Consider the following 56,112-nt stretch of genomic DNA (forward strand, 5'->3'; position numbering starts at 1 on the left):
ATCATGCCCTCGGCCCTGCGTCGCTCGTTGCCCTACTACAGCAACGAAGTGATCCTGATGCTGCACTCGACCACCGTGGCCTTCACCGCCACCGTCCCGGACATCCTGAAAATCGCCCGGGACGCCAACGCGGCGACCTTTATGACCTTTCAGACGTTTGCCGTGACCGCGCTGATCTACCTGATGGTCACCTTTGCGTTGGTGGGGCTGTTCCGCGTTGCCGAACGTCGTTGGCTGGCTTTTCTGGGCCCGGCCCACTAGGACTTAGCGCCCCGCCGTGGGCTTTGTCGCCGCTTGTGACGTCTACGCAGCGGCGACCCATTTTCCCTTAGAGGATGCTTGCGCACATGTACAAATTGACTGTTGAAGAACTGCATAAGAGTTACGGTAGCCACGAAGTGCTCAAGGGCGTTTCACTGAAAGCCAAGACCGGTGACGTGATCAGCCTGATCGGCGCCAGCGGCTCGGGCAAAAGCACCTTTTTGCGTTGCATCAACTTTCTCGAAACCCCGAATGACGGTGCCATGACCCTGGACGGCAAGTCGATTCGCATGGTCAAGGACCACCATGGCATGCACGTGGCCGACGATGCCGAGCTGCAGCGCCTGCGCACCCGCCTGGCGATGGTGTTCCAGCACTTCAACCTGTGGGGCCACATGACCGTGTTGGAAAACATCACCATGGCCCCGCGTCGGGTGCTGGGTGTCGCCAGGAAGGAGGCCGAGGACCGGGCTCGACGTTATCTGGACAAGGTTGGCCTGCCGGCCCGGGTGGCGGATCAGTACCCGGCGTTCCTGTCGGGCGGTCAGCAGCAGCGTGTCGCCATTGCCCGCGCCTTGGCGATGGAGCCGGAAGTCATGCTCTTCGACGAACCGACCTCGGCGCTCGACCCGGAGCTGGTGGGCGAAGTGCTCAAGGTGATCCAGGGCTTGGCCGAAGAAGGCCGGACCATGATCATGGTGACCCACGAAATGAGCTTCGCCCGCAAAGTCTCGAATCAGGTGCTGTTCCTGCATCAGGGGCGAGTGGAGGAGGAGGGCGCACCTGAAGCGGTGCTGGGCAATCCGAAGAGTGAGCGTTTGCAGCAGTTCCTCAGCGGCAACCTGAAGTAAGCACTGCCGCGGGACTATGGCTCAAATCAGCTCAGTTGTGAGCTGATTTGAGCTGATACGCAAATTAGCTCATTTCAGCTTGGCGGAACCGCCTCAATCAATCGGATGGTTGTCCGATGCGGGCGATAGCTGACGAGACGGGGACGTGCCCTCAAGCAGGGCATCTACCACCGCACGCGCTACCTCCACCGAATGCAGCATGCCCCAGAACAACGCCCGTTCCACCGGGTTGGTATGTAGGCTGATTTCGTCACCATTGAGTTCCGCCGTTTCGAGCAGATTCGAAACGTAGGTCAGTGCGTCCTGGGCATTGATGCCCGGTTGAATGGCAAACAGCGTGGGCTTGTATGGGGCTTCGGGGATGACGGGTTTGGAGCAAGTGAATGCGAGGGTGTCGAGCAAACGGGGGGTGTTTGCCGGGGCCGGCTCAGGTTCGTTAGAAGGGGTATCAGAGAGTTTACGCAGGTACAGGCCTTTGTCGGCAGTGCTGGGGGCTTTGCGAACGGTTGGCGGATCGGGAACGAGCTTCTTGTCCATGTTGAATCTCCTGTTTGTAAAAGGAGCTCACCACGTTCGTGTCCAAGCGAATGGGTGGCGAACTGTGCGCAGGTTGGACAACCGGGAAAACAGGTAACCCGGCACACTCGAAAGTGTCCCGCACACAGCCCGCCATAAAAAGCGAATACAAAAAAGCCGCTTTCGCGGCGCTGTGCGCCCTGTATTTCACCGGGTGTCCAAGCCCGTATCGCTGAATTTGCAGCGACACGTGAACAGTAGCCCTGGCGTTTAGCGCACGCAATATTCTCCCATGCTTGAAACGTGTGGGAAATATGAGTTTTTTCGGCGGGCTATTTCGCGTATTGACTGGGTTGCCGAGCAACACCCATTCAATGATGAGCTGATACCCGCTCAGACCGAGAAAAAAATAACGTCGTGTCCGGGGTTAGTTGACCACTACAGCTCGGTCCACATCCAGAAACGAAAACGGCGCGCTGTAGGGGCGTGGCGAGTGAAGTTGGCAGCCTTTATCCGATTGCCCTGTCCAGCCTACACTGACGCTCAATAGATCAGGGCAACCACAGGAAGCCGCATGTTTCTCTCTCTTTGCCCTAAACGCATCCGGCCTATGCGCCGGTGTGCCGCGTGGCTTTTGTGTCTTGCGGTGAGCCAGGTTTGGGCTGTGGAAGCCGAGCCCAAGAAGCTGATCAGTTCAACCGTCGGCGATACGAGCATCCAGGTGTCCGAACTGGAGCCGGAGTCCGAGTCGGATTACGCCGAAGAAATCGTGACCTTGACGCGAGAAGGTTCCCAGCCGATCACGCTCCGCGACGTCCACTTCTACGTGCTCTATACCGACCCGGATCCCACCCATGCACCGAATATGATCGTGCAAGGCTTCAGTGGTGGCGCTAATTGTTGCGATACGTTGCACATCATCAGTTTTTCGCCAACGCTGCATATGCAAGATATCCAGGCTCTCAATTCGGATCAGATCGATATGCAAGCGGTCGCTCATGGCGGGCCGACATTGGGCTTCTACGATTTCAGTTTCGCGTTTTGGCATCACTCATTCGCAGGTAGTCCTGCACCGCCGATCTCGCTCAGTTGGGATACCGCACAAGGACGCTATGTACTGGACGTCGATAGCATGCGCAAACCGGCGCCATCGAATGTCGAGTTGGAGGAAGATGCGCAGGAGCTCTTGACGGAGGAGGTCGATAGCAAACAACCGTGGCCGCCCACCCTGTTATGGCACGACATGTTGACGTACATCTATTCCGGCAACAGTGCGTCGGCCCGAACCTTGATGGATACGGCATGGCAGCCGACATGGGGTGACAAGGAGCGGTTTTTTACCTGCTTTAGCCGTGAACTTCATAAAGGCTGGCTCTGGGGTCACATGGACATCGGTCACTTGATGACGGCTGATGCTGACTTTCCCAAACCGATAAGCCTGCCGGAGCCTGTGCAGCGAGCTGAGTATCTGAACTGCCTCCGATGAGTCACCGATGGTGAGGGCCTCTCCGATTGTAAGTCGTATCGGAGCGCCCACAAAAAAGCCGCGTATCAACGCGGCTTCTTCGATTCCGACAACGCTTACACGTTAAACGAGAAATAGCCCCAATTTATCCAGCATTCATGCGGCAATTCCACTCGGTAAACCTAATGTTACCCGGTTCCATACCCGGTCGCCTATCCGATGCATTCGCGCAATATATCAGGTGCAACGCAATCGAGTTGGATGTCGGCAGCCGCCCCGTCGCAGACCTTTGCGTCACCTAGGGGTCACCAAATTACCTGGGAAGTTCACGGACTGATTGGTGGGGCGGGAGAATATATTCACGAGATTGCCATCTGGATCGCGTAACAGCAGCGAGCGGTTCCCCCATGGCATTGTCGTTGTCGGCATGACGACATTGACGCCGTTATCAGCTATCCGTTCGAGTACTGCATCCACGTCCGTTACTTCAAACTCCAGTATCGCTGATTGATTGGCTGCTGCTTTTGCGGCCCCTGCATTGAACAGGGTAATCAGGCGTTCAGAGGAAAGGGCTAGTACCGCCCCGTTGAAGTGGATTTCTGCAAAACCTTCTGCCGGACGGTTTGCCGTGATGCCGGAAAGGTGCTGGTAAAAGGTGATCATGTTTTCGAGACCCTGCGTGACCACACGTACCGATGCGAACTTCATCTTGAGCTCCTGATTTGAAAGAGGGCTCAGTTTAAGATCCAATCCTGTCAGATTCTGGCAGTATAGTTTTACTCGCTTCCTGGTGGGCTTTGCGCCACTCGCGTAGCAAAGCGGCTCTGCGCTTGGGGTAGCGCTCATTGGTCTCGTCCGTTACCAATATGCGGTCAGTACGAAAATTTCGGAAGCCGTTTCTCAGCTCGCACCAGCACATCAACACTCTGGACTGGTCAAAATAGACCAAGGCAAACGGCCATACCACGCGCTGCGTCTGAATGCCGTCACCATCCATGTAAGTGATCCGCAGCTTCAGTTCAGAACGTACAGCGCTGCGCAGGATGTCATGAGACGGAGGGTTATTTGGTCTCTGCAAGGGAGCGCCGACAAGCAGTGCCGACTCTTCCAGCTCCCGCCGCAATTCGGAAGGCAATACTGACGAAACCTTGGCCAATACATTCAGTGCGCCCTCGGCCAGGGTGCGATCACAACGGTCCGCCACCCAGCGCATGCCCAAGACCAAGGCTTCAAGCTCTTCTGAGCCAAACATCAAGGGTGGCAGCATGAAGCCCGGCTTCATGACGTACCCAATACGCGGCTCGCCTTCTATCATGGCCCCCTGGGCTTGCAGGCTAGCGATATCCCGATACAAGGTACGGATACTGATGCCAAGCTCGTTTGCCAATACCTGGCCGCTCACTGGGCGGCGATAGCGCCGCAAAACTTGCAAAAGATGGAGCAGGCGTTCTGAACGTGACATTAATAGCGACCACATCTGACACGCCCTGAAACAAAGAAGCCCTGTATCTACAGGGCTTCTTCAGAACTGGGCCAAATTGGACCGTCGTGAGTTAATACGGACCAGTTAGACGTTGAAGCGGAAGTGCATCACATCACCGTCCTTGACGATGTAATCCTTGCCTTCCAGGCGCCATTTGCCGGCTTCCTTGGTCCCGGCTTCGCCCTTGTACTGGATGAAGTCGTTGTAGGCGATCACTTCGGCGCGGATGAAGCCTTTTTCGAAGTCGGTGTGGATCACACCGGCGGCCTGTGGCGCGGTCGCACCGACACGCACGGTCCAGGCGCGGACTTCCTCGACACCGGCGGTGAAGTAGGTCTGCAGGTGGAGCATTTCGTAGCCGGCACGGATCACGCGGTTCAGGCCAGGTTCTTCAAGGCCCAGGGCTTCAAGGAACATGTCCTTCTCTTCACCGTCGTCCAGCTCGGCGATTTCCGCTTCGATCTTGTTGCACACCGGCACCACCACCGCGCCTTCTTCCTCGGCAATGGCCTTGACCGCGTCCAGCAGCGGGTTGTTCTCGAAGCCGTCTTCGGCGACGTTGGCGATGTACATCACAGGCTTAGTGGTCAGCAGGTGGAAGCCACGGATCACCGCCTTTTCGTCGGCACCCATGTTCTTCATCAGGCTGCGTGCCGGCTTGGCTTCGGTGAAGTGGGCGATCAGCTGCTCCAGCAGGCCCTTTTGCACCACGGCGTCCTTGTCGCCGCCCTTGGCGTTGCGCGCGACTTTCTGCAGTTGCTTCTCGCAGCTTTCGAGGTCGGCGAAGATCAGTTCCAGCTCGATGATCTCGATGTCGCGCTTGGGGTCGACGCTGTTGGCGACGTGAATCACGTTGTCGTCTTCGAAGCAGCGGACCACGTGGGCGATGGCATCGGTCTCGCGGATGTTGGCGAGGAATTTGTTGCCCAGGCCTTCACCTTTCGACGCACCGGCCACGAGGCCCGCGATGTCGACGAATTCCATGGTGGTCGGCAGGATGCGCTTGGGCTTGACGATCTCGGCCAGGGCCTGCAGGCGCGGGTCGGGCATCGCCACGATACCGCTGTTCGGTTCGATGGTGCAGAAGGGGAAGTTCTCCGCCGCGATACCGGATTTGGTCAGGGCGTTGAACAGGGTGGATTTGCCGACGTTGGGCAGGCCGACGATGCCGCAATTGAATCCCATGGTGTTTCCCCTCGGATAAGAGTCAGGCCTTCTGGCTGTGCAGGTTTTTCATCGCTCGGTTCCATTCCCCGGCGAGGATATCCGGCAGCACGCCGAGGGCAAAATCGATGCTGGCATCGAGCTTTTCCTGTTCGGCGCGTGGCGCACGACCCAGGACAAAATTTGAAACCATACTGGCAACGCCCGGGTGGCCAATGCCAAGCCGCAGGCGGTGAAAGGTATTCTGGTTGCCGAGCTGCGCGATGATGTCGCGCAGGCCGTTGTGCCCGCCGTGTCCGCCGCCCTGTTTGAGCTTGGCGACGCCGGGAGGCAAGTCCAGCTCGTCGTGGGCCACCAGGATTTCTTCGGGCGTGATGCGGAAGAATCCAGCCAATGCCGCCACGGCCTGGCCGCTGCGGTTCATGTAGGTGGTGGGGATCAACAGACGAACATCCTGACCCTGGTGACTGAAGCGCCCGGTCAGGCCGAAATATTTGCGATCGGCCACCAGGTTGACACCTTGGGCGTGGGCGATGCGCTCAACAAAAAGGGCCCCCGCGTTATGCCGGGTCTGTTCGTATTCGGTGCCTGGATTTCCCAGGCCAACGATCAGTTTGATGGCAGTCACGACAGGGGCCCTTCCTCGGAGTTGTGGATAACATCGCGGCTATTCGGCGTAGCGGCGAAGGTGGACGAAACGTGCTCATTTACATGATGCAAACTTCGCGATCCCGCCCGCTTTACTCGCTACTTGCCAGCTCGCGATGTTTCCATGACTCCGACGTTGCGGAGTAAACGATTACTCGGCAGCGGCTTCTGGTGCAACACGTGGCGCGTGAACGTTGGCAACAGCCAGGTCGTTACCGTGAGCCAGTGCGACGAACTCAACGCCTTTCGGAGCCTTGAGGTTCGACAGGTGGATGATCGAACCCACTTCGGCGTCAGCCAGGTCGACTTCGATGAACTCAGGCAGGTCCTTGGCTTCGCAAGACACTTCGATCTCGCCCACAACGTGGGAGATCTCGCCGCCTTTCTTCACTGGAGCTGCTTCGTTGATGAAGTGCACAGGAACGGTAGCAGTCAGTTTCTTGCCGGCAACAACGCGAACGAAGTCGGCGTGCATGATGAACTGCTTGGCTGGGTGACGCTGCAGGGCTTTAACGATCACGCTCTGCTTGGTGCCGCCGACGTTCAGTTCGATCACGTGGCTGAAAGCAGCCTCGTCTTCGAACAGCTTGGCCACTTCTTTGGCCAGCATGGTGATGGACTCAGGAGCCTTGTCGCCACCGTAGACAACGGCAGGAACCTGGTTGGCGAGACGACGCAGGCGGCGGCTCGCACCTTTCCCCAGGTCGTTACGCGCTTCGGCGTTCAGGATGAAATCAGTCATTTTGTATCTCCAAAATAGCCATGTCCCGTCACGTCTGCGACCGACGTGAGCGGTATGGGCAAAAAAGCCCCGCCCCAACATGGGTGTTGGGGCGGGGCGCTTTACGTCAACGAGGTGTCTGCCGGGCAGGGCCCTTAGCGGAACATCGCGCTGATCGATTCTTCGTTGCTGATGCGGCGAACCGCTTCGGCGACTACCGGTGCGATATCCAGTTGACGGATACGTGCACAGGCTTGTGCGGCAGCGGACAGCGGGATGGTGTTGGTCACCACCAGCTCGTCCAGCACGGAATTTTCAATGTTCTCGATCGCGCGACCCGACAGCACAGGGTGTGTGCAGTAGGCAAAGACCTTGGCAGCGCCATGTTCCTTGAGGGCTTTCGCCGCGTGGCACAGGGTGCCGGCGGTGTCGACCATGTCATCGACGAGAATGCAGGTGCGGCCTTCGACGTCACCGATGATGTGCATCACTTCGGAGTGGTTGGCCTTCTCACGACGTTTGTCGATGATGCCCAGATCCACGCCCAGCGACTTGGCAACAGCCCGTGCACGCACGACGCCGCCAATGTCCGGAGACACGATCATCAGGTTTTCGAAGCGTTGATCTTCGATGTCATCCACCAGAACGGGGGAGCCGTAGATGTTATCTACCGGAATATCGAAGAAACCCTGGATCTGGTCTGCGTGCAGGTCAACCGTGAGAACACGGTCGATGCCGACGACGGTGAGCATGTCAGCGACGACTTTCGCGCTGATTGCCACACGCGCGGAACGCGGACGGCGATCCTGACGGGCATAACCAAAGTAAGGGATCACCGCAGTGATTCGAGTGGCTGAGGAACGGCGGAAGGCATCAGCCATCACGACGAGTTCCATCAGGTTATCGTTGGTCGGAGCGCAAGTCGGCTGAATGATGAAGACGTCTTTACCGCGGACGTTTTCATTGATCTCAGCGGTGATTTCGCCGTCGGAGAACTTACCGACAGAAATGTCACCGAGTGGGATATGCAGCTGACGTACGACACGCCGAGCCAGATCGGGGTTGGCATTCCCCGTAAAGACCATCATCTTGGACACGCGCAGTACCTGAAGGCTGAGGGTAACCTGGATGAGTATAGGAAAATGGCAGGGGCGGCTGGATTCGAACCAACGCATGGCAGGATCAAAACCTGCTGCCTTACCGCTTGGCGACGCCCCTGTATCTGTTGCAACGAGTACCCTGTACTCGATTCCTAGAGCAGACTTTGCAGCTTGCGATGCAACATCGAAACGTTGCTTCCCTTTGCCACAAACCCTGTTTGGGTCTCTGTAAGAAGGGCCGAGACTTTATCAGCTTCAGCTTTGTTTGGGAAGGCCCCAAACACACAACTTCCAGTGCCGGTTAATTTTGCTTCGGTAAACTTACCTAACAAATTCAAAGCGTTACGTACCTCTGGATAACGCCTTGCAACAACCGGCAAGCAGTCATTTCGACTGTTTCCCTTGGGAACGGGGCGCACTTTAATGGGCGCGGAGTCACGTGTCAACAGCGGATCTGAAAAAATTTCTGCTGTACTTACAGAGACTTGCGGAACGAGCACGACATACCAGGGTTCGTCGGGGTCGACCGGGGTGAGTTTTTCCCCCACGCCCTCGGCGAAAGCCGCGTGCCCGCGGACGAAAACCGGGACATCGGCGCCCAGTGTCAGGCCCAGGCCGGCCAGGCGATCCTCGTCCCAGCCCAGTTGCCAGAGATGATTGAGGCCGAGCAGGGTGGTCGCGGCATTCGAGCTGCCGCCACCGATGCCGCCACCCATGGGCAGGATTTTCTCGATCCAGATATCCACGCCCAGGGCGCTGCCGGATTGTTCCTGGAGTTTTTTCGCGGCGCGCACGATCAGGTTGCTGTCGTGGGGCACGCCGTCGAACTCGGTGTGCAGCCGGATCACGCCGTCGTCACGGACCGCGAAGCTCAGTTCGTCGCCGTAGTCGAGAAACTGAAACAGGGTCTGCAATTCGTGATAGCCGTCCGCACGGCGACCGAGGATGTGCAGCATCAGGTTGAGCTTGGCCGGCGCGGGCAGGGTCAGGCGGGCAGCGCTCATGTCACTGTCCCAGCTGGCGCGGCTGCCAGTCCTTGATCACCAGGGTGACATCGAGGTCGCGACCGTGCAGCTTGACGCGCTCGGGCAACCAGTAGCCGTTCTGCTGGCTGTAGCTCAGGTACTCGACCTGCCAGCCATCCTGGTCCAGGGTGGCCAGGCGGCTGTCGCTGTCCAGGCTCAGGCGGCTTTTGCTGTCCGGCGCGGGGAGGCCGCGGACCCACCAGACCAGATGGGACACCGGCAACTCCCAGCCCAGTTGCTCCTGGAGCAGGGCTTCGGGGCTGTTCGCGGCGTAGCGACCCTGGTTGGCGACCTCCAGGCTCACCTGGCCGGGACGTCCGGTCAGGCGCGCGGCGCCACGCCCCAGTGGGCCGGACAGGCGGATATCGTAGTAATCCTGGCGTTGCAGCCAGAACAGGGTACCGCTGCCGGAATCCTTCGGTGCGCGGATTCCGACCTTGCCATTGATCTGCCAGCCGTCGAGGCTGCTCAATTGCTGCTTGTGTTTGGTCCACAGGGCAGGGTCGCCGTGGCCTTCGACGGACTCACGGGTACCGAAGCCCGCGCAACCGGCGAGCAGGGCGATCAGGCTGAAAACAATGAGGTGGCGCAGGAACATAGATTTACAGAGTCTCGGAACCGGTCAGGCGCTTGATGGTGCTGCGCAGGAGTGGGCTGTCGGGCTGGTCCTTGAGGAACTTGCCCCAGATTTGCCGGGCTTCGCGTTGCTTGCCGTTGCTCCACAGGACTTCGCCCAGGTGCGCGGCGACTTCCTGGTCGGGGAACCGCTCCAGGGCCTGGCGCAGCAGGCGTTCGGCTTCGTCGAGGTTGCCCAGGCGGAAATTCACCCAGCCGAGGCTGTCGAGTACCGCCGGATCTTCCGGATTCAACTGGTGAGCCTTCTCGATCAGCTCCTTGGCCTCAGCATAGCGGGTCGTACGGTCCGACAGGGTGTAGCCGAGGGCATTCAGCGCCATGGCATTGTCGGGTTCGCGCTTGAGGATGGCGCGCAGGTCTTTCTCCATCTGCGCCAGGTCGTTGCGCTTTTCCGCCTGCATGGCCCGGGTATAAAGCAGGTTCAGGTCATCCGGGTACTGCAGCAGGGCCTGTTGCAGGACGCTCCAGGCACGATCGCCCTGATGGTTGGCGGAGAGGATCTCGGCCTCGATCAGGTAGAGCTGGATCGCATAGTCCGGCTGCTCGTCGCGGGCGCTCTTGAGTTTGCTCGACGCCTCGGCGCCGCGCCCGGTGGTGACCAGGATATCGGTCTGGCGCAGTTGCGCCGGCAGGTAGTCGTTGCCCGGCCCGACCTGCCCGTATTCGTCCAGGGCGGTCTGCAGGTCGTTGTGTTCTTCGGCGATGCGGCCCAGGTTCAGGTGTGCCGAGTCGACATGGCTTTCGCGGACGATCAGTTGTTCGAGGTAGCCCTTGGCCTCGTCCCAGGCCTTGGCTTCGAGGCAGACCAGCGCCAGGGAGAAACGCAATTCGTCGTCTTCCGGATACTGCTGCACGAGGTTGGAGAACTGGGTCTTGGCATCGGCCATGCGGTCCTGTTCCACCAGCATGCGCGCATAGGTCAGGCGCAGACGCTTGTCATCCGGGTACTTCTTGATGTTTTTTTCCAGGATCGGCAAGGCTTCCTTGCCGCGGCTGAGCGCTTGCAGCAAGCGGGCGCGCAGCAGGATCGGGGCGATTTCGCCTTCTTCCGGCGGGTTTTTCTCCAGCAGCGTCAAGGCGCCCTGGGTGTCGCCATCCTGTTGCAGCAGCAGGGCCTTGCCGAAAATCAGCTGGCTGTTTTTCGGGTGCTTGACCAGCAGGCGGTCAAAGCTCTTCATCAGGCCGTTGCGGGTGTCCTGGTCGGTGTCGGCGGCCGACAGGGCGAGAAAGTCGAAATGGGTGTCGCCCTTGCCTTGCAGGACCTTCTCCATATAGACCATGGCGTCGTCGTAGCGCCCGCCGCGTGCCAGCTGGATGGCCGCCGCGCGTTGCGCCTCGAGGTCGTTCGGGGCGTTTTTTGCCCAGATCAGCGAGGTGTCGAGGGCGGCCTGGTCGGCGCCCAGGTATTCGGCGATACGGAAGGCTCGCTCGGAAACGCCCGGGTCCTGGGTATTGATCGCCTGGGTCACGTAGTTATCCAGGGCGATATCGAAACGATTTCGCTGCCCGGCCAGCTCCGCGCTCAACAGGCTGAACACCGTATCCTCGGTGAACGAGCTGTAGACCTTGGGCTTTTCCGGGGCCGGGGTGGTCTCCTCGGCCGCTGGCGTACGGCTCGACGACACGGGTGCCAAGGCCTGGCAGCCGCTGAGGAAGACAAAAGCGAGGAGCAACGCGGAGGATCTATTCATATTGGGAGAAGGACAACTTACCTGCGGGTCAGGTCATCATGACACAAGCAGCGGGCAGAACCATACCTGTGACGCTCAGCGGACATTTATAGCAAGGTTACATCAGGACAATAGTCGGCAATGGTTGTCCTGAATCAGTCGAAGGTGGACAATTGTCGGCTTATCGACATCATCAGCGACCCTGAATGGCCTTCCTCGCACTCGGCATCAACCACAAGACGGCGTCCGTAGACGTGCGCGAGCGCGTGGCTTTTACCCCCGAGCAGTTGGTGGAGGCCCTGCAGCAGCTGTGCCGCCTCACCGACAGCCGTGAAGCCGCGATCCTCTCCACCTGCAACCGCAGTGAACTGTATATCGAGCAGGACCACATCGCGGCGGACACGGTATTGCGCTGGCTGGCGGATTATCACCACCTGAGTCTCGACGAACTGCGCGCCAGTGCCTACGTGCACGAAGATGATGCCGCCGTTCGTCATATGATGCGCGTCGCCTCGGGGCTGGATTCGCTGGTGCTGGGCGAACCGCAGATTCTCGGCCAGATGAAGTCCGCCTATGCCGTGGCACGGGAGGCGGGGACCATCGGTCCGTTGCTGGGACGCCTGTTCCAGGCCACGTTCAGCGCTGCCAAGCAGGTGCGCACCGACACCGCCATCGGCGAGAACCCGGTGTCGGTGGCCTTTGCCGCCGTCAGCCTGGCCAAACAGATTTTCAGCGATCTGCAGCGCAGCAGCGCACTGCTGATCGGTGCCGGCGAAACCATCACCCTGGTCGCCCGCCATCTGCACGAGCAGGGCGTCAAGCGGATCGTGGTGGCCAACCGGACCCTGGAGCGCGCCAAGACCCTGGCCGAGGAGTTCGGTGCCCATGCGGTGCTGCTGGCCGACATCCCCCAGGAGCTGGTGCACAGCGACATCGTCATCAGTTCCACCGCCAGCCAGTTGCCGATCCTCGGCAAGGGCGCGGTGGAAAGTGCCTTGAAGCTGCGCAAGCACAAGCCGATCTTCATGGTGGACATCGCCGTACCCCGGGATATCGAGCCGGAAGTCGGCGAGTTGGACGACGTTTACCTCTATAGTGTCGACGATCTCCACGAAGTGGTCGCCGAGAACCTCAAGAGCCGCCAGGGCGCCGCGCAAGCCGCCGAAGCGCTGGTCAGCAATGGGGTCGACGACTTCATGGCGCGCCTGCGCGAGTTGGCCGCGGTAGATGTGTTGCGCGCCTACCGCCAGCAGAGCGAACGCCTGCGTGACGAAGAATTGCACAAGGCCCAGCGTCTGCTGGCCAACGGCAGCAGCGCCGAAGAGGTGCTGATGCAACTGGCCCGTGGCCTGACCAACAAGTTGATGCATGCGCCCAGCGTGCAACTGAAAAAGTTGTCCGCCGAAGGCCGCCTCGATGCGCTGGCCATGGCCCAGGAACTCTTTGCCCTCGGTGAGGGCTCATCGGATAGCTTTTCGGATAAGAAACCGCAATGAAAGCGTCACTGCTCAATAAGCTGGACATCCTCCAGGACCGTTTCGAGGAACTGACCGCCTTGCTCGGCGATGGCGAAGTCATTTCCGATCAGACCAAGTTCCGCGCCTATTCCAAGGAATACGCCGAAGTAGAACCGATTGTCGCGGCCTACCAGCAGGTGCTGAAGGTGCAGTCCGACCTCGAAGGCGCCCAGGCGCTGCTCAAGGACAGCGACCCGGACCTGCGCGAAATGGCCGTCGAGGAAGTCCGCGAAGCCAAGGAACAGTTGGTCGAACTGGAGGGCAACCTGCAGCGCATGCTGCTGCCCAAGGACCCCAACGACGGCCGCAACGTGTTTCTCGAAATCCGCGCCGGTACCGGCGGCGACGAGGCGGCGATCTTCTCCGGCGACCTGTTCCGCATGTACTCGCGGTATGCCGAGAAACGTGGCTGGCGGGTGGAAATCCTCTCGGAAAACGAGGGTGAGCACGGCGGCTACAAGGAAGTCATTGCCCGGGTCGAAGGCGACAACGTCTACGGCAAGCTGAAATTCGAATCAGGTGCCCACCGCGTCCAGCGCGTACCGGCCACCGAATCCCAGGGGCGCATCCACACCTCGGCGTGCACGGTCGCGGTGTTGCCCGAGCCGGACGAACAGGAAGCCATCGAGATCAACCCGGCGGACCTGCGCATCGACACCTACCGCTCCTCCGGCGCCGGTGGCCAGCACGTCAACAAGACCGACTCGGCGATCCGCATCACCCACTTGCCTTCGGGGATCGTGGTCGAATGCCAGGAAGAGCGTTCCCAGCACAAGAACCGGGCGCGCGCCATGTCCTGGCTGTCGGCCAAGCTCAACGACCAGCAGACCACGGCCGCGGCCAATGCCATCGCCAGCGAGCGCAAGCTGCTGGTGGGCTCGGGCGACCGCTCCGAGCGCATCCGGACCTACAACTTTCCCCAGGGCCGGGTGACCGACCATCGCGTCAACCTGACCCTGTACTCGCTGGATGAAGTGCTGGCCGGTGGCGTGGAAGCCGTCATCGAGCCGCTGTTGGCCGAATACCAGGCCGATCAACTGGCCGCCTTGGGTGATTGAATGACCATTATTGCCAGCCTGCTGCGCACCGCCGAGCTGCCTGATTCGCCGACCGCGCGCCTGGACGCCGAACTGCTGTTGGCGGCGGCCCTGGGCAAATCCCGCAGCTACCTGCACACCTGGCCGGAAAAGATCGTCAGCAGCGAAGCCGCGCAGGCCTTTGCCGAGTTCCTGCAACGTCGTCGTGGCGGCGAGCCGGTGGCCTATATCCTGGGCCAGCAGGGGTTCTGGAAGCTGGATCTGGAAGTCGCGCCGCATACCCTGATTCCCCGCCCGGACACCGAACTGCTGGTGGAAGCCGCCCTTGAGTTGCTGCCACAGGCGCCGGCGTCAGTGCTCGACCTGGGCACCGGCAGCGGCGCGATTGCCCTGGCCCTGGCCAGCGAGCGTCCGAGCTGGCGGGTGACGGCGGTGGACCGCGTGCCGGAAGCCGTGGCCCTGGCCGAACGCAATCGCCAGCGCCTGGGTCTGGACAACGCCGCGGTGTTGAGCAGTCATTGGTTCAGCGCCCTGGAGGGCCGGCGTTTTCAACTGATCATCAGTAACCCGCCGTACATTGCCTCGACCGACCCGCACCTGGCGCAGGGCGATGTGCGCTTCGAGCCCGCCAGCGCCCTGGTGGCCGGCACCGATGGCCTGGACGATCTGCGCCTGATCATCGCCCAGGCGCCCGCGCACCTGGAGGCCGATGGCTGGTTGATGCTCGAACACGGTTACGACCAGGCCGAAGCCGTGCGCGAATTGCTCTCGGCCCAAGGGTTCAGCGAGGTTCACAGCCGTACCGACCTGGGTGGCCATCAACGTATCAGTCTGGGGCGCCTATCGTGCTGAGTGATCAGGAGCTGTTGCGCTATAGCCGGCAGATCCTGTTGCAACAGGTCGATATCGACGGCCAGTTGCGTCTGAAAAACAGCCGGGTACTGATTGTCGGCCTTGGCGGCCTCGGCGCCCCGGTGGCGCTTTACCTGGCGGCGGCGGGGGTCGGCGAACTGCATCTGGCGGACTTCGACACGGTCGAGCTGACCAACCTGCAACGCCAGATCATCCACGACACCGACAGCGTCGGGTCGACCAAGGTCGATTCGGCGCTGCGCCGGCTCGCGGCCATCAATCCCGAGGTCAGCCTGGTCGCCCATCGCCAGGCCCTGGACGCCGATTCTCTCGGCGTCGCGGTGGCGGCGGTGGACCTGGTGCTCGATTGCTGCGACAACTTCGCCACCCGCGAGGCGGTGAACGCGGCCTGTGTGGCCGCCGGCAAGCCGCTGGTGAGCGGTGCGGCGATCCGCCTCGAAGGCCAACTCTCGGTGTTCGATCCGCGTCGCCCGGAAAGCCCCTGCTACCACTGCCTGTACGGGCACGGCAGCGAAGCCGAACTGACCTGCAGCGAAGCCGGCGTCATCGGCCCGCTGGTGGGGCTGGTCGGCAGCCTGCAAGCCCTGGAAGCCTTGAAGCTGCTGGCCGGTTTCGGCGAGCCGCTGGTGGGACGCCTGCTGCTGGTCGATGCCCTGGGCACGAAATTCCGCGAGCTGCGGGTCAAGCGCGATCCGCAATGCAGCGTGTGTGGTGGCGGCCATGCGTGACGCTCCGGTCGCTGTATTTGACTCGGGTGTCGGCGGCTTGTCGGTGCTCAAGGAAATTCAGGCCCTGTTGCCCAACGAGTCGATACTGTATTTCGCTGACTGTGGGCATATCCCCTATGGCGAGAAAAGCCCGGCGTACATTCGCCGGCGTTGTGAAGTGATCGCCGGTTTCTTGCGCGAGCAGGGTGCCAAGGCGCTGGTGATCGCCTGCAATACCGCCACGGTGGCCGGTGCCGCCGACTTGCGCCAGCTTTACCCGGACTGGCCGCTGGTGGCCATGGAACCGGCGGTCAAACCCGCCGCGGCGGCCACCCGCAGCGGTGTGGTCGGTGTGCTTGCCACCACCGGGACCTTGCAAAGCGCCAAGTTTGCCGCCTTGCTCGACCGCTTTGCCAACGATGTGCGAGTGATCACTCAACCCTGTCCTGGCCTGGTGGAGATGATCGAAGACGGCGACTTGCACAGCGATGCCTTGCGCCAGCTGCTGCGCAGCTATGTCGAGCCTTTGCTGGAGGCGGGCTGCGACACCCTGATCCTCGGCTGCACCCACTATCCCTTCCTCAAGCCGATGTTGCTGGAGATGATTCCTGCCTCCATCAGCCTGATCGACACCGGTGCCGCCGTGGCCCGGCAACTCCAGCGCCTGCTGGAGGCCCGCGACCTGCTGTCGCGTGGGCCGGCTCGCGAGGCGCAGTTCTGGACCACTGCGAATCCGTATCACCTTGGAAATATTCTCCCCATTCTCTGGAATAAGTCCGGCGTTGTGCAAAGCTTCACAGGGTAAAACGTCGACGTAGAGCGACGAATTCCCGTGACCTCATGTTTGATGCCGGGGCTCGGTTACGGGGTTGTTCCTCTGCACCTGAAATGCACTGGAAGTAGGATATTTCTCATGAAGCGACTGTTCTGCTTGGCTGCGTTTGCAGCCGTCACCTTGGGGTATGGCGTTACGGTACAAGCGGCCGGTGTCGAGTTCTCGGTGGGCCAGACCACCGATTCGACCCGCAGCTATCGCCTGGGCCTGCAATCGGACTGGGACAAAAGCTGGTGGCAAAGCGACGTGGGGCGTCTGACTGGCTACTGGAGTGGCGCCTACACCTACTGGGACGGCGACAAGAGTCCCGACAATCACAGCCTGTCGTTTTCCCCTGTGTTCGTTTACGAGTTTGCCGGGGCGTCGATCAAGCCATACATCGAGGTGGGGATCGGCGTTGCGCTGTTTGCCCACACCGAAGTGGAAGACAACAAGCTGGGCTCGGCCTTCCTGTTCGAAGACCGTATCGGTGCGGGACTGCGCTTCGCCGGCGGACATGAAGTGGGGATTCGCGCCACCCACTATTCCAATGCCGGTATTCGCAAGCCGAACGACGGCATCGAAAGCTACGCGCTGCACTACACGATGCCGTTGTAATCCTGCTCAGCGCCTTCTTTCGACTCACCGATACGCCGTGGCGATCCCACGGCGTTCTTCCAGGCAGTCCGCCGAGCCGGTTTCGAACTCCCGGCAGATCAGCGGACGTTTCTCGTAGATCGTGCAGCGCATGCTGTCGCGATCCAGCGCCGCGCACCAGCCATCGTCCAGACGCAACATCACCTCGCCGCCCCAATCGTCGATGTCGATGTAGCGCTCGGGAACACCGGTATCGGTGATCAACATAACCTCCAGTCGACAGCAGCAGGCCGCGCAGGAAGAGCAGGTGATCGCGGGTTCCGTGAGGTCGGTCAGGGGGATCTTGGTCATGGGCGCCAGTGTATGCCAGTGCCACGCTGCTGTATGCCCGAGGTTCAAGCGTCGAGCCGTTCGAGCCGGCTTGGCCGACGAAGGGGCTACGGAAGTTTCCACGATAAGCGAATACCGCATGGGTTTGGTGTGTCAGGCATCTACTTCTCCTGCACCTGTGTTGGGTGCCGGGCATGGCGCTTGAACCCAGCCTGTCGGATCTGTTTGAAGGGAATAGTCTGTATGAATGACGCAGTCACACTGCCGGGCCTGTCGCTTGAGCACGAGATCGAGGCGGCCAAGGCGCTTTTCGCCCACCCGCCGACTTTGCGGGAAGTGGCCTTGTCGGCCATCCAGGGGTATTTTTTTTCCAGCTGGAACCCACAGCGCAATGCCTCGCATCTGTATGTCGGCAAGCTCCAATGGCTGGAGCGCGATGGAAAAAGGTTCTCGGGCGGCTATCAATACCGTGCCGTGATCGACCTTGTGCTCGAGCATTTCACGACCGGGGTCGCGCCGATCTTCAGCGCCGAGCATGTGCTGGAGATCAAGCTCGACAGTTTGCCCGGCGACCGGCTTCTGGTGGATGCACCGGCCATCCAGGCCGTGCTCGGCTCGTGGGGCGATATCCTGCTGCAACTCTATCAACAGGCACTGGTCGACTACTGGAACGCGGAGGATGAGCAAGGCTACAGCCGCTTTGACCGTCTTGGCAGGATACTGGGGCGGATTTTGTCCGCCGGTCGTGAGCAGCATCGCGCCTTTCTGTCGGTCAACCTGGAAAGGCCCGAGGAGCAATTTGCCCTCTATGGCGTACAGGCGGTGAGCAAGGACACCTGGGGCGGCGCTTATCCTGAAGCCTTGCCCGTACTGGTGGCCCGCCGCAAGGAACGGGGAGTCGAGCAGAACCCGCTGGTGCTCAGTCTGGCCAAAGGTCTCTTCAGGGCCGGCACCACGGATCTCGGACAGCTTGTGCCCTTGTTCATGAGTGCCCGGGCCAATGGTCGGAATATCGAGTATCGCGAGCATCGGCTCTGGCGGCAGGGCGACCCGGATATGCAACTGGTGCAGGCCCTCGCCAGCCTTGCCGAAACCCTGCTGGAAAACCAGCTTCAGGCAATTTCGCTGATCGGGCTCGATACCGAGTGGACGCTCGAGGACTACCAGCGCCGGCTCGAGCTGATCACCCGTCCCGATGACTGGTTTTTCACGCCGGTGCAGGCGGAGCCCCATGCGCTGGTCGAGTTGCCCGACGAACTGGCGGCGCTCAGTGACGGCTTGCCGCATTGGTTGCTGGGGGCGTCGAGCGAGGACATCAGCACCTACCGCACCCTGCTGGAAAAACTGGCCGATGTGCAGCGCGCCTCGGGCGGCCAGGCCTTTCTGGATGACGTTGGCGATCTGCCGGGCTTCGCCGTCAAGGCGCTGCTCAAGAAGATGGGCGAGGACCATCCGCAAACTGCCGATATCGCCAACCCCGATGATATTCGTCTGGAACTCGACAAGGTCATCGCGGTGGCCGTTGCTGGGGGCGCGGGAGGGGCGCTGGGGGAGGTGGAAAAGGTGCGGATGAGCCTGACCGCGTTTGCCCTGGAGAATCTCGGGGGCTTTCGGCATGCGAAGATGAAGATCAGTATCCGCCAGTGTGGCGTGGAAAAGCCGCTGCCCGAATGGCTGACCCCGGACTACGTCAAGGGACTGGTCACTTTTGTCGATATCGGGCGAACCTACCTGGACGCGCTCAAGGCCCGGCTGATCGATGATGCCGATGAGGCGCGGCGTCGGGAGGGCCTGTTCAGTGAGCAACTGCGGGTGCAATTGCCCATGACGGCGCTGGAGCTGAAGATTCGCGGCGAAGCGGGCTTCGACGAAGCGGGATACCGCCATGTCGAAGCGGTATTGCAGCCCGAAGCGGCGCAGCGCCAGGTGGCGGGCCAGGAGATCGTCCTGCGCCCCCTGGCCTTCAAGGCCGAAACCGATGCGGCAGCGGATGTCGTGGCGTCCATGTTCATCATCGGCCCGCGGGACACTCGCCAGGGCCCGTTCATTCTCTATCGTCCCCTGCTCGCCAAGGCCGGCCCACAGGCGTCGGCCTTCCAGACGTTCCAGTCGGCACCGGGCAAGGCTTTTTGTCCTCACGACAATGACGCCCGCCCCACGCCTCCCGTCGAGCCGCTGCTGCAATACCCGACGTGGGCGGCCCTGTTCGAGGCGCTCAAACAACCCGGTGCGGTGCAGGACAGCATTCTGACCTGGTTGAGCGATCAGGCCCGGCGCACCTATGCCAATGGCGGCTTTGTCGAGCCCCATCTGCGGCGCTCGTTCGAGGACGATTTTGCCGCGCTGTTGCCGGTGGCGCCGGCCACCCTCGATGACGCGGTGGTCCAGGGCGACTACCTGCATCACCTGTTCGGCTCGATGGCCAGGACCCTGATCGCCCTGGCGGACCGGCAATCGGTGTCCAATGCCGAATTGCGCTGGAATACCTTGAAGGAGGGCGGCTGGCAACTGTTCAACGTGGCGCTGATGTTTATCCGCGGCCCGGCGGCGGTGGCCGGCTGGATTTTCGCCGTGGTCGCCAGTGTCGATGCCGACTTTCGACGACTGCAGGAAAAGGACCCCGGGGCCAAGGCCAGTGCCTGGGCCGATGTACTGGTGAATATTGCCTTTATTCTCGGGCATCGGCTGGCCCATCGGCAGGCGCACGCCAAGACACCGCAGCAGATCCCGATAGACGAGGGGCGTCGCCCGTCGCACCGGGCCACGATCAGCGAAGGGCCGGACAGGCCGCTGCCGATGAAACTGGACAACCCCGTGGCGCCCGGCACGCTGTCCGCGCGTCCGAGTGTCAGTTCGTTCACCTTGAAGATCTACCCGTATCCCTGGCCCGAGCCCAGGACCCTGGGGGAAGTCATTGTGTCCGGCGATCTGAAGGGGTTGATCCGATTGAAGGAATCAAACCGGCTGGCGGCCTACTTCGGTGGCTGGCTGTTTGCGGTGAAGACGGACAGCGAGGGCAATGTCCAGGTGGTCGCGCCGGACGGTCGTAGCGAAGGCTTCTATCTGAAAAACGATGGTGCGGGAACATGGACGCCGGACTTGAAGCTGCGTCTGCGCGGCGGATCGGGGCGCCCGGGAGCGAGTATCGGGAAAAGAAGAGCCGCCCTGATTGAGGAAAAACGCCGAGAGCAGGAACAGAGGGAACGGGTCGGTTCGCGCTTCATGGAGGAGTGGAATGAGGGCGTCGAGGAGCAGGCGACGCGGGCAGAAGCGCTGCTTCCCGAGTCGCAAGCCTTGAGGGCGATGGAACGCAATCCCGAGCGCTATACCGACCCGCAGTGGTTTGCCCGAATAGACCGGCTCGGCGACCGGGTAAAAGTCTTTGTCGACGGCTACGAGCAACAGATCAACAAGCTGCGGATGAACGAGACGGTATTCCTGCGGGGATACAAGGGGACACTCTTTGCTTGCCTGCATCGGTTCGTCGTGGGGATGCAGTTGGCCCTGGACTCGATCAAGATCGGCGAAACGCGTTGCCAGCGGATCATGGAGCGTTTGCCCTATCAGGACGCTTCGGGCCGGGTCTTGCCGGAACGGCAACAGGCAGAGCAACGGGAAAACCGCGCCGCGGACCTGTATATCGACTGGGCGGAGCGGGAGAAACAGGCGTTTACCGAGCTGAGCCGTCATCGCAACCGGGATTTGACAGAATACCAGGGCATCCGCGAGGTCAGGGGCGAGGGGAGCAATGTGGCTGGATTGAAAGCCATCAGGGCGTGCCGGCTCGGGCTGTATTGCTTCAGGGAACTGGATCCGCAGCAGCTCGAGGCCGATATCTGGACGAAGTTCGATGATCTGCGCAGTGCCTTGGCCTCCCAGTCCATTCTCGATGAGCGATCCGCTTCGCCCCTGTCCGCTGAGGCGGACATCGGGGTGCTCAACACCTGTGTGAGTCAATATAACGAAGTGCTGGCCATGCTCGAGTACAAGACCGGCTTGTTGCCGCAAGGTGCCAGGCTGGTGTGGGGCGATCTGTTTGTCCGGCGCCTGGTCGAGTTGCAACAGGAGGCCGAGCGCAGCCTGGTCGAGCGCATCGAGGCGCGGGCCCCAGAGCAAGACGAGCCTGACCTACCGTCGGGACAACCCGGCAAGACCCGGAAAGTCATCCGTACCCGCCGCAAGAAAAACTATCTCGGTTATGTCCGGGACACGCCCCAGGATGGCCATGAGGTCATCGAGTTGATGGATCCCCAGACCGGTCAACCGATCGATTCCTTTGTCGAGGAAGAGGACGGCTACTGGCAGCCGTTGCCCAAGCCGGCGGCCGCCCCCTTGCCCAAGCCGCTGCCGCAGCCGGGTCTCAAGCGCCTGGTGCAGATGGCCGAGAGCCAGATCCGTCAGGCCGCCCGGGAGGTCGAGATGGCCAAGCGGCAGATCCCTGTCGCCAAGGACCCGGTCTATCTGCAGGATGTGCTCGAAGTCCGGGCGCGGGCGCTGGAGGCGCTGGCCGGGCAAATCGACCGGGCGCTGGCCGAGTCGGACAGTTCCGTGGCGCAAAGCGAAGTCTCCGCCGGCAAGGTTCAGGCCTCTGAACTACGTCTCCAGGCCGGGACGGTCAGGCATGAGGGATTGCTGGCGCGCATCGCCGTGACCAAGTCGAGTGCGCCGGACACCGAACGGCTGCTGTTTCTCAAGGAGCACAACGAGGTCGAGATCTTTCGCAACGGGCCGCGCACAAGACTCGGGAAGGATGATTTCCTCCAGGAGTATGTGGTGCGTGACAAGGCGGCCGGCAAGAATATCTGGGTGGCACATTTCCATTATCCCGAGAAAATCACCCCGGAGGAGTTGTTCCTGATGCGCGGCACCTTGGGCAAGGACGGCAAGCCACAAGCCCATGGCGCCCATCTGAAGCGCTGGGACGAGCGTTTTCTCGGGGTCAAGGCGCAGGCCCGGGCCGAGCAGGAGCGCTTTGAACGCATCCGCCAAGGTCAGCCCGGGCGGGCCTTGGAAGTGTTCCGGATCTGGCGCAGCGAGATCAGCCTGAGCATGGCCCGCCAGCTGTTTTTCAATGCCCCGGAACGCGAAGGCGTGGTACGTGAGCAACTGCGCCGGCTTTAGGGGTTGCCCTTGCCGTGGCCGGAGGTGTGGGCCATGGATTTTCCGGTGGCCGGTTGCGGCCGTTTGGGCCGACGCGAGAGTGGCCAGAGCCCGGCCATGAACAGCGCCGGAAAGACAATTTCCAGGGGCCGCTGCCTGAGCTGTTCACAGATATGGTCGGCGGCTTTCTCGGCCGACCAGCGCAGCGGCATGGGGAAATCGTTTTGCCGGGCCTGCGGGGGGTCGACGAAACCGGGGCTGACCAGGGTGACGGCGATGCCTTCGTCGGCCAGGTCGATGCGCAGGGATTCGAACAGATCGCGCATCCCGGCCTTTGACGCGCCATGGGCTTCGGCCCGGGGCAACGGCAGGAAGGTGACCGAGCTGGCGATGCCCACCAGATGCGGCTGCAGGCCGGATCGAAGCAGCGGCAAGGCCACGTCGATGCAGTAGCTGCTGGCCAGCAGGTTGGTGCGCACCACCCGCTCGATGATCGAGGCATCGAACGCCTGGGCATCGACATATTCACAGGTGCCGGCGTTGAGAATCACGGTGTCCAGGGAGCCCCAGGTCTGGGTGATGCGCTCACCGATTTCCCGTACCTGCCGGCTGTCGGTCAGGTCGCCGGGTGCCAGCAGGAGCTGGTCGGGATAACGTTTTTCCAGGGTTTGCAGCGGTTCGACACTGCGGGCGCTGACGGCCAGTTGCACACCGCTCTTGAGCAGGACTTCGGCGAGGGCTGCACCGATGCCGCTGCTGGCGCCCGTGAGCCAGACACGTCGTGGAGGTGTAATGCTCATCCCATGCTCCTTTTCAACCCGGCCATCCCTTGGCCAGTGTCAGATGACGATAGCTCATGTATCAGCAGTGATACCAAGGTTCCTGAAGGCGGCGAGGGCGCGTTCGCGACTGCGGCCCAGATCGACCATGGGTTGTGGATAACTTTCGACACCGAACAGGTCGCCGAGTGCCGAGGGGTTATGCACGGCTTTTGGGGGCAGGCCGGCCAGTTCGGGTAGCCAGCGTTTGATGAACAGCCCTTCGCGGTCGAATTTTTCCGACTGGCTCAGCGGGTTGAAAATCCGGAAGTAGGGCGCCGCGTCGGTGCCGCTGGACGCGCTCCATTGCCAGCCGCCGTTGTTGGCCGCCAGGTCGCCATCGATCAGGTGTCGCATGAAGAAACGCTCGCCTTCACGCCAGTCGATCAGCAGGTTCTTGGTCAGGAACATCGCCACCACCATTCGCAGGCGGTTGTGCATCCAGCCGGTTTCCAGCAACTGGCGCATGGCGGCGTCGACGATCGGCAGGCCTGTGCGCGCTTCCTGCCAGGCCGCCAGTTCTTCCGGTGCCTGGCGCCAGGCCAGGGCTTCGGTTTCCGGGCGGAAGGCGCGCCGCTTCGAGACCCGTGGATAACCCACCAGGATGTGCTTGTAGAACTCACGCCAGAGCAGTTCGTTGATCCAGGTGACGGCGCCGGCATGGCCGCTTTCGAATTCGCCCCGGTTGCCTTGCAGGGCGGCATGCAGGCACTGGCGGGGCGAGATCACGCCGGCGGCGAGGTAGGCGGACAGCTGGCTGGTGGCGGATTTGGCCGGGAAGTCGCGTTCGCTTTGGTAGTTGTCGATCTGCTGCTCGGCGAAGCGCGTCAGGCGCCGCTGGGCCTCGTCCTCACCGGCGGGCCAGAGGTCGCGCAAAGCCTGGCTGGGGCGCGCGAAGCCTTCGACAGCTTCGGGTACCGGATCGGCTTCGACGGGCAGTGTCGACTGGGCCTTGGGGACGCTGACCTGGCGCGGCAAGGCGCTGCGCAGGCGGCTGTAGCAGACCTTGCGGAACTGGCTGAAGACCTGGAAGTAGGTGCCGGTGCGGGTCAGCACGCTGCCGGGCTTGAAGAACAGTTGATCCAGGTGGCAGTGAAAGCGGATACCGTCGGCTTCAAGCGTGTGCGCAACCGCCTGGTCACGGCGGCTTTCGTTGACGCCGTATTCTTCGTTGACGTGCACGGCATCGACCTTGAGCGACTGGCACAGCGTGCGCAGTACCTCGGGCACCTGGTCCCAGGTCTGCGCATGGCGAATCAGCAGCGGGATATTCAGCACCGCCAGCACCTTGCCCAGTTCCCGCAGGTTGCGCAGCCAGAAATCGACTTTGCACGGCGCATCATCGTGAAGCTGCCACTGCCCGGGTGTCACCAGGTAAACGGCGACCGTCGGCCCCTGCCCAGCGGCCGCGGCCAGGGCGGTGTTGTCATGCAGGCGCAAATCGGTGCGCAGCCAGAGCAGCTGCATGGCCATTCCTTGAGTCGAGAAATACCTGTACAAACAAGTATGTTTGTACAACTTAGGCTCATCATAGATTGCATTTTGTACAAGTAAAATCATTTGTACAGGTTTGGGTGGGCTGCAGTGATCACCGGCCCACGCGTCAGGTATCGCCGTCTTCCAGCTGGAGCCCGCTGACGCCGTGGTTCAGCCCAGGTGTTCCATCAGTCGCCGGGACGCTTCCTGGCCGCTGAGCCAGGCGCCTTCGACACGTCCGGACAGGCACCAGTCGCCACACACGTACAGGCCCAGGTCGGCATCGGCCAGCGCCCCCCATTCCCGTGAGCCGGCTGGGCGGGCGTAGAGCCAGCGGTGCGCAAGGGTGAAGACCGGTGCTGGCATGCTGTCGTGCAGCAACTCGGCGAAGGCGCCGTGCAACTGCTCGATCACGGCCTCCTTGGGCAGGTCCAGGTACTGCTTGCTCCAGGCGCTCGTGGCGTGCAGGACCCAGGTGTCGAGCTGGCTGTCGCGCGCCGGCTTGCTGCGGTTGCGGGCCAGCCAGTCGAGCGGGCTGTCCTGCACGAAGCAACCTTCCATCGGTGTTTCCAACGCGGTGTCGAAAGCCAGGGCGATGGCCCAGGTCGGCTCCATCTGCACGCCGGCGGCGGCACCGGCGAGTTTCGGCGCGGCGGCCAGCAGCGCGGTGGCCTGGGGCGCCGGCGTGGCGATGATCACCTGGCTGAACGGGCCATGGGTAAAGCCTTCGGCATCCTGCAGGTGCCAATGCTGTTCGCCGCGGAACACCTCGGTGATCCGGCAACTGAAATGCGCCTGGAGCCGGCCCAGCAGGCCACGGGTAATGGAGCTCATGCGCGGCGTGCCGACCCAGCGGGTCTGCTCGTCCGGCGACAGGCTCAATTGGCCGTTCTGGAAGTTGTAGAGCTGCGGGTTCCATTCGGCGACCCAACCCTCACCCTGCCAGCGCTGGACTTCCTTGACGAAGCGGCGGTCGCGGGCAGTGAAGTACTGTGCGCCCAGGTCCAGCGCACCGGCGTCGGTGCGCTTGCTGGACATGCGCCCGCCACTGCCGTGACTCTTGTCGAAGAGCTCGATGGGATATCCGGCATCGTACAATGTCCGGGCGGCCGAGAGTCCGGCGATGCCGGCACCGATTATTGCGATAGGTACAGTCATGGGTGGGCCTCGTTACCTGTCAGCACAGACTACGCCGTCAGCAAAACCTGTACAGTCTTGTTTTTTGGTATAGGTTGCGACCTGCTTGTCGATTCACACTGTCCTATTGTTAAAGCAAATATCTGTCGAGAGAAAAGAGCCCTGTTTATAAAAATAGACTAACGCTCTCGACAAAACGTTACGCGAGGACAAACTCATGCACATATTGCTGACCGGCGGTACTGGTTTGATCGGGCGCCAACTGTGCGAGTACTGGTTGGCGCAGGGGCATCGGCTGACGGTATGGAGCCGTCGCCCCCAGCAGGTGGCGCGTTTGTGCGGTGCGCAGGTGCGCGGTGTGCGTCATCTCGAGGACCTGGCCGGCGAGCACCTGGACGCGGTGATCAACCTGGCCGGCGCGCCGATTGCCGACCGGCTCTGGACCCACAGGCGCAAGGCCCTGCTCTGGAGCAGTCGGATCCAGCTGACCGAAACCCTGCTGGCCTGGCTGGAAGGGCGCGATCAGCGTCCTGCGGTGTTGATTTCCGGTTCGGCGATCGGCTGGTACGGCGATGGTGGCGAGCGTGAGCTGACAGAGAGTTCGCCGCCGGTGAGCGAGGATTTCGCCAGCCAGTTGTGTATTGCCTGGGAAGAAACCGCGCAGCGCGCCGAGGCCCTGGGTATTCGCGTGGTGCGGATCCGGACCGGCTTGGTGCTGGCGGCCGAGGGCGGCTTTTTGTCGCGCCTGTTGCTGCCGTTCAAACTGGCGCTGGGCGGCCCGATCGGCAACGGTCGGCAGTGGATGCCGTGGATTCATGTGCGCGATCAAATCGCCCTGATTGATTTTCTTCTGCATCGCAGTGACGCCAGCGGTCCTTATAATGCCTGCGCGCCCAAGCCGGTTCGCAACAAAGCCTTCGCCAGGGCGCTGGGCAAGGTCCTGCATCGCCCGGCGCTGATCCCGCTGCCGGCGTTTGTCCTGCGTCTGGGGCTGGGCGAACTGTCGCTGTTGCTGCTCGGCGGACAGCGGGCGACACCGGCCCGGCTGTTGGCGGCAGGATTTGTTTTTCAGTTTAACGATCTGCCCGCGGCCCTCGACGATCTGTCGGGTCGCCTCTGAAATAGGACGTTGCATGACCGATCACGCCTTGCTTCTGGTCAACCTGGGTTCTCCGGCCTCCACTTCGGTAGCGGATGTACGCAGCTACCTCGATCAATTCCTGATGGATCCCTATGTCATCGACCTGCCGTGGCCGGTCCGGCGCTTGCTGGTGTCGCTGATCCTGATCAAGCGCCCCGAGCAATCGGCGCATGCCTATGCTTCGATCTGGTGGGAGGAGGGCTCGCCGCTGGTGGTGCTCAGCCGGCGTTTGCAGCAGCAGATGACGGCGCAGTGGACCCAGGGCCCGGTGGAGTTGGCGATGCGCTATGGCGAGCCGTCGATCGAGATGGCGCTGAGCCGTCTGGCCGCACAAGGTATCCGCAAGGTGACCTTGGCGCCGTTGTATCCGCAGTTTGCCGACAGCACCGTGACCACCGTGATTGAAGAAGCCCGGCGGGTGGTGCGCGCGCGCAAGCTCGACGTGCAGTTTTCCATCCTGCAACCGTTCTACGATCAACCGGAATACCTCGACGCCCTGGTGGCCAGTGCCAGGCCGCACCTGACGCAGGGATTCGATCACTTGCTGCTGAGTTTCCATGGCTTGCCGGAGCGGCACCTGACCAAGCTCGATCCCACCGGCAGCCATTGCTTCAAGGATGCCGATTGCTGCAGGAACGCCTCGCCGGCGGTGCTCGCCACCTGTTACCGGGCTCAGTGCCTGCGCACGGCGGCGGCGTTTGCCGAGCGCATGGGCTTGGCGCAGGGGCAGTGGTCGGTGTCGTTCCAGTCGCGGCTGGGCCGGGCGAAGTGGATCGAGCCCTATACCGAGGCACGCCTGGATGAGCTGGCCAAGGCCGGAGTGAAGAGGGTCCTGGTGATGTGCCCGGCATTTGTGGCCGATTGCATCGAGACGCTGGAAGAGATCGGTGATCGCGGACGCGAGCAGTTTATCGCGGCGGGGGGCGAGGAGTTGGTGCTGGTGCCGTGCCTGAACGATGAACCGCAGTGGGCGGCGGCGTTGAATACCCTGTGCGAGCGGGCTCCGCTGGCCCTGTAAGCGGGAATCTCGAAAACGCTGCAAAACCTGTAGGAGCCGGCTTGCTGGCGATGGCGGCCGTATGGTCGATACAAGGCTCACTGGCCTCATCGCCAGCAAGCCGGCTCCCACAATGACCGTGTTGGTCGTAGTTGCATGTTCAGGGTCAAGGCCGCCTTACAACAACGGCTCGTCCGCCTTCTTGTTCTTCCAGCTGTCATTGCCCGGCAACAGCAGGTTCAACGCAATCGCCACAACAGCGCACAGTGCAATGCCCTTGAGGCCGAAGTCGTTCGACCCGGTGCCGGTTCCCACCAACATGCCGCCGATGCCGAACACCAGGGTCACCGACACGATCACCAGGTTGCGTGCTTCGCTCAGGTCGATCTTGTGGCGGATCAGGGTATTCATCCCCACCGCCGCGATCGAACCGAACAGCAGGCACAGGATCCCGCCCATCACCGGCACCGGAATGCTCTGCAGCAGCGCACCGAACTTGCCGATAAACGCCAGGCTGATGGCGAAGATCGCCGCCCAGGTCATGATCTTCGGGTTGTAGTTCTTGGTCAGCATCACCGCGCCGGTCACTTCGGCATAGGTGGTGTTGGGCGGGCCACCGAACAGGCCGGCCGCCGTGGTGGCGAGACCGTCACCCAGCAAGGTGCGATGCAGGCCGGGTTTCTTCAGGTAGTCGCGCCCGGTCACGCTGCCCACCGCGATTACCCCACCGATGTGCTCGATGGCCGGGGCCAGCGCCACCGGGACGATGAACAGGATCGCCTGCCAGTTGAACTCCGGTGCCGTGAAGTGTGGCAGGGCCAGCCATGGCGCCGCGGCGATCTTCGCGGTGTCGACCACGCCGAAATAGAACGACAGGGCAAAGCCCACCAGTACCCCGGAGATGATCGGCACCAGGCGGAAAATCCCCTTGCCGAACACCGCCACGATCAGGGTGGTCAGCAGCGCCGGCATGGAGATCAGCATGGCGGTCCGGTAATGAATCAGCTCGGTGCCGTCGCCGGCCTTGCCCATCGCCATGTTCGCGGCAATCGGCGCCATGGCCAGGCCGATGGAGATGATCACTGGCCCGATCACCACCGGCGGCAGCAGCCGATCGATGAAACCGGTGCCCTTGATCTTCACCGCCAGGCCCAGGAAGGTGTAGACGAAACCGGCCGCCATCACGCCGCCCATGGTCGCCGCCAGGCCGAACTGGCCCTTGGCGAGGATGATCGGGGTGATAAAGGCAAAGCTCGAGGCCAGGAACACCGGCACCTGGCGCCCGGTGACCAGTTGGAACAAGAGAGTCCCCAGGCCCGCGGTGAACAGCGCGACGTTCGGGTCGAGACCGGTAATCAGCGGCATCAACACCAGGGCGCCAAAGGCCACGAAAAGCATCTGCGCACCGGAGAGCACCGTGCGCCACAGCGGGTCGTTGAACTCATCCTGCATGTCAGGCGTCCTTCTGCTTGGTGCCGAAGATCTTGTCGCCGGCATCGCCCAGGCCCGGGATGATGTAGCCGTGTTCGTTGAGTTTCTCGTCGATGGACGCGGTGTAGATGGTCACGTCCGGGTGCGCCTGCTCGACCGCGGTAATCCCTTCGGGGGCCGCTACCAGGACCATGGCGCGAATGTCCTTGCAGCCGGCTTTCTTCAACAGGTCGATGGTGGCGACCATCGAGCCGCCGGTGGCGAGCATCGGGTCGATGATCATCGCCAGGCGTTCGTCGATTTCCGGTACCAGCTTTTCCAGGTAGGTGTGGGCTTCGAGGGTCTCCTCGTTGCGGGCCACGCCCACGGCGCTGACCTTGGCGCCCGGGATCAGGCTGAGCACGCCTTCGAGCATGCCGATACCGGCGCGCAGGATCGGCACCACGGTAATCTTCTTGCCGGCGATCTTCTCGACCTGGACGGTGCCGCACCAACCCTGGATATCGTAGGTTTCCAGGGGCAGGTCCTTGGTCGCCTCGTAGGTCAGCAACGCTCCGACTTCCTGAGCGAGCTCGCGGAAGTTCTTCGTGCTAATGTCAGCGCGGCGCATCAGGCCGAGCTTGTGGCGGATCAGCGGGTGGCGGATCTCACGGATGGGCATGGGAATAGGCTCCGGCGGCGGGCAAAAAACGGCTTAGATTAATCTATCCGCCGTTGTTGTCCTATAGATCAGCGGTACGTTAGTCCAGAAACCCTTGATCTGGTCGCGCGGGGTGCGTACCTTTGCCCGCTTTTCTTGCCCCCCTTACACCAGCAGCCCTATTTGGAGAGCGCCATGTCCGCTGATCTCGAGCATATCCGTCAAGTGATGCGCGAAGCCGACTGCCTGTACACCAACGACGAAGTCGAAGCGGCCATCGCCCGTGTCGGCGCGCAGATCAACGCCGAACTGGCCGGGAGCAATCCGGTGGTGTTCTGCGTGATGAACGGCGGCCTGATCTTCTCCGGCAAACTGCTGCCTCACCTGGACTTCCCGCTGGAAGCCTCGTACCTGCACGCCACCCGCTACCGCAACGAAACCAGCGGCGGCGAGCTGTTCTGGAAAGCCAAGCCGGAAGTCTCGTTCATCGACCGCGATGTGCTGATCATCGACGACATCCTCGACGAAGGGCACACCCTGGGGGCGATCATCGATTTCTGCAAACACGCCGGTGCGCGCCGCGTGCACACCGCCGTACTGATCGACAAGGACCACGACCGCAAGGCCCGCCCGGACCTGAAGGCGGATTACGTCGGCCTGCCGTGCATCGACCGCTACATCTTCGGCTACGGCATGGATTACAAGGGCTACTGGCGTAACGCCGCCGGTATCTACGCCGTCAAGGGGATGTAAGGGATGAGCACGCCTGGTTTTCTCGATTCAAGCTTGTTCGCCGAACTGGCCGCGAAGGCCGCGGCGAGTCCCCGTGGCCGGGTTCATCACAACTTTCACCAGATGGACGAGCCGTGCCATCGCATGGCCGTTGGACTGCAACCCGCCACCTATATCGCCCCGCACCGGCACCTGAGTGCCGACAAGGCGGAAACCTTGCTGGTGGTCAAGGGCCGCCTGGGCCTGCTGGTATTCGACGAGGCGGGTCAGGTCCTGGCCAAGCGCGTGTTGCAGGCGGGCGGCGACTGCCCGGGTGTCGACCTGCCGGCGGGGGTGTTCCATGGTCTGGTGGTCCTCGAGGCCGACAGCGTGATGTTCGAATGCAAGGCCGGCCCTTATCGTCCGGTGGGCGATGGCGAGTTGGCCGACTGGGCGCCACGCGAAGGCGAAGCCGGGGTCGCCGAGTACCAGGCCTGGATGCGCGCGCAGTTCGATTGAACCGGTGCCTGTCGACGGGCAGACGTGCGACTTTGCCGTATCATTAGCCGCCTGACGACAGGCAACGGGTTCCCAGGGCATGCTGGCCATCTTTCTCGGTATATTGACCATCACCGCGCCCGTCTTCGCCATGTTGTTCCTGGGCGTGGCGCTCAAGCGCGTGGGCTGGATCAACGACAACTTCATCCACACGGCTTCGGCACTGGTATTCAACGTCACCATGCCGGCGTTGCTGTTCCTCGGCATCCTCCATGCCGACCTGCATTCGGCGTTGCAGCCCAAGGTGCTGGGGTATTTTGCCGTTGCCACGCTGGTGGCGTTCGCCGGCGCCTGGGGCTGGGCGATCTGGCGTTGCCCCAGGGAAGACCGTGGGATCTACACCCAGGGCGCTTTTCGCGGCAATAACGGCGTCATCGGCCTGGCCCTGGCGGCCAGCATGTACGGCGCCTACGGGATTTCCCTCGGGGCGATTCTCGCGGCGCTGGTGATCCTGTTCTACAACACCCTGTCGACCATTGTCCTGGCGGTCTACAGTCCGGTGATCAAGTCCGATCCCTGGAGCATCTGCAAGAGTGTGCTGAGGAACCCGCTGATCATCAGTGTGATCGCGGCGGCGCCCTTCGCCTATTTCAAGATCGGCTTGCCCGGCTGGCTGGAGACGTCCGGCAACTATCTGGCGCAGATGACCCTGCCGCTGGCGCTGATCTGCATCGGCGGCACCCTGTCGCTGGCGGCCCTGCGCAAGAGCGGCGACCTGGCCTTGAGTGCGAGCCTGGTGAAAATGGTCGGCATGCCCGCGCTGTCGACGCTGGGGGCCTGGCTCTGTGGTTTCCGCGGGGCGGAGTTGGGGATTCTGTTTCTCTACTTCGGCAGCCCGACCGCCGCGGCCAGTTTCGTCATGGCCCGGACGGCCAATGGCAATCATGAACTGGCGGCGGCGATTATCGTGATCACCACCCTGATGGCAGCGATCACGACGAACATCGGCATCTTTGTGTTGCAGTGGGGCGGTTGGATCTGACGTTACCTTGTGGTGAGTCAGTCGGCCTTCTGGTAGGCGTCGATCACTTCCTGCGCCGCGCGGAAGGCGTCGATGGCCGCCGGCACCCCGGCATACACTGCGCAATGCAGCAGGGCCTCGCGAATCTCCTCCACTGTGCAGCCGTTGTTCAAGGCGCCGCGCACATGGCCCTTGAGCTCTTGCGGGCACTTGAGCGCGGTGAGCGCCGCCAGGGTAATCAGGCTGCGGGTCTTCAGCGGTAGCCCCTCACGGTTCCAGACACTGCCCCAGGCATGTTCGTTGACGAAGTCCTGCAACGGCTGGCTGAACTCGGTGGCATTGCCCAGGGCGCGGTCGACGAACGCATCGCCCATGACCTGACGACGCATCTCGACACCGGGTTTCTTCTGATCGGTCATTGCAGAGGCTCCTATGAATGTTGGCGACGCCAGGCCCTGAGCGTGCTGAGCAGCAGGAACGCACAGAGCGCCGGCAGGATGAAAAACAGCATCAGGCGTTCCAGTTTGTCCGCCATCGGCATGCCGGTGGTGAACCACACCACGTGCAGGCCGTAGGCCAGGTACAGGCCAAGGAACAACAGGCCTTCGGCACGGGTGATGCGGTAGCCGGAATAGAACACCGGCCAGCACAGCAGCGCAACGCCGAGCATCACCGGCAGGTCGAAGGTCAGGGCATTGGGTGACACGGACAGCGGCGCGGGGGCGATCAGCGCGGTCAGACCGAGCACGCCCAGCAGGTTGAACAGGTTGCCGCCGATCACATTGCCCACGGCAATGCCCCGTTGGCCGCGCACGGCGGCGATCAGCGAGGTGGCCAGTTGCGGCAACGAGGTGCCGACCGCCACCACGGTCAGGCCGATGATGCGTTCGGACAGGCCCAACTCGATGGCTACCGCCACGGCGGCGTCCAGCAGCAGGTGCCCGGCCACCACCAGCAGGGCCAGGCCCAGGCCCATCCAGGCCAGGCTGCTCAGCCAGGGCGTGGGTTTGTGCGTGGCGGCGGGTGGCGCCGCCGAGGCCTGGCCGGGATGTCGGGACTGGCGCAGCAGCAGGCCGAGATACAGCGCGAAGGTGATCAGCATGGCCAGGCCGTCGAGGCGCCCCAGCTCTTCATTGAACGCCAGGCCGAAGACCAGCAGGCTGGCGAAGATCATCAGGGGAATGTCCAGGCGGATCAGCTGGCGCGAGACCCGCAACGGGATGATCAGCGCCGAGAGGCCGAGGGTGACCAGGGTATTGAAGATATTGCCGCCGATCACGCTGCCCACCGCGATATCGGCATTCTCGGCCACGGCCGCCTGCACGCTGACCGCCAGTTGCGGTGCGCTGCTGCCGAAGGCGACGACGGTCAGGCCGACCAGCAGGGGCCTGACCCCCAGGCTCGCCGCCAGGCGCACGGCCGCGCGCACCAGCAGTTCGGCGCCGACGATCAGCAGCAACAGGCCGCCGCTCAGTTGAATCAGGCTCAGCCAGGGAAGGGTGGTCAATCCGAAAATGACGGGCTCCAGCGGTCAGTCGTCGAGGCTTTGGATGCGTACGCGGGCGGTACCGTGTTGCAGCATACCCAATTGGGCGGCCGCTTCGCGTGACAGATCGATCAGGCGCCCACGGATGTGCGGGCCGCGATCGTTGACGCGCACTATGACGGATTTGTCGTTGGCCAGGTTGGTGACTTTCACCCGTGTACCGAAGGGTAGTTGGCGGTGGGCAGCAGTCAGGCTGTGCGGGTTGAAGGGTTCGCCGCTGGCGGTGCGTTTGCCCCGATGCTTGGCGCCGTAATACGAGGCCAGGCCGGTTTCGTCGTAGCCGCGCGGGTTGATGTCGTGGCTGGCACAGCCGGCCAGCAGGCTGAAGAGGGCAAGGGCGGCGAGCAGGTGCTTCATCGGATGTCCTCGATAAGGTTGTGGAGAGAGCCACAAGGGTTGTGCCAACCTCGATGTTGGACAACCCTTTTGGTTCGCTATCAGCCTTCGAGTTTGCTTTTCAGCAATTGGTTCACTTGCTGCGGGTTGGCCTTGCCCTTGGAGGCTTTCATCGCCTGGCCGACAAAGAAGCCGAACATCTTGCCGCGCTTGGCTTCATCCGCTGCCCGGTACTGTTCGACCTGCTCGGCGTTGGCCGCGAGCATTTCGTCCAGGACCTTCTCGATGGCGCCGCTGTCGGTGACCTGCTTCAGCCCACGGGCCTCGATCACTTCGTCGGCGCTGCCTTCGCCATTGGCCATGGCTTCGAAGACCATCTTGGCAATCTTGCCGGAGATGGTGTTGTCCTTGATCCGCAGCAGCATGCCGCCCAGTTGCTCGGCACTGACCGGGGCCTGGTCGATGTCCACGCCCAGCTTGTTGAGCAGGCTGCCCAGCTCGACCATGACCCAGTTGGCCGCCAGCTTGGCGTCGCCGCCGATGCTCACGACTTTTTCGAAGTAGTCCGCCTGCTCGCGGCTGGAGGCCAGCACGCTGGCATCGTAGACCGACAGGCCGAACTGTTCCTGGAAGCGCTCGCGCTTCTGCGGCGGCAACTCCGGCAGTTGCGCGCGGACTTCATCGAGGAACGCATTCTCGATGACCACCGGCAACAGGTCCGGGTCGGGGAAGTAACGGTAGTCGTTGGCTTCCTCCTTGCTGCGCATGGCGCGGGTTTCGTCCTTGTTCGGGTCGTACAGGCGAGTCTGCTGGATCACCTTGCCGCCATCTTCGATCAGTTCGATCTGGCGCTGCACTTCGCTGTTGATCGCCTTCTCGATGAAGCGGAACGAGTTGACGTTCTTGATCTCGCAGCGGGTGCCGAACTCGACCTGGCCCTTGGGCCGTACCGAGACGTTGCAGTCGCAACGCAGCGAACCTTCGGCCATGTTGCCGTCGCAGATGCCCAGGTAGCGCACCAGCGCATGGATCGCCTTGACGTAGGCCACGGCTTCCTTGGCGCTGCGCATGTCCGGCTCGGAGACGATTTCCAGCAGCGGCGTGCCGGCACGGTTCAGGTCGATGCCGGTGGCGCCGCTGAAGTCCTCGTGCAGGCTCTTGCCGGCGTCTTCTTCCAGGTGCGCGCGGGTGACGCCGATGCGCTTGACCGTGCCGTCTTCCAGGGTGATGTCCAGGTGGCCCTTGCCGACGATCGGCAGTTCCATCTGGCTGATCTGGTAGCCCTTGGGCAGGTCCGGGTAGAAGTAGTTCTTGCGGGCGAACACGTTGTGCTGGCCGATTTCGGCGTCGATGGCCAGGCCGAACTTCACCGCCATGCGCACCGCTTCCTGGTTCAGCACCGGCAGCACGCCGGGCATGCCCAGGTCAATCAGGCTGGCCTGGGTGTTCGGCTCGGAACCGAAGGTGGTGGCGCTGCCGGAGAAAATCTTCGATTGGGTGGCGAGCTGGGTATGAATCTCCAGCCCGATCACGACTTCCCATTGCATGTGTTTCTCCTCAGAAGCCTTCAGGTGTGCGGGTGTGCCAGTCAGTGTTGAGCTGATACTGGTGCGCAACGTTGAGCAGACGGCCTTCCTGGAAATACGGGGCCAGCAGTTGGACGCCCACCGGCAGGCCGTCGACGAAGCCGGCCGGCATGGACAGGCCCGGCAGGCCCGCGAGGTTGGCGGTGATGGTGTAGACGTCTTCCAGGTACGCGGCGACCGGGTCGCTGCTCTTCGCGCCGATCTTCCACGCCGGGTTCGGGGTGGTCGGGCCGAGGATCAGGTCGACTTCGTTGAAGGCCGCCATGAAGTCGTTCTTGATCAGCCGACGGATCTTCTGCGCCTGCAGGTAGTAGGCGTCGTAGTAGCCGGCCGACAGCGCGTAGGCGCCGACCAGGATGCGCCGCTGGACTTCCGCGCCGAAGCCTTCGCCACGGGAACGCTTGTACAGGTCGGTGAGGTCTTTCGGGTTTTCGCAGCGATAGCCGAAACGCACGCCGTCGAAGCGCGACAGGTTCGACGAGGCTTCCGCCGGGGCGATCACGTAGTACGCGGGAATCGCGTGCTGCATGTTCGGCAGGCTGATTTCCTTGACGATCGCGCCCAGTTTCTCAAGCTCCTTGATGCTCGCCTGGATCAGTTCGGCGATGCGCGGGTCGAGGCCGGCGCCGAAGTATTCCTTGGGCACGCCGATGCGCAGGCCCCGGATCGACGCGCCGAGGCCGGCGGCGTAGTCCGGTACCGGTTCATCGATGCTGGTGGAGTCCTGCGGGTCGAAGCCGGCCATGCCTTGCAGCAGCAGGGCGCAGTCTTCGGCGGTGCGCGCCAGCGGGCCGCCCTGGTCGAGGCTGGAGGCGTAGGCGATCATGCCCCAGCGCGAGACACGACCGTAGGTCGGTTTCAGCCCGGTGAGGTTGGTCAGCGCCGCCGGCTGGCGGATCGAGCCGCCGGTGTCGGTGCCGGTGGCAGCCGGCAGCAGGCGCGCGGCAACGGCTGCCGCCGAACCGCCGGACGAGCCGCCCGGAACATGTTCCAGGTTCCACGGGTTACGCGCGACGCCGTAGTAGCTCGATTCGTTGCCCGAGCCCATGGCGAACTCGTCCATGTTGGTCTTGCCCAGGGTCACGGTGCCGGCCGCGGCCAGCTTGGCGACCACGGTGGCGTCGTAGGGCGCCTTGAAGTTGTCGAGCATCTTCGAGCCGCAGCTGGTGCGGATGCCCTGGGTGCAGAACAGGTCCTTGTGGGCGATCGGCGCGCCGAGCAGGGCACCGCTCTCGCCATTGGCACGGCGGGCGTCGGCGGCCTTGGCCTGGCTCAGGGCCAGGTCCTCGGTCAGGCTGATGAAACTGTTGAGCTGCGGGTCGAGCTGGGCGATACGCGCCAGCAGGGTCCGGGTCAGCTCTTCGGAGGAGAATTTCTTGTCGGCGAGGCCACGGGCGATCTCGGCCAGGGTCATCTGATGCATTGCAGGCTCTTTCCCTTTAGTCGATGACTTTCGGAACCAGGTACAGGCCGTTTTCGACCGCTGGCGCGATGGACTGATAAGCCTCGCGGTGATTTCGCTCGGTCACGGCGTCGGCGCGCAGGCGCTGATTCGCTTCCAGAGGGTGGGCAAGGGGTTCGATGCCGCTGGTATCGACAGCCTGCATCAGGTCGACCAGGCCCAGAATGCTGTTCAGGGCTTCGGTGGTGCGTGGAAGATCGGCTTCGACCAGGCCCAGGCGGGCCAGGTGAGCGATTTTTTCCACGTCGGAGCGTTCAAGCGCCATGGGAATCTCCAGTGGAAAACCGGGCGGAAGGGGTCCGTTCGGTTAGGCAATACACAATAAAGAGTGTCAATAAGTGCGGGCGCGACTTACGATTGTCGGAACACTACCGCATTTCTACGGTCACATGGCCGCGATTGTATGGGATGGTGCTCGGAAAAACGCCTAATTTAACATATTGGCGCCTTGCCCAAAATCCCCGTCGTTGTTAGAGTTTGCCGCACTTTTTTACCCACGCGTTGCCCAGGGTCCCTTTCCAATGTTCAAGAAACTGCGTGGCATGTTTTCCAGCGATCTTTCCATCGACCTGGGTACAGCCAACACCCTTATCTACGTGCGCGAGCGCGGTATCGTCCTGAACGAGCCCTCGGTCGTTGCGATTCGCACCCATGGCAACCAGAAGAGTGTCGTGGCCGTCGGCACCGAGGCCAAGCGCATGCTCGGTCGTACGCCGGGCAACATTGCCGCCATTCGTCCGATGAAGGACGGCGTGATCGCCGACTTCAGCGTCTGCGAAAAGATGCTGCAGTACTTCATCAACAAGGTGCATGAAAACAGCTTCCTGCAGCCCAGCCCTCGCGTGCTGATCTGCGTGCCGTGCAAATCGACCCAGGTCGAGCGCCGCGCCATCCGTGAATCGGCCCTTGGTGCCGGTGCCCGTGAAGTGTTCCTGATCGAAGAGCCGATGGCGGCTGCCATCGGTGCCGGCCTGCCGGTGGAAGAAGCCCGCGGTTCGATGGTCGTCGATATCGGTGGCGGTACCACTGAAATCGCGCTGATCTCCCTGAACGGCGTGGTCTATGCCGAGTCCGTGCGTGTGGGCGGCGACCGTTTCGACGAAGCGATCATCACCTACGTGCGTCGCAACTACGGCAGCCTGATCGGTGAATCCACCGCCGAGCGCATCAAGCAGGAAATCGGTACGGCCTACCCGGGCGGTGAAGTGCGTGAAGTCGACGTGCGCGGCCGCAACCTGGCCGAAGGTGTGCCACGTGCCTTCACCCTGAATTCCAACGAAGTGCTGGAAGCCCTGCAGGAATCCCTGGCGACCATCGTCCAGGCGGTGAAGAGCGCCCTGGAGCAGTCGCCGCCGGAACTGGCGTCGGACATCGCCGAGCGCGGCCTGGTGCTGACCGGTGGTGGCGCGCTGCTGCGTGACCTCGACAAGCTGCTGGCCCAGGAAACCGGTCTGCCGGTGATCGTTGCCGAAGATCCGCTGACTTGCGTAGCTCGTGGCGGCGGTCGTGCCCTGGAAATGATGGATAAGCACACCATGGATCTGCTTTCCAGCGAGTAAGTTCGCTGAGAAGCTCTATGCTGTTGCGCTCACAGGCAGCACTTTTCAGTGCTGCCTGTTGTGTTTATCTTCTGTCAATCTTCATCCAGGCCGGTGTGATGCCGTATGAATAAAATGACTCATTGCCTGGGAGGAGCGGCTTATTAAACCGCTTTTTGCCAAAGGCCCCTCATTGGGCGTTCGCTTGCTGGTGCTGGTCGTGCTATCGGTCGCGCTGATGGTGGTCGATGCCCGTTTCACGCTGCTCAAGCCGGTGCGCAGCCAGATGTCGCTGGTGCTGATGCAGTCGTACTGGATCACCGATCTGCCGCAGCGCTTGTGGCAAGGCGTGGCCAGTCAGTTCGGCAGTCGTACCGAACTGGTCGCCGAGAACGAAAAACTCCAGACCGAAAACCTGCTGTTGCAAGGGCGCCTGCAAAAACTCGCGGCCTTGACCGAGCAGAACGTGCGCCTGCGCGAGTTGCTCAACTCCTCGGCGCTGGTCAACGAGAAGGTCGAGGTGGCCGAGCTGATCGGCATGGACCCCAACCCCTTCACCCATCGCATCATCATCAACAAGGGCGAGCGTGACGGTGTGGTCCTCGGGCAGCCGGTGCTCGATGCCCGCGGCCTGATGGGCCAGGTGGTCGAGTTGATGCCCTACACCTCGCGTGTATTGCTGCTCACCGACACCACCCACAGTATTCCGGTACAGGTCAACCGCAACGGCCTGCGGGCCATTGCCAGCGGCACCGGCAATCCCGAGCGCCTCGAACTGCGCCACGTCGCCGACACCGCCGATATCAAGGAAGGCGACCTGCTGGTCAGTTCCGGCCTGGGCCAGCGTTTCCCGGCGGGTTACCCGGTGGCGACGGTCAAGGAAGTGATTCACGACTCCGGCCAGCCGTTTGCCATCGTCCGTGCCGTGCCGACGGCGGCGTTGAACCGCAGCCGGTACCTGTTGCTGGTGTTCAGTGACAGCCGCACCCCGGAAGAGCGGGCCAACGAAGCGGCGCAGGCCCAGGAAGCGGATCGCCAGGGTGGTGACGGCGCGCCCGTGGTGCCGGCCACGGTGCCCAAGGCCGCTGCCGCGCCAGCGACGCCCGCCAAACCGGCTGCCGCGCCGGCGACACCCGCGAAACCGGCTGCCGCACCGGCAACCCCGGCCAAGCCGGCGCATGCCGCCAAGCCAACGGCTGCCAAACCACCCGCCAGCAAGCCGCCGGCGGCGACACGGGCAGCCCCCCGGACGGAGGAATAATGGCTGGTACCACCTTATCCCGAAATGGCTGGATCGTCTGGCTGACCTTCGCCATCGGCCTGCTGCTCAGCGTCTCGCCGCTGCCGCAGTTCATGGAGATCCTGCGTCCGCTCTGGCTGGCGCTGTTGCTGGCGTTCTGGGCGCTGTACCTGCCGCACCAGATCGGCATGGTCACCGCGTTCCTTCTGGGTCTGGCCGAAGACGTGCTCTACGGCACCCTGCTGGGCCAGAACGCGCTGATCCTGACCCTCATCACCTTCCTCGTACTGTCGCTGCAACAACGCCTGCGGATGTTCCCGATGTGGCAACAGAGCCTGGTGATCCTGGTGATCTTCGGCCTGGCGCAGTTGGTGCAACTCTGGCTCAGTGCCTTGACCGGCAACCGTCAACCGACCCTGGCACTGGTGCTGCCGGCCCTGGTCAGTGCCTTGCTCTGGCCCTGGGTCAGCTTTGGTCTGCGCGGATTGCGCCGACGCTTCAAAATCAACTGACAGGATCTCGCGTGCCATTTCCGGGTGAGCTGCCGATCCTGCTGACACAGCTCCTATAAAGAGTCCTGACATGGAGATGTCTCGATGACCTCGCTCTACCTGGCTTCCGGCTCACCGCGTCGGCGTGAACTGCTGACCCAGATCGGCGTGCCGTTCAGCGTCATCAGTGCCGATATCGACGAAACCCCGCTACCCGATGAAAGCCCGCTGGCCTATGTCGAGCGCCTGGCGCGGGCCAAGGCCGCGGCCGGACGCGCTCGCCTGGGCGTCACGCAAGCCGCGGCCGGTACCTGTGTGCTGGGTGCCGACACCGCCGTGGTGCTGGACGGTCGGATTCTCGGCAAGCCGCTGGATGAAGCGGATGCGCAGGCGATGTTGCTGGCCTTGTCCGCTCGCGAACACGAAGTGCTGACCGCCATTGCCGTGCTCAACGGTGAGCGCTGCGAGTCGCGGGTGGTGCGCAGCCTGGTGAAATTTCGCTCGATAAGCGCAGAAGAAACTCATGCCTATTGGTCCAGCGGCGAGCCGCGGGACAAGGCGGGCGCCTATGCTATTCAAGGTCTGGCGGCGGTTTTCGTGGCCGGGCTGAATGGCAGTTACTCCGCCGTCGTCGGCCTGCCCGTGTGCGAAACCGCAGAACTGCTCGGCCATTTCGGCATACCCTGTTGGCAAAACCTTGTCGTGCGCTGATTGCCGCACGCCCGTGATACGGCAATTTTATTGTGAATACGCCTGAACGAGACCCAGCCATGAGTGAAGAGATCCTGATCAACATCACGCCAATGGAATCGCGCGTGGCGGTGGTAGAGAACGGTGTGTTGCAAGAGGTTCATGTCGAACGCACGCAGAAGCGTGGCATCGTCGGCAATATCTACAAGGGCAAGGTGGTGCGGGTACTGCCGGGGATGCAGGCAGCGTTCGTCGACATCGGCCTGGACCGGGCGGCCTTTATCCATGCCTCGGAAATCTCCATGCGCGAAGGTCCGGCGGTGGAGAGCATCAGCGCGCTGGTTCACGAAGGGCAGAGCCTGGTGGTGCAAGTCACCAAGGACCCCATCGGCACCAAGGGCGCGCGCCTGACCACGCAACTGTCGATCCCGTCGCGTTACCTGGTGTACATGCCGCGCACCGCCCATGTCGGCATTTCCCTGAAGATCGAGGACGAAGCCGAGCGCGAGCGCCTCAAGCAGGTGGTCAGCGATTGCGTTGCCCGCGAAGGCATCACCGAAGCCGGCGGTTTTATCCTGCGCACGGCGGCCGAAGGTGCCGGGGCGGACGAGATCATGATGGACATCCGCTACCTGCGGCGCCTCTGGGACCAGATCGGCGCGCAGATCAAGACCATCGGCGCGCCCAGCGTGATCTACGAAGACCTCGGCCTGGCCCTGCGCACCCTGCGTGATCTGGTCAGCCCGAAGATCGAGAAGATTCGCATCGACTCGCGGGAAACCTTCCAGAAGACCACGCAGTTCGTCGCCGAACTGATGCCGGAAATCGCCGACCGCCTGGAGCACTACCCCGGCGAACGGCCGATCTTCGACCTGTATGGTGTCGAGGACGAGATCCAGAAGGCCCTGGAGCGCAAGGTCCCGCTCAAGTCCGGCGGCTACCTGGTGGTGGACCCGGCGGAAGCCATGAGCACCATCGACGTCAACACCGGGGCGTTCGTCGGTCATCGCAACCTCGAAGAAACCATCTTCAAGACCAATCTCGAAGCGGCTACCGCCATTGCCCGGCAACTGCGCCTGCGCAACCTCGGCGGGATCATCATCATCGATTTCATCGACATGGAAGACGAGGAGCACCAGCGCCAGGTCCTGCGGACCCTGGAAAAGCAGCTGGAACGCGATCACGCCAAGACCAATATCATCGGCATCACCGAGCTGGGCCTGGTGCAGATGACCCGCAAGCGCACGCGCGAGAGCCTCGAACAGGTGCTGTGCGAACCCTGCAACTGCTGCCAGGGGCGCGGCAAGCTGAAGACCCCGGAAACGGTTTGCTACGAGATTTTTCGTGAAATCCTGCGTGAAGCCCGCGCCTACCAGGCCGAAGGTTATAGAGTGTTGGCCAACCAGAAAGTCGTCGACCGTCTGCTGGATGAAGAGTCCGGCAACGTCGCCGAGCTGGAAGGCTTTATCGGCCGCACCATTCGTTTCCAGGTCGAGACCATGTATTCCCAGGAACAATATGACGTGGTGCTGCTCTGATTTCCCGTATTGAAGAAAGCCTGCCTGCTCGGTCCTGCATCGGCCTTTTTATCGAACCTTGCCTGAGGGGACACTGACATGGAGCGTCTGACACGCTTTGTTGCCGGCCTGGCCCGCTGGAGCTTGGGGCTGGGGGCGCTGCTGCTGGTGCTGGTGGCGTTGTATGCCAGCCTCGGCCGGCAACTGGTGCCGCTGGTGGCCGAGTATCGCGCCGAGGCCGAAGACAAGGCCCAGGCCGCCTTGGGCCTGCCGCTGGCCATCGGCAGCCTGGAAGGGCGCTGGCACGGCCTGACCCCGGTGCTGCTGGCCCATGACGTGAAGGTCGGCGAGGGGGCTTCGGCGTTGTTGCTGGACAAGGTCCAGGTGGTTCCCGATCTCTGGGCCAGCCTGCGGGCGCGGGAAGTCCGTATTGCCCATCTTGAGCTGGGCGGCCTGCAACTGAGCCTGAAAGAAGACCGGGACGGCCACTGGGCGCTCCAGGGTTTTCCGGTGCAGGACGACCAGCCGCTGGACCCCGGGCAGTTGCTGACGCGCCTGCAAATGATCAGGCAGCTTTCGCTGCTCGACAGCCAGGTGACCTTGCAGCCTTTCGGCGAGTCGCCGCTGACCCTGACTTACGTCGGTCTCAACCTGGAGAGCGGTGCTTCCCGCCAGCGCCTCGACCTGCGTCTGACGTTGCCCGATGGCCAGCCCCTGGCCCTGAACCTGAAAACCCGCGTGCAGGCCAGCGACTGGCGCAACGGCATGGTGCAAGCCTACCTGAGCCTGCCGCAAAGCGACTGGGCGCGCTGGCTGCCGGCGCGCCTGAGCGGACAATGGAAGCTCACCGAGCTCAAGGCCGGTGGCGAGTTCTGGTTGAACTGGACCGATGGGGCGCTGCAGAGTGCCGTGGCCCGGCTTAATGCACCGCGATTCCAGGGGGCTTATGCCGGACGCAAGGCGGCCAGCATCGACAACCTGGCCCTCAACGCCTTTATCCGACACACCGGGCAGGGTTACGACGTGCAGCTCGACTCCCTGGCCATGAGCCTGGGCAAGACGCGCTGGGAAAGCCGCCTGCAATTGCAGCAGCTCGCCGCCACCGACAAGGAGCAGGAGCGCTGGCACCTGCAGGCCGATCGCCTGGACCTGACGCCGATCACCCCCTTGCTCGACGCCCTGGCGCCCTTGCCCGAGGGGTTGGCCACGGCCATCGATCACCTGAAGGTCACCGGTGCGCTGCGTAATGTGCTGCTGGATTACCGCCCCCAGGAAAGCGGCGACCAGAAGCTGAGTTTCGCGGCGAACCTGGAGCGGGTCGGCTTCGATGCCTACCATGGCGCCCCGGCGGCGCGTAACGTCAGCGGCAGCATCAGCGGTGACCTGGGCCAGGGCGAACTGCGCCTGGACAGCAAGGATTTCTCCCTGCACCTGTACCCGATCTTCAACAATCCCTGGCAATACCTGCAGGCCAATGCCCGCCTGACCTGGCGCCTGGACCAGGAAGGTTTCACGCTGATCGCGCCCTACATCAAGGTGCTGGGGGAGGAGGGCAAGATCGCCGCCGACTTCCTCATTCGCCTGCACTTCGCCCAGGGCACGGAAGACTACATGGACCTGCGGGTCGGCCTCGTGGATGGCGAGGGGCGCTACACGTCCAAGTACCTGCCGGCGGTGTTGAGCCCGGCGCTGGACGAATGGCTGCGCAGTTCGATTCTGCATGGCGCGGTGGAGCAGGGTTTCTTCCAGTACCAGGGCTCGTTGAACCACGACGCATCGGCCGCGGCGCGCAGTATCAGCCTGTTCTTCAAGGTTCATGACGCGGAGTTGGCGTTCCAGCCGGGCTGGCCCCATGTCAGCAAGGTCAAGGGCGATGTCTTCATCGAGGACAGCGGGGTACGGATCAAGGCCAGCGAAGGCCAGCTGCTCGACACCCAGGTCCGCGACATCGCGGTCAACATTCCCCATGTGCCCAGCGGACAACACAGCCGCATGTTCCTCGATGGCAACTTTGCCGGGGGGCTGGGCGATGGCCTGAAGATTCTCCAGGAAGCCCCGATCGGCACCGCCTCGACCTTTGCCGGTTGGCAGGCCAATGGCGACCTGTCGGGCAAGGTGAGCCTGGATGTGCCACTGGTCAAGGCCGAGGAGCCGAAGATCCTGGTGGAGTTCAAGGCCGACAAGGCCAACCTCAAGCTGCCTGACCCGGCCCTGGAGCTGAGCCAGCTCAAGGGTAATTTCCGTTTCGACAGCGCCAAGGGCCTGAGCGCCGACAACATCAGTGCCCAGGCGTTCGAGCGGCCCGTCACCGCGCAGATTTTCGCCGATGGCAAACCGGGCAGCCTCAATACCCGGGTCGTGGCCAAGGGGCAGGTGGCGATCAAGCGGCTCAGCGACTGGCTGGGTGTCAGTCAGCCGTTACCGATCTCGGGTGACCTGCCTTACCAGTTGCAGCTGACGCTGAACGGTGCCGACAGCCAGTTGATGATCAACTCCAACCTCAAGGGGGTTGCCGTCGACTTGCCGGCACCGTTCGGCCTGCCGGCGAGCCAAGGTCGCGACAGCATGTTCCGCATGACCCTGCAAGGCCCCGAGCGGCGTTACTGGTTCGATTACGGCAATCTGGCCAACTTCACCTTTGCCGCACCGAACGGCAAGCTCGGCGAGGGGCGTGGCGAGCTGCTCCTCGGTGAAGGCGATGCCCAGCTACCGGCGACCAAGGGCCTGCGGGTTCGCGGGGTCTTGTCGGAGCTCGACCTGGGGGCCTGGCAGGCTGTCGCCGACCGTTATGCGGGGCAGGATTCGGGCGGCAGTGCCAAGCAATTGCTCAGCAGTGAGGACTTGAAGGTCGACAAGCTCAGTGCTTTCGGCCTCCAGTTCGACCAGGTGACTCTGCAGATGGCCCATGGCGCCAATGCCTGGGGCTTGCAGATCGACAGTCAGCAGGTCAAGGGCAGCATGACTTTGCCGGATGCCAAGGGCGTTCCGATTGGCGTCAAGCTGGCCTATGTGCGTCTGCCGGCGCCGGACCCGAAAGTGGTAGCCGATGAGAATGCGCCGGACCCGCTGGCTTCGGTCGATCCCCGGCAGATTCCGGCGGTGGACTTGAGTATCGAGAAACTGTTCCAGGGCAATGACCTGGTGGGCGCCTGGTCGCTCAAGGCGCGTCCGACGCCCCAGGGCATCAAGCTCAATGACCTCAGTCTCGGCCTCAAGGGCATGTTGCTGCAAGGTTCCGGCGGTTGGGAAGGCGTACCCGGCACCAGCGTCAGCTGGTTCAACGGGCGCCTGGAAGGCAAGAACCTGGCGGATGTGCTCAAGGCCTGGAGCTTCGCCCCGACGGTCACCAGTGACGATTTCAACATCGACGTCGACGGCCGCTGGCCCGGCTCGCCGGCCTGGGTCGGGCCCAAGCGCTTCTCGGGCAGTATCGATGCGACCTTCAACAGGGGTCAGTTCGTCGAGGCCGATGGCGGTGCCCAGGCACTGCGGGTGTTCGGCCTGTTGAACTTCAACTCCATCGGTCGTCGCCTGCGCCTGGACTTTTCCGACCTGCTGGGCAAAGGCCTGAGCTATGACCGGGTCAAGGGGCTGCTGGTGGCCAGCGAGGGGGTGTATGTGACACGTAACCCGATCACCCTGACGGGGCCTTCGAGCAACCTGGAACTCAACGGCACCCTCGATATGGTCGCCGACCGGGTCGATGCCAAGCTGCTGGTGACCTTGCCGGTGACCAACAACCTGCCGATTGCCGCGTTGATCGTCGGCGCGCCGGCCGTCGGCGGTGCACTGTTCCTGATCGACAAGTTGATCGGCGACCGGGTGGCCCGCTTCGCCAGTGTGAAATACACCGTCACCGGTCCCTGGAAAGAACCGAAGATCACCTTCGACAAGCCGTTTGACAAGTCGAAGTAAGGCCCCGGCGAAAAGCTGTTGCGCCGACACTATTTGTACTGGGCGTGCAGCTGCATGGAGTAGCATGGCGCCATACCCTTGAAGGAGTGCGCCATGACCTTTTCCGTCATTCAGATGGTCAGCCAGAGCGATGTGCTGGCCAACCTGGCCCAGGCCCGCACGCTGCTGGAGCGCGCTGCCGAGGGCGGAGCGCGGCTGGCCGTGCTGCCGGAAAATTTCGCCGCCATGGGCCGTCGCGACGTCGCCGAGATCGGTCGGGCCGAAGCCCTGGGCATCGGTCCGATCCTGCCCTGGTTGAAACAGGCCGCCCGCGACCTCAAGTTATGGATAGTGGCGGGCACCTTGCCGTTGCCGCCCGTCGACCAGCCGAATGCCAAGGCCAATGCCTGCTCGCTGTTGATCGACGAGCAGGGCGAGGCGGTGGCACGTTACGACAAGCTGCATCTGTTCGATGTGGACGTGGCGGATAATCGCGGGCGTTACCGCGAATCCGATGACTATGCTCATGGTAGCCAGGTGGTGGTGGCCGATACGCCGGTCGGTCGCCTGGGCTTGAGCGTGTGCTACGACCTGCGCTTTCCCGAGCTCTACAGCGAGTTGCGCAAGGCTGGTGCCGAATTGATTACCGCGCCCTCGGCCTTTACCGCCGTGACGGGAGCGGCGCATTGGGAGGTGCTGATTCGCGCCCGGGCCATCGAGACCCAGTGTTACCTGCTGGCGGCGGCCCAGGGCGGCGTGCACCCGGGGCCACGGGAAACCTTTGGCCATGCGGCGATTGTCGACCCTTGGGGGCGCATCGTCGCCGAACAGGATCAAGGCGAAGCGGTGTTGTTGGCCGAACGCGACAGTCATGAACAGGCGTCCATCCGGGCGCGCATGCCGGTGGCGAGCCATCGGCGCTTTTTCTCGCAGGGCGCGCAGCGGCCTGCATCGGAATGACGAAATAAGGCGCAAAATCATGAGCGAGTTGTTGTCCTCAGTCAGCGAACATCTGTTGGCGCCGGGTGGCGTAACCATTGAAAGCCTGCAAGCGGTGCTGGGCGATCTGGCCGGGCCGGGCATCGACGCCGCCGACTTGTATTTCCAGGGACAGATTTCCGAGTCCTGGGCCCTGGAAGACGGCATCGTCAAGGAAGGCAGTTTCAACCTTGACCAGGGCGTCGGCGTGCGTGCGCAGTCCGGTGAAAAAACCGGTTTTGCCTACAGCAACGCGATCACCCTCGAAGCCCTGGGCTCGGCGGCGCGTGCCGCGCGCTCGATTTCCCGGGCCGGCCAGCATGGCAAGGTCCAGGTGTTCAGCAGCCAGGATGTGACGCGCTTGTATGCGCCGGACAACCCGCTGGACGTGATGAGCCGTGCCGAGAAGGTCGAGTTGCTCAAGCGTGTCGATGTCGCCACGCGGGCCCTGGATCCGCGTATCCAGCAGGTATCGGTGAGCATGGCCGGGGTCTGGGAGCGGATTCTCGTCGCCTCCACCGATGGCGGCCTGGCGGCGGATGTCCGGCCGCTGGTGCGTTTCAATGTCAGTGTGATCGTCGAGCAGAACGGGCGTCGCGAACGCGGCGGTCATGGCGGCGGCGGGCGCACCGACTATCGTTATTTCCTCAGCGAAGACCGGGCCATGGGCTATGCCCGCGAGGCCCTGCGCCAGGCGCTGGTCAACCTCGAGGCGATTCCCGCGCCGGCCGGCACCCTGCCGGTGGTGCTCGGCTCCGGTTGGTCCGGGGTACTGCTGCACGAGGCGGTGGGCCACGGCCTGGAAGGCGACTTCAACCGCAAGGGCAGTTCGGCCTACAGCGGGCGGATGGGCGAAATGGTTGCGTCCAAGCTCTGCACCATCGTCGATGACGGCACCCTGGCGGGTCGTCGCGGTTCCCTGAGCGTCGACGACGAAGGCACGCCGACCGAGTGCACCACGCTGATCGAAAACGGCGTACTTAAAGGTTATATGCAGGACAAGCTCAACGCCCGGCTGATGGGCGTTGCTCGCACCGGCAACGGTCGTCGCGAATCCTACGCACACCTGCCGATGCCGCGCATGACCAACACCTACATGCTCGGCGGTGAAAGCGATCCGGCGGAAATCATCGCCTCGGTGAAGCGCGGTATCTATTGCGCCAACCTCGGCGGCGGCCAGGTGGATATCACCAGCGGCAAGTTCGTGTTCTCCACCAGCGAGGCCTACCTGATCGAGGATGGCAAGATCACTGCGCCGGTCAAGGGCGCGACCCTGATCGGCAACGGGCCGGAAGCCATGAGCCGGGTGTCGATGGTCGGCAACGACCTGGCGCTGGACAGCGGCGTGGGTACCTGCGGCAAGGATGGGCAGTCGGTGCCGGTGGGTGTCGGCCAGCCAACCTTGAAGATCGATGCCATCACCGTGGGTGGCACGGGGGCGTAGGAAGAGTCGGAGCTTCGGGTGAGCGCCGGATGGGCTCACCCGTGGAGAAGATCAGCGCAGGCCGCGTTGAGTTTCGTCCAGCTCACGGATGTACTTGAAGATTTTACGGCTGGAGGCCGGCGCCTTGTTCTGCGCAAGCTCGTGTTGAGCTTGGCGGATCAGGGAGCGCAGTTGCTGACGATCGGCGTCCGGGTATTCGACGACGAATTTTTCCAGTACATCGTCGGCGCCTGCGATCAGGCGATCGCGCCAGCGTTCGAGATTATGGAAACGTTCGTTGTATTGTCGGGTGGAGGCGTCGAGTTGATCCAGCAACACCAGGATGGCGTCAGTGTCCTGATCGCGCATCAGCTTGCCGATGAACTGGATATGCCGTTTACGCGCGATATGCGCGGTGTGCTTCGGCGCATCGGCCAAGGCGCGGCGCAAGCCGTCGGTCAGTGGCAGTTTGGCCAGCAGGTCGGGCTTGAGGGTGGTAAGGCGCTCGCCGAGATCAACCAGAGCATGCAGCTCGCGTTTGACCTGGGATTTGCTTTTCTCCCCATCGAGGGAGTCGTCGTAAGAATCAACCATGGTGGCAGTCCGCAAAGAAACGCCGCCATGATAACCAGTCGGGGGCCGCTTGTCCGGCCCGGTCGCTCGAAGACCTCGAGTGAAGGCTGCTTTTAAGTATAGAAAGCGAGTGGAGAAAGCCATGAGTTCAGCACAAAGCGTCGGCCCGCAGGCGTTGCCGGTCCTGCAGGAGCAGGTCGAGCAGATTCTCGCCGAAGCCAAACGCCAGGGCGCCAGTGCCTGTGAAGTGGCGGTATCCCTGGAGCAGGGGCTGTCAACTTCGGTGCGCCAGCGGGAAGTGGAAACCGTCGAGTTCAACCGTGACCAGGGCTTTGGCATCACCTTGTACGTGGGTCAGCGCAAGGGTTCGGCCAGCACCTCGGCCAGCGGCCCCGAAGCGATTCGCGAAACCGTGGCGGCAGCCCTGGCCATCGCCAAGCACACCTCGGAAGACCAGCACTCGGGCCTGGCTGACGGTGCCCTGATGGCGAAGGAGCTCAAGGACTTCGACCTGTTCCATGCCTGGGACATCAGCCCCGAGCAGGCCATCGAGCGCGCGCTGACCTGCGAGGCGGCGGCCTTCGATGCCGACCACCGGATCAGCAATGCCGACGGCACCACCCTGAGCACTTCCCAGGGTTGCCGGGTGTATGGCAACAGCCACGGTTTTATCGGTGGCTCGGCATCGACCCGGCACAGCCTCAGTTGCGTGATGATCGCCGAAGGCGACGGCCAGATGCAGCGCGATTACTGGTATGACGTCAATCGCCAGGGCGAATTGCTGGCGGATGCCGTCAGCATTGGCCGCAAGGCGGCGCAGCGGGCGGCCAGCCGCCTGGGCGCGCGTCCGGTACCGACCTGCGAAGTGCCGGTGCTGTTCTCGGCAGAGTTGGCCGGTGGCTTGTTCGGCAGTTTCCTTTCGGCGATCTCCGGCGGCAACCTGTACCGCAAGTCTTCGTTCCTCGAGGGGGCGATGGGCCAGCGCCTGTTTCCGGAGTGGCTGACCCTCGACGAGCGTCCGCACCTGATGCGCGGCATGGCCAGCTCGGCCTTTGACGGCGACGGCCTGGCGACCTATGCCAAGCCGTTCGTGGAAAATGGCACCCTGGTCTCCTATGTGCTGGGTACCTATTCGGGACGCAAGCTGGGCCTGCCGAGCACGGCCAACGCCGGTGGCGTGCATAACCTGTTCGTGACCCATGGGGTCGAGGACCAGGATGCGCTGATCCGGCGCATGGGGCGCGGGCTGCTGGTGACCGAGTTGATGGGCCAGGGCCTGAACATGGTCACCGGGGATTATTCGCGGGGCGCGGCGGGTTTCTGGGTTGAGAATGGCGAGATCCAGTTCCCGGTCCAGGAAGTGACCATTGCCGGCAACATGCGTGACATGTTCAAGCAGATCGTCGCCGTAGGCAGCGATCTTGAGCTGCGCAGCCATATCCGCACGGGCTCGGTGCTGATCGAGCGGATGACCGTGGCCGGTAGCTGATTGCATGGGGTGAAAAAAAGGCGCGCCATCCGCTGGATGGCGCGCCTTTTTTGTGGCGTGTGCTTTACACGCGCTGAAAGGTGTAGGGGCGGTGGGGAGGGCGGCGTTACTCGCCCTCGTCGAAATAGTTGTTGATCAGCTTGACCAGTGCGGCCATCGCGTCATCTTCCTGCTCGCCTTCGGTCTTCAGGTGAATCCGGGTGCCCTTGCCGGCCGCCAGCATCATCATGGCCATGATGCTCTTGCCGTCGACCATGCTTTCAGGTGTGCGCCCGGCGCGGATCTGGCAGGGGAACTGGCCGGCAACACCGACGAACTTCGCTGAAGCGCGGGCGTGCAGACCCAGTTTGTTGATGATTTCAATTTCCAGAGCGGGCATCGCGGTGGGGGTCCTTTCAGCTAAGGTCGCGGTGGCGGACCTGGACGTTCTTCAGGGATTGTTGCAGGGCCTTGCCCAAGCGTTCGGTGAGGTAGACGGAGCGGTGATGTCCCCCCGTGCAGCCGATGGCAATAGTGACATAAGCGCGGCTGCTGGCGGCAAAACGCGGTAACCATTTGAGCAAATAACTGGAAATATCCTGGTACATCTCCTCGACATCCGGTTGTGCGGCCAGGTACTCGGCCACCGCCTGGTCGAGCCCGGACTGCTCGCGCAACTCCGGTTTCCAGTAGGGGTTGGGCAGGCAGCGTACGTCAAACACCAGGTCGGCATCCACCGGCATCCCGCGCTTGAAACCGAATGACTCCACCAGGAAGGCCGTGCCCGGTTCCGGCTGGTTCAGCAGGCGCAGCTTGATGGTGTCACGCAACTGATAGAGGTTCAGGTGGGTGGTATTGACCTTGAGGTCGGCCAGGTCCGAGATCGGCCCCAGCAGGTTGCTTTCGTCGCGGATGGCCTCGGCCAGGGAGCGATCGGCACTGCTCAGCGGGTGGCGCCGACGGGTTTCGGAGAAGCGCTTGAGCAGGGTTTCTTCGTCGGCGTCCAGGTACAGGACATCGCACTGGATATGCCGGCTGCGCACTTCAGCCAGCAGTTCCGGGAACCGCGACAGGTGGCTGGGCAGGTTGCGTGCATCGATGGAGACGGCGACCAGCGGTTGTGCCAGCTCGGTATGGATCAGCGCTCGCTCGGCCAGTTCCGGCAACAGGCCGGCCGGCAGGTTGTCGATGCAGTAGTAGCCACTGTCCTCGAGAACATCGAGGGCGGTGCTTTTACCTGAGCCGGAGCGGCCGCTGACGATGATCAAGCGCATGGTTAATGACCGTTCTGCTCGTCCAGGACCACCTGATACAGGGCCTGGTTGGAGGCTGCAGCGCGGAGTTTGTCGCGGACGTCCTTGCGGTCCAGCATGCTGGCAATCTGCCGTAGCAGCTCCAGGTGGGCATCGGTGGCCGCTTCCGGGACCAGCAGGACGAACAGCAGGTCAACCGGCGCGCCGTCGATGGCGTCGAAATCGATGGGGGCGTCCAGGTGCATCAGGGCGCTGATGGGCGTCAGGCAACCCTTGAGGCGGCAGTGTGGAATGGCAATGCCATTGCCGAAACCGGTCGAGCCAAGTTTTTCCCGCGCAACCAGGCTATCGAAGACGTCCTGCATGGCCAGGTAAGGGACTTCGCGGCTGATCAGGTTGGCAATTTGCTCGAGGGCTTTCTTTTTACTGCCGCCCGGCACGTTCACCAGGGAACGGCCGGGGGTCAGGATGCTTTCAAGTCGGATCATGGATGGGTGTCAGCGACCTGTACCCTGGAGCAGGTGCAGGTTCTTTTCCTTATGCTTTTTCAGTTGTCGGTCCAGCTTGTCGGTGAGCAGGTCGATCGCGGCATACATGTCGTCATGCTCGGCGTTGGCGACGACTTCACCGCCGTGGATATGCAAGGTGGCTTCAATTTTCTGCTTCAGTTTTTCGACGGCCATGGTCACCTGTACGTTGGTGATCTTGTCGAAATGCCGCTCCAATCGGTCGAGTTTCTCGCCGATGTAAACACGCAGGGGTTCGGTCACTTCCAGTTGATGTCCACTGATATTGACTTGCATACAGCTTCTCCTTCGTTGCCAGTGCATAAAGCGGCAGGCGATTACCTGCCACTGGAACGCTGTAACGGGGCCCTGCCGCCTACATCAGTCGCTTCCGCTCGCTGGAGGGAGCGATCCCCAGAGACTCACGGTATTTGGCGACGGTACGACGGGCCACCTGAATGCCTTGTGCCTCCAGTAAACCAGCGATCTTGCTGTCACTCAACGGCTTTTTCTGATTTTCCGCTGCAACCAGTTTCTTGATGATCGCGCGGATCGCCGTGGACGAGCATTCACCGCCCTCGGAGGTGCTGACGTGGCTGGAGAAAAAGTATTTCAGTTCATAGATACCGCGGGGGGTATGCATGAATTTCTGTGTGGTGACCCGGGAAATCGTCGACTCGTGCATGCCGACCGCTTCGGCGATGTCATGCAGGACCAGCGGCTTCATCGCCTCGTCACCGTATTCCAGGAAGCCGCGCTGGTGCTCGACGATCTGGGTGGCGACTTTCATCAGGGTCTCGTTGCGGCTCTGCAGGCTCTTGATGAACCAGCGGGCTTCCTGCAACTGGTTGCGCATGAAGGTGTTGTCGGCGCTGGTGTCGGCGCGCCGGACGAAGCCGGCGTACTGCGGGTTGACCCGCAGGCGCGGCACCGATTCCTGGTTCAGCTCCACCAGCCAGCGCTCGTTGTCCTTGCGCACGATCACGTCGGGTACGACGTACTCGGCTTCGGTGGACTCGATTTGCGAACCCGGGCGCGGGTTGAGGCTCTGGACCAGCTCGATGACCTGGCGCAGCTCGTCTTCCTTGAGCTTCATGCGGCGCATCAACTGGCTGTAGTCGCGGCTGCCGAGCAGGTCGATGTAGTCGATGACCAGGCGCTGTGCCTCGGCCAGCCAGGGCGTCCTGGTCGGCAACTGACGCAGTTGCAGCAACAGGCATTCGCCCAGGTTGCGCGCACCGATGCCGGCCGGTTCGAATTGCTGGATGCGATGCAGCACCGCTTCGATCTCGTCCAGCTCGATGTCCAGCTCCGGGTCGAAGGCGTCGAGGATTTCCTCGAGGGTTTCGTCCAGGTAGCCCTGATTGTTGATGCAATCGATCAGGGTCACGGCGATCAGTCGATCGGTGTCGGACATCGGCGCCAGGTTCAACTGCCAGAGCAGGTGGCTCTGCAGGCTCTCGCCGGCGGAGGTGCGGGTGGTGAAGTCCCACTCGTCGTCATCGTTGCCGGGCAGGCTGCTGGCGCTGGTCTGGTAGACATCTTCCCAGGCGGTGTCGACGGGCAGCTCGTTGGGAATGCGCTCGTTCCAGTCGCCTTCATCGAGGCTGTCCACCGTCGGCGCGGTTTCCTGCTGGTAGGACGGTTCCTGGATCTCGGTATTGGGGGTGTGCTCGGCTTTGTCGGCCAGTGGGTCGGTATTGTCGAAGTCGTCGCCTTCTTCCTGGCGTTCGAGCATCGGGTTGGACTCCAGGGCCTCCTGGATTTCCTGCTGAAGGTCCAGGGTCGACAATTGGAGCAGGCGGATGGCCTGTTGCAGCTGCGGTGTCATCGTCAGCTGCTGGCCCATTCTCAGGACTAGCGATGGTTTCATGGCAGGGGCTTAACACCTTATTCGCCGGCGCGCATGCGCCATCCACTCTACAGGGCGCCGGGGCGCCAAACATAAGCAAATTATATGCCTGAAACCCGAGGGTTTGCCTAGAGCGCTGTAACAATAAAAATCCTGTGGTTTTTATTGAACGGGACGCGCTCCGGCGCTGGATCCGTTCCCTCGATGTCTACAGTCGGAACTCGTGGCCGAGGTAGACTTCCTTGACCAGTTCGTTGGCCAGGATGGTGGTCGAGTCGCCCTCGGCGATCAGCTGTCCATCGTTGACGATGTAGGCGGTTTCGCAGATATCCAGGGTCTCGCGGACGTTGTGGTCGGTGATCAGTACGCCGATGCCCTTGGCCTTGAGGTGGTGGATGATCTGTTTGATATCGCCTACGGAAATCGGGTCGACCCCGGCGAAGGGTTCATCGAGCAGGATGAATTTCGGCGCGGTGGCCAGGGCGCGGGCGATTTCCACGCGACGCCGCTCGCCACCGGACAGGCTCATGCCGAGGTTGTCGCGAATGTGGCTGATGTGGAACTCCTGCAGCAGGCTTTCCAGCTCCTTGCGGCGGCCGTTCTTGTCGAGGTCCTTGCGGGTCTCGAGGATCGCCATGATGTTGTCCGCCACCGACAGCTTGCGGAAAATCGACGCTTCCTGGGGCAGGTAGCCGATCCCGGCGCGGGCGCGGCCGTGCATGGGCTGGTGGCTGACGTCCTGGTCGTCGATCAGCACGCGGCCCTGGTCGGCCTGGACCAGGCCGACGATCATGTAGAAGCAGGTGGTCTTGCCGGCACCGTTGGGACCGAGCAGGCCGACGATCTGCCCGCTGTCGATCGACAGGCTGACATCACGCACCACCTGGCGACTTTTGTAGGCCTTGGCCAGATGCTGGGCTTTCAGGGTTGCCATTACTGCGCCTTCTGCTGGTCGGTTTTCTGCTTCGGCTGGATGACCATGTCGATGCGTGGGCGCGGGGCGGTGATAGCGTTGCCGGTGGCGCGCCCGGCCTGGGCGACCTGCTTCACCGTGTCGTAGACGATTTTCTCGCCTTCGGTGGTGTTGCCGTCGTTGATCACCTTGGCCTTGTCGATCAGGATGATGCGATTCTGCTGGGCGTGGTACTGGATGGTCACGCCATAGCCTTGCACCGGCTTCGGATCGCCGACTTTCTGCAACTGCTCGAAGTAGGCCAGGTTGCCCACGGAGGTCACCACGTCGATGGCGCCGTCCTTGGTGCGGGTCAGCGTCACGGTGTTGCCCTTGACGATCATCGAGCCCTGGGTGATGACCACGTCGCCCTTGTAGGTGGCGATGCCTTGCTTGTCGTCCAGTTGAGCGTCGTCGGCCTG

At 62.6% G+C, this 56,112-nt stretch carries 54 protein-coding genes and 1 tRNA gene (1 of these 55 only partly in view); 24 read left to right on the forward strand and 31 right to left on the reverse strand.

The window, feature by feature from the left end:
- Together UCMB321_RS04495 and UCMB321_RS04500 are read left to right on the forward strand one after the other, a co-directional pair.
- Window positions 1–261 (forward strand): amino acid ABC transporter permease (locus tag UCMB321_RS04495; protein ID WP_040064203.1); only part of this gene is annotated, 261 nt, incomplete at its 5' end.
- Window positions 262–347: 86 nt separating this feature from the next.
- Window positions 348–1,112: an ABC transporter ATP-binding protein gene (locus UCMB321_RS04500; protein ID WP_040064205.1), complete on the forward strand. Its 765-nt coding sequence runs from the start codon at window positions 348–350 to the stop codon at window positions 1,110–1,112.
- A gap of 93 nt (window positions 1,113–1,205) precedes the next feature.
- On the opposite strand, the gene UCMB321_RS04505 is transcribed toward UCMB321_RS04500, so the two are convergent.
- Window positions 1,206–1,649, reverse strand: coding sequence for a hypothetical protein (locus UCMB321_RS04505; protein WP_040064206.1), 444 nt, complete (start codon window positions 1,647–1,649; stop codon window positions 1,206–1,208).
- Window positions 1,650–2,292: 643 nt separating this feature from the next.
- Here UCMB321_RS04505 and UCMB321_RS04510 point away from each other — a divergent pair.
- The gene (locus tag UCMB321_RS04510; RefSeq protein ID WP_167337417.1) at window positions 2,293–3,114 is read left to right on the forward strand and encodes a hypothetical protein; all 822 of its coding nucleotides are present in this window, start codon (window positions 2,293–2,295) and stop codon (window positions 3,112–3,114) included.
- A 273-nt stretch (window positions 3,115–3,387) separates the two neighbouring features.
- Here the strand turns inward: UCMB321_RS04510 and UCMB321_RS04515 are convergent, their stop codons facing one another.
- From UCMB321_RS04515 to UCMB321_RS04560, 10 genes are all read right to left on the reverse strand, one after another.
- A complete protein-coding gene (locus UCMB321_RS04515; RefSeq protein ID WP_040064208.1) occupies window positions 3,388–3,801 on the reverse strand; it encodes a VOC family protein in 414 nt (137 codons plus the stop codon).
- Between the two features lie 31 nt (window positions 3,802–3,832).
- On the reverse strand, window positions 3,833–4,570 hold the full coding sequence (locus UCMB321_RS04520; protein ID WP_245220715.1) for a helix-turn-helix transcriptional regulator: 738 nt from the start codon (window positions 4,568–4,570) through the stop codon (window positions 3,833–3,835).
- Window positions 4,571–4,660: 90 nt separating this feature from the next.
- A complete protein-coding gene (ychF, locus tag UCMB321_RS04525) occupies window positions 4,661–5,761 on the reverse strand; it encodes a redox-regulated ATPase YchF (protein WP_040064209.1) in 1,101 nt (366 codons plus the stop codon).
- Window positions 5,762–5,783: 22 nt separating this feature from the next.
- Entirely contained in the window at window positions 5,784–6,368 is a 585-nt protein-coding gene (pth, locus tag UCMB321_RS04530; protein ID WP_040064210.1) for an aminoacyl-tRNA hydrolase, read from the reverse strand.
- Between the two features lie 171 nt (window positions 6,369–6,539).
- Window positions 6,540–7,130, reverse strand: coding sequence for a 50S ribosomal protein L25/general stress protein Ctc (locus tag UCMB321_RS04535; RefSeq protein WP_040064213.1), 591 nt, complete (start codon window positions 7,128–7,130; stop codon window positions 6,540–6,542).
- A gap of 134 nt (window positions 7,131–7,264) precedes the next feature.
- Window positions 7,265–8,206: a ribose-phosphate pyrophosphokinase gene (locus UCMB321_RS04540; RefSeq protein WP_003171603.1), complete on the reverse strand. Its 942-nt coding sequence runs from the start codon at window positions 8,204–8,206 to the stop codon at window positions 7,265–7,267.
- A 46-nt stretch (window positions 8,207–8,252) separates the two neighbouring features.
- Window positions 8,253–8,327: transfer RNA gene (locus UCMB321_RS04545), tRNA-Gln, on the reverse strand.
- A gap of 34 nt (window positions 8,328–8,361) precedes the next feature.
- Window positions 8,362–9,213 (reverse strand): 4-(cytidine 5'-diphospho)-2-C-methyl-D-erythritol kinase, encoded by an 852-nt coding sequence (gene ispE, locus UCMB321_RS04550; protein WP_040064214.1) that lies wholly within the window; start codon window positions 9,211–9,213, stop codon window positions 8,362–8,364.
- A gap of 1 nt (window position 9,214) precedes the next feature.
- Window positions 9,215–9,832, reverse strand: a complete 618-nt coding sequence (lolB, locus tag UCMB321_RS04555) for a lipoprotein insertase outer membrane protein LolB (protein WP_040064215.1) — start codon at window positions 9,830–9,832, stop codon at window positions 9,215–9,217.
- 4 nt (window positions 9,833–9,836) lie between these two features.
- Window positions 9,837–11,561: a tetratricopeptide repeat protein gene (locus UCMB321_RS04560; RefSeq protein ID WP_040064216.1), complete on the reverse strand. Its 1,725-nt coding sequence runs from the start codon at window positions 11,559–11,561 to the stop codon at window positions 9,837–9,839.
- Window positions 11,562–11,746: 185 nt separating this feature from the next.
- On the opposite strand from UCMB321_RS04560, the gene hemA reads away from it, so the two are divergent.
- From hemA to UCMB321_RS04590, 6 genes are all read left to right on the forward strand, one after another.
- Entirely contained in the window at window positions 11,747–13,036 is a 1,290-nt protein-coding gene (gene hemA / locus UCMB321_RS04565) for a glutamyl-tRNA reductase (protein ID WP_040064217.1), read from the forward strand.
- A complete protein-coding gene (prfA, locus tag UCMB321_RS04570; RefSeq protein WP_040064219.1) occupies window positions 13,033–14,115 on the forward strand; it encodes a peptide chain release factor 1 in 1,083 nt (360 codons plus the stop codon). The genes hemA and prfA overlap by 4 nt, the downstream gene beginning before the upstream one ends.
- On the forward strand, window positions 14,116–14,946 hold the full coding sequence (gene prmC, locus UCMB321_RS04575; RefSeq protein WP_040064221.1) for a peptide chain release factor N(5)-glutamine methyltransferase: 831 nt from the start codon (window positions 14,116–14,118) through the stop codon (window positions 14,944–14,946).
- Window positions 14,940–15,695 carry a molybdopterin-synthase adenylyltransferase MoeB gene (locus UCMB321_RS04580; protein WP_040064223.1) on the forward strand — a complete coding sequence of 252 codons (756 nt, stop codon included), beginning with the start codon at window positions 14,940–14,942 and terminating at the stop codon, window positions 15,693–15,695. Before prmC ends, UCMB321_RS04580 begins: the two co-directional genes overlap by 7 nt.
- The gene (murI, locus tag UCMB321_RS04585; protein ID WP_040064290.1) at window positions 15,688–16,479 is read left to right on the forward strand and encodes a glutamate racemase; all 792 of its coding nucleotides are present in this window, start codon (window positions 15,688–15,690) and stop codon (window positions 16,477–16,479) included. Before UCMB321_RS04580 ends, murI begins: the two co-directional genes overlap by 8 nt.
- Window positions 16,480–16,587: 108 nt before the next feature.
- Window positions 16,588–17,106, forward strand: coding sequence for an acyloxyacyl hydrolase (locus UCMB321_RS04590; RefSeq protein WP_040064225.1), 519 nt, complete (start codon window positions 16,588–16,590; stop codon window positions 17,104–17,106).
- 24 nt (window positions 17,107–17,130) lie between these two features.
- On the opposite strand, the gene UCMB321_RS04595 is transcribed toward UCMB321_RS04590, so the two are convergent.
- Window positions 17,131–17,436, reverse strand: coding sequence for a YkgJ family cysteine cluster protein (locus tag UCMB321_RS04595; protein WP_040064227.1), 306 nt, complete (start codon window positions 17,434–17,436; stop codon window positions 17,131–17,133).
- A gap of 222 nt (window positions 17,437–17,658) precedes the next feature.
- On the opposite strand from UCMB321_RS04595, the gene UCMB321_RS04600 reads away from it, so the two are divergent.
- Window positions 17,659–22,536 carry a dermonecrotic toxin domain-containing protein gene (locus tag UCMB321_RS04600; protein ID WP_040064228.1) on the forward strand — a complete coding sequence of 1,626 codons (4,878 nt, stop codon included), beginning with the start codon at window positions 17,659–17,661 and terminating at the stop codon, window positions 22,534–22,536.
- On the opposite strand, the gene UCMB321_RS04605 is transcribed toward UCMB321_RS04600, so the two are convergent.
- The 3 genes from UCMB321_RS04605 to UCMB321_RS04615 form a co-directional block, all read right to left on the reverse strand.
- Complete coding sequence (locus tag UCMB321_RS04605; protein WP_040064230.1) at window positions 22,533–23,315, reverse strand: SDR family NAD(P)-dependent oxidoreductase; 783 nt, start codon at window positions 23,313–23,315, stop codon at window positions 22,533–22,535. The two genes, UCMB321_RS04600 and UCMB321_RS04605, sit on opposite strands and share 4 nt — an antisense overlap.
- Window positions 23,316–23,369: 54 nt before the next feature.
- The gene (gene phrB / locus UCMB321_RS04610) at window positions 23,370–24,800 is read right to left on the reverse strand and encodes a deoxyribodipyrimidine photo-lyase (protein ID WP_040064231.1); all 1,431 of its coding nucleotides are present in this window, start codon (window positions 24,798–24,800) and stop codon (window positions 23,370–23,372) included.
- A gap of 180 nt (window positions 24,801–24,980) precedes the next feature.
- Window positions 24,981–25,967, reverse strand: a complete 987-nt coding sequence (locus tag UCMB321_RS04615) for an NAD(P)/FAD-dependent oxidoreductase (protein ID WP_040064233.1) — start codon at window positions 25,965–25,967, stop codon at window positions 24,981–24,983.
- A 196-nt stretch (window positions 25,968–26,163) separates the two neighbouring features.
- On the opposite strand from UCMB321_RS04615, the gene UCMB321_RS04620 reads away from it, so the two are divergent.
- Both UCMB321_RS04620 and hemH read left to right on the forward strand, forming a co-directional pair.
- Window positions 26,164–27,066 carry a TIGR01777 family oxidoreductase gene (locus UCMB321_RS04620; RefSeq protein ID WP_040064235.1) on the forward strand — a complete coding sequence of 301 codons (903 nt, stop codon included), beginning with the start codon at window positions 26,164–26,166 and terminating at the stop codon, window positions 27,064–27,066.
- A 13-nt stretch (window positions 27,067–27,079) separates the two neighbouring features.
- Window positions 27,080–28,105, forward strand: coding sequence for a ferrochelatase (gene hemH / locus UCMB321_RS04625; RefSeq protein ID WP_040064237.1), 1,026 nt, complete (start codon window positions 27,080–27,082; stop codon window positions 28,103–28,105).
- Window positions 28,106–28,261: 156 nt separating this feature from the next.
- Here the strand turns inward: hemH and UCMB321_RS04630 are convergent, their stop codons facing one another.
- Both UCMB321_RS04630 and upp read right to left on the reverse strand, forming a co-directional pair.
- Window positions 28,262–29,536, reverse strand: coding sequence for a uracil-xanthine permease family protein (locus UCMB321_RS04630; RefSeq protein ID WP_040064240.1), 1,275 nt, complete (start codon window positions 29,534–29,536; stop codon window positions 28,262–28,264).
- Between the two features lies 1 nt (window position 29,537).
- Window positions 29,538–30,176: a uracil phosphoribosyltransferase gene (gene upp / locus UCMB321_RS04635; RefSeq protein WP_040064241.1), complete on the reverse strand. Its 639-nt coding sequence runs from the start codon at window positions 30,174–30,176 to the stop codon at window positions 29,538–29,540.
- Between the two features lie 174 nt (window positions 30,177–30,350).
- On the opposite strand from upp, the gene UCMB321_RS04640 reads away from it, so the two are divergent.
- The 3 genes from UCMB321_RS04640 to UCMB321_RS04650 all read left to right on the forward strand — a co-directional run bounded on the left by UCMB321_RS04640 (window position 30,351) and on the right by UCMB321_RS04650 (window position 32,406).
- A complete protein-coding gene (locus UCMB321_RS04640; RefSeq protein WP_040064242.1) occupies window positions 30,351–30,908 on the forward strand; it encodes a hypoxanthine-guanine phosphoribosyltransferase in 558 nt (185 codons plus the stop codon).
- 3 nt (window positions 30,909–30,911) lie between these two features.
- Complete coding sequence (locus UCMB321_RS04645; RefSeq protein WP_040064243.1) at window positions 30,912–31,385, forward strand: WbuC family cupin fold metalloprotein; 474 nt, start codon at window positions 30,912–30,914, stop codon at window positions 31,383–31,385.
- 79 nt (window positions 31,386–31,464) lie between these two features.
- Entirely contained in the window at window positions 31,465–32,406 is a 942-nt protein-coding gene (locus UCMB321_RS04650) for an AEC family transporter (protein ID WP_040064244.1), read from the forward strand.
- Between the two features lie 17 nt (window positions 32,407–32,423).
- Here the strand turns inward: UCMB321_RS04650 and UCMB321_RS04655 are convergent, their stop codons facing one another.
- The 6 genes from UCMB321_RS04655 to gatC all read right to left on the reverse strand — a co-directional run bounded on the left by UCMB321_RS04655 (window position 32,424) and on the right by gatC (window position 37,580).
- Window positions 32,424–32,804: a carboxymuconolactone decarboxylase family protein gene (locus UCMB321_RS04655; protein WP_040064245.1), complete on the reverse strand. Its 381-nt coding sequence runs from the start codon at window positions 32,802–32,804 to the stop codon at window positions 32,424–32,426.
- Between the two features lie 11 nt (window positions 32,805–32,815).
- Window positions 32,816–33,868, reverse strand: a complete 1,053-nt coding sequence (locus UCMB321_RS04660) for a calcium/sodium antiporter (RefSeq protein WP_040064291.1) — start codon at window positions 33,866–33,868, stop codon at window positions 32,816–32,818.
- Between the two features lie 48 nt (window positions 33,869–33,916).
- A complete protein-coding gene (locus tag UCMB321_RS04665) occupies window positions 33,917–34,288 on the reverse strand; it encodes a septal ring lytic transglycosylase RlpA family protein (protein ID WP_040064246.1) in 372 nt (123 codons plus the stop codon).
- A gap of 80 nt (window positions 34,289–34,368) precedes the next feature.
- The gene (gene gatB / locus UCMB321_RS04670) at window positions 34,369–35,814 is read right to left on the reverse strand and encodes an Asp-tRNA(Asn)/Glu-tRNA(Gln) amidotransferase subunit GatB (protein WP_040064247.1); all 1,446 of its coding nucleotides are present in this window, start codon (window positions 35,812–35,814) and stop codon (window positions 34,369–34,371) included.
- A 10-nt stretch (window positions 35,815–35,824) separates the two neighbouring features.
- On the reverse strand, window positions 35,825–37,276 hold the full coding sequence (gene gatA / locus UCMB321_RS04675) for an Asp-tRNA(Asn)/Glu-tRNA(Gln) amidotransferase subunit GatA (protein WP_040064248.1): 1,452 nt from the start codon (window positions 37,274–37,276) through the stop codon (window positions 35,825–35,827).
- A 16-nt stretch (window positions 37,277–37,292) separates the two neighbouring features.
- Complete coding sequence (gene gatC, locus UCMB321_RS04680) at window positions 37,293–37,580, reverse strand: Asp-tRNA(Asn)/Glu-tRNA(Gln) amidotransferase subunit GatC (RefSeq protein WP_040064249.1); 288 nt, start codon at window positions 37,578–37,580, stop codon at window positions 37,293–37,295.
- A gap of 256 nt (window positions 37,581–37,836) precedes the next feature.
- Between gatC and mreB the strand changes: the two genes are divergently transcribed.
- The 8 genes from mreB (at window position 37,837) to tldD (ending at window position 49,107) form a co-directional block, all read left to right on the forward strand.
- A complete protein-coding gene (mreB, locus tag UCMB321_RS04685) occupies window positions 37,837–38,874 on the forward strand; it encodes a rod shape-determining protein MreB (protein ID WP_002555108.1) in 1,038 nt (345 codons plus the stop codon).
- 142 nt (window positions 38,875–39,016) lie between these two features.
- Complete coding sequence (gene mreC / locus UCMB321_RS04690; RefSeq protein WP_084614805.1) at window positions 39,017–40,114, forward strand: rod shape-determining protein MreC; 1,098 nt, start codon at window positions 39,017–39,019, stop codon at window positions 40,112–40,114.
- A complete protein-coding gene (mreD, locus tag UCMB321_RS04695; protein WP_040064251.1) occupies window positions 40,114–40,605 on the forward strand; it encodes a rod shape-determining protein MreD in 492 nt (163 codons plus the stop codon). Before mreC ends, mreD begins: the two co-directional genes overlap by 1 nt.
- 84 nt (window positions 40,606–40,689) lie before the next feature.
- Window positions 40,690–41,295 carry a Maf family protein gene (locus UCMB321_RS04700; protein ID WP_040064252.1) on the forward strand — a complete coding sequence of 202 codons (606 nt, stop codon included), beginning with the start codon at window positions 40,690–40,692 and terminating at the stop codon, window positions 41,293–41,295.
- A 59-nt stretch (window positions 41,296–41,354) separates the two neighbouring features.
- A complete protein-coding gene (gene rng, locus UCMB321_RS04705) occupies window positions 41,355–42,812 on the forward strand; it encodes a ribonuclease G (RefSeq protein ID WP_040064253.1) in 1,458 nt (485 codons plus the stop codon).
- Between the two features lie 78 nt (window positions 42,813–42,890).
- The gene (locus tag UCMB321_RS04710; RefSeq protein WP_040064254.1) at window positions 42,891–46,706 is read left to right on the forward strand and encodes a YhdP family protein; all 3,816 of its coding nucleotides are present in this window, start codon (window positions 42,891–42,893) and stop codon (window positions 46,704–46,706) included.
- Between the two features lie 93 nt (window positions 46,707–46,799).
- On the forward strand, window positions 46,800–47,645 hold the full coding sequence (locus UCMB321_RS04715) for a carbon-nitrogen hydrolase family protein (RefSeq protein WP_040064255.1): 846 nt from the start codon (window positions 46,800–46,802) through the stop codon (window positions 47,643–47,645).
- Window positions 47,646–47,664: 19 nt separating this feature from the next.
- On the forward strand, window positions 47,665–49,107 hold the full coding sequence (tldD, locus tag UCMB321_RS04720; protein ID WP_040064256.1) for a metalloprotease TldD: 1,443 nt from the start codon (window positions 47,665–47,667) through the stop codon (window positions 49,105–49,107).
- Between the two features lie 51 nt (window positions 49,108–49,158).
- On the opposite strand, the gene yjgA is transcribed toward tldD, so the two are convergent.
- Window positions 49,159–49,680, reverse strand: coding sequence for a ribosome biogenesis factor YjgA (gene yjgA / locus UCMB321_RS04725; RefSeq protein ID WP_040064257.1), 522 nt, complete (start codon window positions 49,678–49,680; stop codon window positions 49,159–49,161).
- A 121-nt stretch (window positions 49,681–49,801) separates the two neighbouring features.
- On the opposite strand from yjgA, the gene pmbA reads away from it, so the two are divergent.
- Window positions 49,802–51,148, forward strand: a complete 1,347-nt coding sequence (gene pmbA, locus UCMB321_RS04730) for a metalloprotease PmbA (RefSeq protein WP_040064258.1) — start codon at window positions 49,802–49,804, stop codon at window positions 51,146–51,148.
- A gap of 106 nt (window positions 51,149–51,254) precedes the next feature.
- On the opposite strand, the gene UCMB321_RS04735 is transcribed toward pmbA, so the two are convergent.
- The 7 genes from UCMB321_RS04735 to lptA all read right to left on the reverse strand — a co-directional run.
- Complete coding sequence (locus UCMB321_RS04735; RefSeq protein WP_040064260.1) at window positions 51,255–51,527, reverse strand: HPr family phosphocarrier protein; 273 nt, start codon at window positions 51,525–51,527, stop codon at window positions 51,255–51,257.
- 16 nt (window positions 51,528–51,543) lie between these two features.
- Window positions 51,544–52,401, reverse strand: a complete 858-nt coding sequence (gene rapZ, locus UCMB321_RS04740; protein WP_040064261.1) for an RNase adapter RapZ — start codon at window positions 52,399–52,401, stop codon at window positions 51,544–51,546.
- 2 nt (window positions 52,402–52,403) lie between these two features.
- Window positions 52,404–52,868, reverse strand: coding sequence for a PTS IIA-like nitrogen regulatory protein PtsN (gene ptsN, locus UCMB321_RS04745; RefSeq protein ID WP_040064263.1), 465 nt, complete (start codon window positions 52,866–52,868; stop codon window positions 52,404–52,406).
- A gap of 9 nt (window positions 52,869–52,877) precedes the next feature.
- Complete coding sequence (hpf, locus tag UCMB321_RS04750; protein WP_040064265.1) at window positions 52,878–53,183, reverse strand: ribosome hibernation-promoting factor, HPF/YfiA family; 306 nt, start codon at window positions 53,181–53,183, stop codon at window positions 52,878–52,880.
- Window positions 53,184–53,262: 79 nt separating this feature from the next.
- The gene (locus tag UCMB321_RS04755) at window positions 53,263–54,759 is read right to left on the reverse strand and encodes an RNA polymerase factor sigma-54 (RefSeq protein WP_040064267.1); all 1,497 of its coding nucleotides are present in this window, start codon (window positions 54,757–54,759) and stop codon (window positions 53,263–53,265) included.
- Window positions 54,760–54,946: 187 nt separating this feature from the next.
- Window positions 54,947–55,672, reverse strand: coding sequence for an LPS export ABC transporter ATP-binding protein (lptB, locus tag UCMB321_RS04760; protein WP_040064268.1), 726 nt, complete (start codon window positions 55,670–55,672; stop codon window positions 54,947–54,949).
- On the reverse strand, window positions 55,672–56,112 hold the 3' portion of the coding sequence (gene lptA, locus UCMB321_RS04765) for a lipopolysaccharide transport periplasmic protein LptA (protein WP_040064269.1). The gene runs 105 nt beyond the window's last position; 441 of the gene's 546 nt are visible here — the last part of the coding sequence; its start codon lies off the right edge, out of view; it ends in the stop codon at window positions 55,672–55,674. Before lptA ends, lptB begins: the two co-directional genes overlap by 1 nt.

It is taken from the genome of Pseudomonas batumici (assembly GCF_000820515.1).
Taxonomy (GTDB): domain Bacteria; phylum Pseudomonadota; class Gammaproteobacteria; order Pseudomonadales; family Pseudomonadaceae; genus Aquipseudomonas; species Aquipseudomonas batumici.

Excerpts from the sequence above, each read along its gene's own strand:
- UCMB321_RS04500 (WP_040064205.1), top strand. The coding sequence starts at position 348 with ATGTACAAATTGACTGTTGAAGAACTGCATAAGAGTTACGGTAGCCAC.
- UCMB321_RS04505 (WP_040064206.1), bottom strand. The coding sequence starts at position 1,649 with ATGGACAAGAAGCTCGTTCCCGATCCGCCAACCGTTCGCAAAGCCCCC.
- UCMB321_RS04515 (WP_040064208.1), bottom strand. The coding sequence starts at position 3,801 with ATGAAGTTCGCATCGGTACGTGTGGTCACGCAGGGTCTCGAAAACATG.
- UCMB321_RS04520 (WP_245220715.1), bottom strand. The coding sequence starts at position 4,570 with ATGTGGTCGCTATTAATGTCACGTTCAGAACGCCTGCTCCATCTTTTG.
- ychF (WP_040064209.1), bottom strand. The coding sequence starts at position 5,761 with ATGGGATTCAATTGCGGCATCGTCGGCCTGCCCAACGTCGGCAAATCC.
- UCMB321_RS04535 (WP_040064213.1), bottom strand. The coding sequence starts at position 7,130 with ATGACTGATTTCATCCTGAACGCCGAAGCGCGTAACGACCTGGGGAAA.
- ispE (WP_040064214.1), bottom strand. The coding sequence starts at position 9,213 with ATGAGCGCTGCCCGCCTGACCCTGCCCGCGCCGGCCAAGCTCAACCTG.
- lolB (WP_040064215.1), bottom strand. The coding sequence starts at position 9,832 with ATGTTCCTGCGCCACCTCATTGTTTTCAGCCTGATCGCCCTGCTCGCC.
- UCMB321_RS04560 (WP_040064216.1), bottom strand. The coding sequence starts at position 11,561 with ATGAATAGATCCTCCGCGTTGCTCCTCGCTTTTGTCTTCCTCAGCGGC.
- hemA (WP_040064217.1), top strand. The coding sequence starts at position 11,747 with ATGGCCTTCCTCGCACTCGGCATCAACCACAAGACGGCGTCCGTAGAC.
- prfA (WP_040064219.1), top strand. The coding sequence starts at position 13,033 with ATGAAAGCGTCACTGCTCAATAAGCTGGACATCCTCCAGGACCGTTTC.
- prmC (WP_040064221.1), top strand. The coding sequence starts at position 14,116 with ATGACCATTATTGCCAGCCTGCTGCGCACCGCCGAGCTGCCTGATTCG.
- murI (WP_040064290.1), top strand. The coding sequence starts at position 15,688 with ATGCGTGACGCTCCGGTCGCTGTATTTGACTCGGGTGTCGGCGGCTTG.
- UCMB321_RS04590 (WP_040064225.1), top strand. The coding sequence starts at position 16,588 with ATGAAGCGACTGTTCTGCTTGGCTGCGTTTGCAGCCGTCACCTTGGGG.
- UCMB321_RS04595 (WP_040064227.1), bottom strand. The coding sequence starts at position 17,436 with ATGACCAAGATCCCCCTGACCGACCTCACGGAACCCGCGATCACCTGC.
- UCMB321_RS04600 (WP_040064228.1), top strand. The coding sequence starts at position 17,659 with ATGAATGACGCAGTCACACTGCCGGGCCTGTCGCTTGAGCACGAGATC.
- UCMB321_RS04605 (WP_040064230.1), bottom strand. The coding sequence starts at position 23,315 with ATGAGCATTACACCTCCACGACGTGTCTGGCTCACGGGCGCCAGCAGC.
- phrB (WP_040064231.1), bottom strand. The coding sequence starts at position 24,800 with ATGCAGCTGCTCTGGCTGCGCACCGATTTGCGCCTGCATGACAACACC.
- UCMB321_RS04615 (WP_040064233.1), bottom strand. The coding sequence starts at position 25,967 with ATGACTGTACCTATCGCAATAATCGGTGCCGGCATCGCCGGACTCTCG.
- UCMB321_RS04620 (WP_040064235.1), top strand. The coding sequence starts at position 26,164 with ATGCACATATTGCTGACCGGCGGTACTGGTTTGATCGGGCGCCAACTG.
- hemH (WP_040064237.1), top strand. The coding sequence starts at position 27,080 with ATGACCGATCACGCCTTGCTTCTGGTCAACCTGGGTTCTCCGGCCTCC.
- UCMB321_RS04630 (WP_040064240.1), bottom strand. The coding sequence starts at position 29,536 with ATGCAGGATGAGTTCAACGACCCGCTGTGGCGCACGGTGCTCTCCGGT.
- upp (WP_040064241.1), bottom strand. The coding sequence starts at position 30,176 with ATGCCCATCCGTGAGATCCGCCACCCGCTGATCCGCCACAAGCTCGGC.
- UCMB321_RS04640 (WP_040064242.1), top strand. The coding sequence starts at position 30,351 with ATGTCCGCTGATCTCGAGCATATCCGTCAAGTGATGCGCGAAGCCGAC.
- UCMB321_RS04645 (WP_040064243.1), top strand. The coding sequence starts at position 30,912 with ATGAGCACGCCTGGTTTTCTCGATTCAAGCTTGTTCGCCGAACTGGCC.
- UCMB321_RS04650 (WP_040064244.1), top strand. The coding sequence starts at position 31,465 with ATGCTGGCCATCTTTCTCGGTATATTGACCATCACCGCGCCCGTCTTC.
- UCMB321_RS04655 (WP_040064245.1), bottom strand. The coding sequence starts at position 32,804 with ATGACCGATCAGAAGAAACCCGGTGTCGAGATGCGTCGTCAGGTCATG.
- UCMB321_RS04665 (WP_040064246.1), bottom strand. The coding sequence starts at position 34,288 with ATGAAGCACCTGCTCGCCGCCCTTGCCCTCTTCAGCCTGCTGGCCGGC.
- gatB (WP_040064247.1), bottom strand. The coding sequence starts at position 35,814 with ATGCAATGGGAAGTCGTGATCGGGCTGGAGATTCATACCCAGCTCGCC.
- gatA (WP_040064248.1), bottom strand. The coding sequence starts at position 37,276 with ATGCATCAGATGACCCTGGCCGAGATCGCCCGTGGCCTCGCCGACAAG.
- gatC (WP_040064249.1), bottom strand. The coding sequence starts at position 37,580 with ATGGCGCTTGAACGCTCCGACGTGGAAAAAATCGCTCACCTGGCCCGC.
- mreB (WP_002555108.1), top strand. The coding sequence starts at position 37,837 with ATGTTCAAGAAACTGCGTGGCATGTTTTCCAGCGATCTTTCCATCGAC.
- mreD (WP_040064251.1), top strand. The coding sequence starts at position 40,114 with ATGGCTGGTACCACCTTATCCCGAAATGGCTGGATCGTCTGGCTGACC.
- UCMB321_RS04700 (WP_040064252.1), top strand. The coding sequence starts at position 40,690 with ATGACCTCGCTCTACCTGGCTTCCGGCTCACCGCGTCGGCGTGAACTG.
- rng (WP_040064253.1), top strand. The coding sequence starts at position 41,355 with ATGAGTGAAGAGATCCTGATCAACATCACGCCAATGGAATCGCGCGTG.
- UCMB321_RS04710 (WP_040064254.1), top strand. The coding sequence starts at position 42,891 with ATGGAGCGTCTGACACGCTTTGTTGCCGGCCTGGCCCGCTGGAGCTTG.
- UCMB321_RS04715 (WP_040064255.1), top strand. The coding sequence starts at position 46,800 with ATGACCTTTTCCGTCATTCAGATGGTCAGCCAGAGCGATGTGCTGGCC.
- tldD (WP_040064256.1), top strand. The coding sequence starts at position 47,665 with ATGAGCGAGTTGTTGTCCTCAGTCAGCGAACATCTGTTGGCGCCGGGT.
- yjgA (WP_040064257.1), bottom strand. The coding sequence starts at position 49,680 with ATGGTTGATTCTTACGACGACTCCCTCGATGGGGAGAAAAGCAAATCC.
- pmbA (WP_040064258.1), top strand. The coding sequence starts at position 49,802 with ATGAGTTCAGCACAAAGCGTCGGCCCGCAGGCGTTGCCGGTCCTGCAG.
- UCMB321_RS04735 (WP_040064260.1), bottom strand. The coding sequence starts at position 51,527 with ATGCCCGCTCTGGAAATTGAAATCATCAACAAACTGGGTCTGCACGCC.
- rapZ (WP_040064261.1), bottom strand. The coding sequence starts at position 52,401 with ATGCGCTTGATCATCGTCAGCGGCCGCTCCGGCTCAGGTAAAAGCACC.
- ptsN (WP_040064263.1), bottom strand. The coding sequence starts at position 52,868 with ATGATCCGACTTGAAAGCATCCTGACCCCCGGCCGTTCCCTGGTGAAC.
- hpf (WP_040064265.1), bottom strand. The coding sequence starts at position 53,183 with ATGCAAGTCAATATCAGTGGACATCAACTGGAAGTGACCGAACCCCTG.
- UCMB321_RS04755 (WP_040064267.1), bottom strand. The coding sequence starts at position 54,759 with ATGAAACCATCGCTAGTCCTGAGAATGGGCCAGCAGCTGACGATGACA.
- lptB (WP_040064268.1), bottom strand. The coding sequence starts at position 55,672 with ATGGCAACCCTGAAAGCCCAGCATCTGGCCAAGGCCTACAAAAGTCGC.